The sequence below is a fragment of the Stenotrophomonas sp. FBCC-B152 genome (assembly GCF_059134105.1).
The window spans coordinates 57,672-113,194 of sequence record NZ_CP101442.1; the positions used below are offsets into that span (position 1 = coordinate 57,672).

Annotated in this window: 52 protein-coding genes and 1 riboswitch (1 of these 53 only partly in view); of the genes, 27 read left to right on the forward strand and 25 right to left on the reverse strand. The window is 67.9% G+C overall.

Features of this window, described 5'->3' with window-relative positions; translation table 11 throughout:
* Positions 1-372, reverse strand: partial view of a hypothetical protein gene (locus NMB40_RS00265; RefSeq protein WP_068854530.1) — the 5' portion only. Its footprint begins 243 nt before the window's first position; only the first 372 of its 615 coding nucleotides appear in the window; its start codon is at positions 370-372; its stop codon lies beyond the left edge, outside the window.
* A gap of 323 nt (positions 373-695) precedes the next feature.
* On the opposite strand from NMB40_RS00265, the gene NMB40_RS00270 reads away from it, so the two are divergent.
* Complete coding sequence (locus tag NMB40_RS00270) at positions 696-1,610, forward strand: oxygenase MpaB family protein (protein WP_494359763.1); 915 nt, start codon at positions 696-698, stop codon at positions 1,608-1,610.
* A 48-nt stretch (positions 1,611-1,658) separates the two neighbouring features.
* On the opposite strand, the gene NMB40_RS00275 is transcribed toward NMB40_RS00270, so the two are convergent.
* Positions 1,659-3,779 carry a M13 family metallopeptidase gene (locus NMB40_RS00275; RefSeq protein ID WP_494359764.1) on the reverse strand — a complete coding sequence of 707 codons (2,121 nt, stop codon included), beginning with the start codon at positions 3,777-3,779 and terminating at the stop codon, positions 1,659-1,661.
* Positions 3,780-4,075: 296 nt separating this feature from the next.
* On the opposite strand from NMB40_RS00275, the gene NMB40_RS00280 reads away from it, so the two are divergent.
* The 3 genes from NMB40_RS00280 (at position 4,076) to NMB40_RS00290 (ending at position 9,635) form a co-directional block, all read left to right on the forward strand.
* The gene (locus tag NMB40_RS00280; RefSeq protein ID WP_494359765.1) at positions 4,076-7,024 is read left to right on the forward strand and encodes a bifunctional diguanylate cyclase/phosphodiesterase; all 2,949 of its coding nucleotides are present in this window, start codon (positions 4,076-4,078) and stop codon (positions 7,022-7,024) included.
* A gap of 105 nt (positions 7,025-7,129) precedes the next feature.
* Positions 7,130-7,924 carry a dioxygenase family protein gene (locus NMB40_RS00285; protein WP_494359766.1) on the forward strand — a complete coding sequence of 265 codons (795 nt, stop codon included), beginning with the start codon at positions 7,130-7,132 and terminating at the stop codon, positions 7,922-7,924.
* Between the two features lie 67 nt (positions 7,925-7,991).
* A complete protein-coding gene (locus tag NMB40_RS00290; protein WP_494359767.1) occupies positions 7,992-9,635 on the forward strand; it encodes a Na+/H+ antiporter in 1,644 nt (547 codons plus the stop codon).
* A gap of 51 nt (positions 9,636-9,686) precedes the next feature.
* Here the strand turns inward: NMB40_RS00290 and NMB40_RS00295 are convergent, their stop codons facing one another.
* Positions 9,687-9,935: a DUF3297 family protein gene (locus NMB40_RS00295; RefSeq protein WP_214904994.1), complete on the reverse strand. Its 249-nt coding sequence runs from the start codon at positions 9,933-9,935 to the stop codon at positions 9,687-9,689.
* A 102-nt stretch (positions 9,936-10,037) separates the two neighbouring features.
* Here NMB40_RS00295 and NMB40_RS00300 point away from each other — a divergent pair, with 102 nt between their 5' ends.
* Positions 10,038-10,580, forward strand: a complete 543-nt coding sequence (locus NMB40_RS00300) for a DUF6630 family protein (RefSeq protein WP_282247845.1) — start codon at positions 10,038-10,040, stop codon at positions 10,578-10,580.
* Positions 10,581-10,586: 6 nt separating this feature from the next.
* On the opposite strand, the gene NMB40_RS00305 is transcribed toward NMB40_RS00300, so the two are convergent.
* From NMB40_RS00305 to msrB (NMB40_RS00325), 5 genes are all read right to left on the reverse strand, one after another.
* Complete coding sequence (locus NMB40_RS00305; protein WP_494359768.1) at positions 10,587-10,862, reverse strand: DUF4031 domain-containing protein; 276 nt, start codon at positions 10,860-10,862, stop codon at positions 10,587-10,589.
* Positions 10,863-10,876: 14 nt separating this feature from the next.
* The gene (locus tag NMB40_RS00310) at positions 10,877-11,374 is read right to left on the reverse strand and encodes a hypothetical protein (protein ID WP_494359769.1); all 498 of its coding nucleotides are present in this window, start codon (positions 11,372-11,374) and stop codon (positions 10,877-10,879) included.
* Positions 11,375-11,521: 147 nt separating this feature from the next.
* Positions 11,522-12,493 (reverse strand): flagellar motor protein MotB, encoded by a 972-nt coding sequence (motB, locus tag NMB40_RS00315; protein ID WP_494359770.1) that lies wholly within the window; start codon positions 12,491-12,493, stop codon positions 11,522-11,524.
* A gap of 9 nt (positions 12,494-12,502) precedes the next feature.
* On the reverse strand, positions 12,503-13,357 hold the full coding sequence (gene motA, locus NMB40_RS00320) for a flagellar motor stator protein MotA (protein WP_494359771.1): 855 nt from the start codon (positions 13,355-13,357) through the stop codon (positions 12,503-12,505).
* Positions 13,358-13,496: 139 nt separating this feature from the next.
* A complete protein-coding gene (msrB, locus tag NMB40_RS00325) occupies positions 13,497-13,964 on the reverse strand; it encodes a peptide-methionine (R)-S-oxide reductase MsrB (RefSeq protein WP_494359772.1) in 468 nt (155 codons plus the stop codon).
* A gap of 129 nt (positions 13,965-14,093) precedes the next feature.
* Between msrB (NMB40_RS00325) and NMB40_RS00330 the strand changes: the two genes are divergently transcribed.
* Positions 14,094-14,477: a classical arabinogalactan protein 4 gene (locus NMB40_RS00330; RefSeq protein ID WP_494361108.1), complete on the forward strand. Its 384-nt coding sequence runs from the start codon at positions 14,094-14,096 to the stop codon at positions 14,475-14,477.
* A gap of 12 nt (positions 14,478-14,489) precedes the next feature.
* Here NMB40_RS00330 and NMB40_RS00335 read toward each other — a convergent pair whose 3' ends face one another.
* Both NMB40_RS00335 and NMB40_RS00340 read right to left on the reverse strand, forming a co-directional pair.
* Positions 14,490-14,762, reverse strand: a complete 273-nt coding sequence (locus tag NMB40_RS00335; protein WP_494359773.1) for a hypothetical protein — start codon at positions 14,760-14,762, stop codon at positions 14,490-14,492.
* A gap of 88 nt (positions 14,763-14,850) precedes the next feature.
* On the reverse strand, positions 14,851-15,330 hold the full coding sequence (locus NMB40_RS00340; RefSeq protein WP_145481399.1) for an Lrp/AsnC ligand binding domain-containing protein: 480 nt from the start codon (positions 15,328-15,330) through the stop codon (positions 14,851-14,853).
* 148 nt (positions 15,331-15,478) lie between these two features.
* Here NMB40_RS00340 and NMB40_RS00345 point away from each other — a divergent pair, with 148 nt between their 5' ends.
* A complete protein-coding gene (locus tag NMB40_RS00345; protein WP_494359774.1) occupies positions 15,479-16,792 on the forward strand; it encodes a D-amino acid dehydrogenase in 1,314 nt (437 codons plus the stop codon).
* Positions 16,771-17,850, forward strand: coding sequence for an alanine racemase (alr, locus tag NMB40_RS00350; protein WP_494359775.1), 1,080 nt, complete (start codon positions 16,771-16,773; stop codon positions 17,848-17,850). The genes NMB40_RS00345 and alr overlap by 22 nt, the downstream gene beginning before the upstream one ends.
* Here the strand turns inward: alr and NMB40_RS00355 are convergent.
* Positions 17,834-18,397 (reverse strand): DUF3016 domain-containing protein, encoded by a 564-nt coding sequence (locus NMB40_RS00355; RefSeq protein ID WP_494359776.1) that lies wholly within the window; start codon positions 18,395-18,397, stop codon positions 17,834-17,836. The genes alr and NMB40_RS00355 overlap by 17 nt on opposite strands.
* Before the next feature lie 233 nt (positions 18,398-18,630).
* Here NMB40_RS00355 and NMB40_RS00360 point away from each other — a divergent pair, with 233 nt between their 5' ends.
* Both NMB40_RS00360 and NMB40_RS00365 read left to right on the forward strand, forming a co-directional pair.
* On the forward strand, positions 18,631-20,616 hold the full coding sequence (locus tag NMB40_RS00360) for a hybrid sensor histidine kinase/response regulator (RefSeq protein WP_494361109.1): 1,986 nt from the start codon (positions 18,631-18,633) through the stop codon (positions 20,614-20,616).
* 133 nt (positions 20,617-20,749) lie between these two features.
* Positions 20,750-21,040, forward strand: a complete 291-nt coding sequence (locus tag NMB40_RS00365) for a DUF3247 family protein (RefSeq protein WP_494359777.1) — start codon at positions 20,750-20,752, stop codon at positions 21,038-21,040.
* 42 nt (positions 21,041-21,082) lie between these two features.
* Here the strand turns inward: NMB40_RS00365 and NMB40_RS00370 are convergent, their stop codons facing one another.
* Positions 21,083-21,346, reverse strand: coding sequence for a hypothetical protein (locus tag NMB40_RS00370; protein ID WP_494359778.1), 264 nt, complete (start codon positions 21,344-21,346; stop codon positions 21,083-21,085).
* 151 nt (positions 21,347-21,497) lie between these two features.
* Between NMB40_RS00370 and NMB40_RS00375 the strand changes: the two genes are divergently transcribed.
* Genes NMB40_RS00375 through NMB40_RS00385 form a run of 3 tightly spaced genes read left to right on the forward strand, consistent with a single transcriptional unit; the run spans position 21,498 to position 24,006 of the window.
* Entirely contained in the window at positions 21,498-22,616 is a 1,119-nt protein-coding gene (locus NMB40_RS00375; protein WP_448141910.1) for a class I SAM-dependent methyltransferase, read from the forward strand.
* A complete protein-coding gene (locus tag NMB40_RS00380) occupies positions 22,613-23,332 on the forward strand; it encodes a pseudouridine synthase (protein WP_494359779.1) in 720 nt (239 codons plus the stop codon). The genes NMB40_RS00375 and NMB40_RS00380 overlap by 4 nt, the downstream gene beginning before the upstream one ends.
* Positions 23,329-24,006: an HAD family hydrolase gene (locus NMB40_RS00385; RefSeq protein WP_494359780.1), complete on the forward strand. Its 678-nt coding sequence runs from the start codon at positions 23,329-23,331 to the stop codon at positions 24,004-24,006. Before NMB40_RS00380 ends, NMB40_RS00385 begins: the two co-directional genes overlap by 4 nt.
* Positions 24,007-24,052: 46 nt before the next feature.
* Here NMB40_RS00385 and fabB read toward each other — a convergent pair whose 3' ends face one another.
* Positions 24,053-25,261 carry a beta-ketoacyl-ACP synthase I gene (gene fabB / locus NMB40_RS00390; protein ID WP_494359781.1) on the reverse strand — a complete coding sequence of 403 codons (1,209 nt, stop codon included), beginning with the start codon at positions 25,259-25,261 and terminating at the stop codon, positions 24,053-24,055.
* Positions 25,261-25,776, reverse strand: coding sequence for a 3-hydroxyacyl-[acyl-carrier-protein] dehydratase FabA (gene fabA / locus NMB40_RS00395; RefSeq protein ID WP_068854535.1), 516 nt, complete (start codon positions 25,774-25,776; stop codon positions 25,261-25,263). The genes fabB and fabA overlap by 1 nt, the downstream gene beginning before the upstream one ends.
* A 219-nt stretch (positions 25,777-25,995) precedes the next feature.
* On the opposite strand from fabA, the gene dinB reads away from it, so the two are divergent.
* A complete protein-coding gene (dinB, locus tag NMB40_RS00400; protein ID WP_494359782.1) occupies positions 25,996-27,063 on the forward strand; it encodes a DNA polymerase IV in 1,068 nt (355 codons plus the stop codon).
* A 342-nt stretch (positions 27,064-27,405) separates the two neighbouring features.
* On the opposite strand, the gene NMB40_RS00405 is transcribed toward dinB, so the two are convergent.
* The gene (locus tag NMB40_RS00405; RefSeq protein WP_494359783.1) at positions 27,406-28,044 is read right to left on the reverse strand and encodes an NAD(P)-dependent oxidoreductase; all 639 of its coding nucleotides are present in this window, start codon (positions 28,042-28,044) and stop codon (positions 27,406-27,408) included.
* 97 nt (positions 28,045-28,141) lie between these two features.
* On the opposite strand from NMB40_RS00405, the gene NMB40_RS00410 reads away from it, so the two are divergent.
* Entirely contained in the window at positions 28,142-29,044 is a 903-nt protein-coding gene (locus NMB40_RS00410) for a LysR family transcriptional regulator (protein WP_494359784.1), read from the forward strand.
* Between the two features lie 167 nt (positions 29,045-29,211).
* Positions 29,212-29,862, forward strand: a complete 651-nt coding sequence (gene gph, locus NMB40_RS00415; RefSeq protein ID WP_494359785.1) for a phosphoglycolate phosphatase — start codon at positions 29,212-29,214, stop codon at positions 29,860-29,862.
* A 93-nt stretch (positions 29,863-29,955) separates the two neighbouring features.
* Here the strand turns inward: gph and btuB are convergent, their stop codons facing one another.
* On the reverse strand, positions 29,956-31,797 hold the full coding sequence (gene btuB / locus NMB40_RS00420; protein ID WP_494359786.1) for a TonB-dependent vitamin B12 receptor: 1,842 nt from the start codon (positions 31,795-31,797) through the stop codon (positions 29,956-29,958).
* Between the two features lie 121 nt (positions 31,798-31,918).
* A riboswitch (cobalamin riboswitch) is annotated at positions 31,919-32,142 on the reverse strand.
* Between the two features lie 95 nt (positions 32,143-32,237).
* Here btuB and NMB40_RS00425 point away from each other — a divergent pair.
* Positions 32,238-32,822, forward strand: a complete 585-nt coding sequence (locus NMB40_RS00425) for a histidine phosphatase family protein (RefSeq protein WP_494359787.1) — start codon at positions 32,238-32,240, stop codon at positions 32,820-32,822.
* Positions 32,823-32,971: 149 nt separating this feature from the next.
* Here the strand turns inward: NMB40_RS00425 and NMB40_RS00430 are convergent, their stop codons facing one another.
* Both NMB40_RS00430 and NMB40_RS00435 read right to left on the reverse strand, forming a co-directional pair.
* Complete coding sequence (locus tag NMB40_RS00430; protein WP_494359788.1) at positions 32,972-33,325, reverse strand: TfoX/Sxy family protein; 354 nt, start codon at positions 33,323-33,325, stop codon at positions 32,972-32,974.
* The gene (locus NMB40_RS00435; protein ID WP_068848998.1) at positions 33,322-33,804 is read right to left on the reverse strand and encodes a GAF domain-containing protein; all 483 of its coding nucleotides are present in this window, start codon (positions 33,802-33,804) and stop codon (positions 33,322-33,324) included. Before NMB40_RS00435 ends, NMB40_RS00430 begins: the two co-directional genes overlap by 4 nt.
* Positions 33,805-33,890: 86 nt before the next feature.
* Here NMB40_RS00435 and bioD point away from each other — a divergent pair, with 86 nt between their 5' ends.
* Entirely contained in the window at positions 33,891-34,571 is a 681-nt protein-coding gene (bioD, locus tag NMB40_RS00440) for a dethiobiotin synthase (RefSeq protein WP_494359789.1), read from the forward strand.
* A gap of 3 nt (positions 34,572-34,574) precedes the next feature.
* Here bioD and NMB40_RS00445 read toward each other — a convergent pair whose 3' ends face one another.
* From NMB40_RS00445 to msrB (NMB40_RS00460), 4 genes are all read right to left on the reverse strand, one after another.
* Positions 34,575-36,020: an aminotransferase-like domain-containing protein gene (locus NMB40_RS00445; RefSeq protein WP_494359790.1), complete on the reverse strand. Its 1,446-nt coding sequence runs from the start codon at positions 36,018-36,020 to the stop codon at positions 34,575-34,577.
* A 101-nt stretch (positions 36,021-36,121) separates the two neighbouring features.
* Positions 36,122-36,859, reverse strand: coding sequence for a peptide-methionine (S)-S-oxide reductase MsrA (gene msrA, locus NMB40_RS00450; RefSeq protein ID WP_494359791.1), 738 nt, complete (start codon positions 36,857-36,859; stop codon positions 36,122-36,124).
* A gap of 14 nt (positions 36,860-36,873) precedes the next feature.
* Positions 36,874-38,652 (reverse strand): cytochrome c biogenesis protein DipZ, encoded by a 1,779-nt coding sequence (locus tag NMB40_RS00455; RefSeq protein ID WP_494359792.1) that lies wholly within the window; start codon positions 38,650-38,652, stop codon positions 36,874-36,876.
* Positions 38,653-38,706: 54 nt separating this feature from the next.
* The gene (gene msrB / locus NMB40_RS00460; protein ID WP_494359793.1) at positions 38,707-39,246 is read right to left on the reverse strand and encodes a peptide-methionine (R)-S-oxide reductase MsrB; all 540 of its coding nucleotides are present in this window, start codon (positions 39,244-39,246) and stop codon (positions 38,707-38,709) included.
* A 146-nt stretch (positions 39,247-39,392) separates the two neighbouring features.
* Between msrB (NMB40_RS00460) and NMB40_RS00465 the strand changes: the two genes are divergently transcribed.
* The 3 genes from NMB40_RS00465 (at position 39,393) to NMB40_RS00475 (ending at position 42,802) form a co-directional block, all read left to right on the forward strand.
* Positions 39,393-40,115 carry a response regulator transcription factor gene (locus tag NMB40_RS00465; protein WP_494359794.1) on the forward strand — a complete coding sequence of 241 codons (723 nt, stop codon included), beginning with the start codon at positions 39,393-39,395 and terminating at the stop codon, positions 40,113-40,115.
* Positions 40,112-41,584 carry a sensor histidine kinase gene (locus tag NMB40_RS00470; protein WP_494359795.1) on the forward strand — a complete coding sequence of 491 codons (1,473 nt, stop codon included), beginning with the start codon at positions 40,112-40,114 and terminating at the stop codon, positions 41,582-41,584. The genes NMB40_RS00465 and NMB40_RS00470 overlap by 4 nt, the downstream gene beginning before the upstream one ends.
* A gap of 93 nt (positions 41,585-41,677) precedes the next feature.
* A complete protein-coding gene (locus tag NMB40_RS00475; protein WP_494359796.1) occupies positions 41,678-42,802 on the forward strand; it encodes an alpha/beta fold hydrolase in 1,125 nt (374 codons plus the stop codon).
* A gap of 539 nt (positions 42,803-43,341) precedes the next feature.
* Here NMB40_RS00475 and queD read toward each other — a convergent pair.
* Positions 43,342-43,695 (reverse strand): 6-carboxytetrahydropterin synthase QueD, encoded by a 354-nt coding sequence (gene queD, locus NMB40_RS00480; protein ID WP_068849013.1) that lies wholly within the window; start codon positions 43,693-43,695, stop codon positions 43,342-43,344.
* A gap of 152 nt (positions 43,696-43,847) precedes the next feature.
* Here queD and NMB40_RS00485 point away from each other — a divergent pair, with 152 nt between their 5' ends.
* A complete protein-coding gene (locus NMB40_RS00485; RefSeq protein WP_494359797.1) occupies positions 43,848-46,514 on the forward strand; it encodes a TonB-dependent receptor in 2,667 nt (888 codons plus the stop codon).
* A gap of 30 nt (positions 46,515-46,544) precedes the next feature.
* Positions 46,545-49,109 (forward strand): M14 family zinc carboxypeptidase, encoded by a 2,565-nt coding sequence (locus tag NMB40_RS00490; RefSeq protein ID WP_494361016.1) that lies wholly within the window; start codon positions 46,545-46,547, stop codon positions 49,107-49,109.
* Between the two features lie 147 nt (positions 49,110-49,256).
* Here the strand turns inward: NMB40_RS00490 and NMB40_RS00495 are convergent, their stop codons facing one another.
* On the reverse strand, positions 49,257-50,672 hold the full coding sequence (locus tag NMB40_RS00495; RefSeq protein ID WP_494359798.1) for a DEAD/DEAH box helicase: 1,416 nt from the start codon (positions 50,670-50,672) through the stop codon (positions 49,257-49,259).
* A gap of 478 nt (positions 50,673-51,150) precedes the next feature.
* Between NMB40_RS00495 and NMB40_RS00500 the strand changes: the two genes are divergently transcribed.
* Both NMB40_RS00500 and maiA read left to right on the forward strand, forming a co-directional pair.
* Positions 51,151-52,140 carry a fumarylacetoacetate hydrolase family protein gene (locus tag NMB40_RS00500; RefSeq protein WP_494359799.1) on the forward strand — a complete coding sequence of 330 codons (990 nt, stop codon included), beginning with the start codon at positions 51,151-51,153 and terminating at the stop codon, positions 52,138-52,140.
* The gene (gene maiA / locus NMB40_RS00505) at positions 52,137-52,805 is read left to right on the forward strand and encodes a maleylacetoacetate isomerase (RefSeq protein WP_494361017.1); all 669 of its coding nucleotides are present in this window, start codon (positions 52,137-52,139) and stop codon (positions 52,803-52,805) included. Before NMB40_RS00500 ends, maiA begins: the two co-directional genes overlap by 4 nt.
* 93 nt (positions 52,806-52,898) lie before the next feature.
* Here maiA and NMB40_RS00510 read toward each other — a convergent pair whose 3' ends face one another.
* Entirely contained in the window at positions 52,899-54,029 is a 1,131-nt protein-coding gene (locus tag NMB40_RS00510; protein WP_282245433.1) for a PilT/PilU family type 4a pilus ATPase, read from the reverse strand.
* A gap of 98 nt (positions 54,030-54,127) precedes the next feature.
* On the opposite strand from NMB40_RS00510, the gene NMB40_RS00515 reads away from it, so the two are divergent.
* Both NMB40_RS00515 and NMB40_RS00520 read left to right on the forward strand, forming a co-directional pair.
* Entirely contained in the window at positions 54,128-54,532 is a 405-nt protein-coding gene (locus tag NMB40_RS00515) for a DUF4398 domain-containing protein (protein WP_282245431.1), read from the forward strand.
* A complete protein-coding gene (locus NMB40_RS00520) occupies positions 54,529-55,425 on the forward strand; it encodes an OmpA family protein (RefSeq protein ID WP_282245429.1) in 897 nt (298 codons plus the stop codon). The genes NMB40_RS00515 and NMB40_RS00520 overlap by 4 nt, the downstream gene beginning before the upstream one ends.
* Positions 55,426-55,523: the final 98 nt, after the last annotated feature.

The following is a 55,523-nucleotide window of genomic DNA, read 5'->3' on the forward strand; positions in this document are numbered from 1 at the left end:
CGCGCGGCTGTTGAACGCCTTCATCCAGCGCTCGAAACCGGCGGTGTGGTCGAACATGTTGGCCATGAACCAGATCACGAACAGGATCGAGACCCACGAGCCGAACACGATCACCACGCGGGTGAAGGTGATATGGAAGTCGTCCTTCCACAGGTAGTTGGCGATCAGCCCGAGGATCAGCAGCGAGGCCGCCTGCCAGCCGACGATGGAGGCCATCAGCCACTGGCCCTTGGCCTTGGCCAGGGTGGCCACTTCTTCGCGGATCTGCTGCTCACTCTTGTTGCGCCAATGCGCGACCTGCTTTTCGAACGGGCTGCCGTAGAGCTCGTTGTCCTGGAGCAGTAAACCTAAACCTTTGAACAAAGCGATCATCACGGGCTCCTTCGGGAACGTGCAGCGGCGCATTTGGACGGACGGTGAGGCGGGTTCAGTTCTAGCACTTTCATTTCGCTTGGCAATGGGCAGTGCGACAAAACGCCGCAGGGGGGATAACTGAATACGTCCTGCGCGAAAATTTTTGCGCGGTGCGGCATCGAAAACTGCTCGAAAAACTGAAAAACCGGGCGGGTTTTCTGCTGCACTCGCACAATTCGCGGACGGGGTGGCGCAACAGCGTGGCCCGGGCGTCGCAGATCACGCAGAATTGACGCAACCGCGCAGGATCGCGGTCCTCTCGACCCCCTGGAAGGCCCCTGATGTCGTCACTGCTGCACCGTCTCACTGCGCCCGCTGCCGTGCCGATCCGGCGCTGGGTGCTGGGAGCCTTCCCGCGCGGGCAAAGCGGGATCGACTACGACCACCCGCTGGGCGACCCGGGCTGGTTCGGCCCGGACAGCGTCACCTGGCGCGTGCATGCCGAGTTTCCCGGGATGCTGGCCGGTGGGCTGTGCGCGCTGATGCTGCAGACCCTGCACCCGCTCGCGCTGGCCGGGGTGTATGACCATTCCAACTTCCGCGATGACCTGGTGGGGCGGCTGCGCCGGACTACGGCATTCGTGGCCTGCACCAGCTATGGCCCGGCCGGGGAAGTGGAAGCGCTGGTGGCGAAGGTGAAACGCATCCACGCGCAGGTGCGCGGGCAGACCCCGGAGGGGCAGGCGTACTCGGCCGATGATCCGGCCCTGCTGACCTGGGTGCATGTGACCGAGGCATACGGCTTCCTGCAGGGTTACCGGCGTTACTGCCGTGAGGTGCCCGAGGCGATTGCCGACCGGTACTACGATGAGTACCGGCGCGTGGCCGAAGCATTGGGTGCCACCGACGTGCCGGCCTCGGAAGCGGAAGTAACGGCGTACTTCGCACGACAGCAGGCGGTGCTGCGCTTCGATGCGCGCTCACGTGAAGTGCTGGAGGTGCTTTCAAGCATCCGGCTGCCCGTACCGATGGCGGGGCTATCGCGCGAGCTGTTCCTCGGCGCCGGTGCCGCGCTGCTCCCGGAGTGGGCAACGTCCATGCTGGAACGCACGCCGCTGCAACGCACCCAGGCACGCGCTTCAGCAAGGCTGTTGCAGGGCATGTCGCCGCTGTTCCGCCGCGCGCTGCAGGACGGCGTAGCAGCACGCGCCTGCGTGCGAGTAGGCGTGCCGATCAGCACGTTGGCGCATTGGTGATGTAGCGCGGAGTGCAAAAAAAAACGGGCGCCGAAGCGCCCGTTTTTGTCACCACACCTTGACCCGCTTTTCCGGGGCCAGGTACAGCTTCTGGCCGTCCTTCACTTCGAAGGCGGGGTACCACGCGTCCAGGTTGCGCACGGTGAGCGCGCGGAACTGGCCGGGGGCGTGCACGTTGGTCAGCAGCGAATTGCGCAGGGCCTGTTCGCGCGCCTTGCTGCGCCACGCCTGGGCGAAGCCCAGGAAGAAGCGCTGGTCCGGCGTGAAGCCTTCCAGGGTCTGGCCCGGCTTGCCCTGCAGCGACAGCTGGTAGGCGTCGTAGGCCGTGGCCAAGCCGGCCACGTCGGCGATGTTCTCGCCCAGCGTCAAACGGCCGTTGACCGACACGCCCGGGAACGGTTGGTAGCTGCTGAACTGCGCAGCCAGCGCATCACCGGCAGCGTTGAACTTCTTCAGGTCCTCGGCCGTCCACCAGTTGTGCAGCTTGCCGGTTTCATCGAACAGCGCGCCGGCATTGTCGAAGCCGTGGCTGATCTCGTGGCCGATCACCGCGCCGATCGCGCCGTAGTTCACCGCATCATCGGCGGCACCGTCGAAGAACGGCGGCTGCAGGATCGCGGCCGGGAACACCAGGCGGTTTTCCAGCGGCACGTTCATCGCGTTGATGGTCTGCGGCAGCATCGCCCATTCGCTGTGGTCCACCGGCTGGCCCAGCTTGGCCAGGTTGCGGCGGTACTCGAACTGGCTGGCGCGCTCGGCGTTGCCCAGCGCATCGTCGCGCTTTACTTCCAGGCCGGTGTAATCACGCCACTTGTCGGGGTAGCCCATGCCCACGGTGAGGCCTTCGACCTTGGCCTTGGCGTGCGCCTTGGTTTCCGGCGACATCCATTCCAGGGCGTCGATGCGCTTGGCGAAGGCGGCGATGATGTTCCTGGCCATCTCATCGGCGCGCGCCTTGGTGGCCGGGTCGAAGTGCTTTTCGACATACAGCTTGCCGATGGCTTCGCCCACGGCGTTGTTGCTCTCATCCACCGCACGCTTCCAGCGTTCGCTCTGCTGCGGGGTGCCGTTGAGGGTGGTGCCGTGGAAGGCGAAGCGCGCATCGGCCATCGCCTTGGGCAGGTACGGCGCGGCGCGGTCCAGCGCGTGGAAGGTCAGGTAGTCCTTCCACACATCCAGCGGTTCGGTGGCGACCAGGCGCGAAATGCCGGCCACGGCCTTGGGCTGCCACACGATGAAGTCGTCCTGCTTGTCCAGGCCGGCGGCGCCCAGGAACGCGGCCCAGTCCATGCCCGGCGCCTTGGCGCTCAGGTCGGCCTGCTTCCACGCGTTGGCGCCCTTGGCCACGTCGTTGGTTTCTTCCTGGGTGGCGTGCGCCTGCGCGATGCGGGTTTCCAGCGCCAGGATGCGCTGCGCCTTGGCGGCCGGGTCGGCCACGCCGGCCAGCTGCAGCACCTGGGCGATATAGGCCTGGTACTGCTTGCGGATCTCGGCCATGCGGCCGCCCTGCAGGTAGAAGTCGCGGTCGGGCAGGCCCAGGCCGCCCTGCACCAGGTACGGTGCGTTGCGGTCCGGTTGCAGCAGGTCCACCGAGACCCAGGTGCCGAACAGGCGGTCGGTGTAGAAGTTGGTGGCGTTGAGCAGGTCCACGTCGGCGCGCAGGGTGCCGCCGAGGGCGGTGGCCAGCGCGGCCTTGTCGCTGATGCCGCCGATGGCATCCAGCTCGGGCTTGATCGCGCCCATGCCGCGCGATTCGATCCCGGCCTCGTCCATGAAGGCAGCGTAGTAATCGCCGATCAGCTTGGTTTCGCCGCTGGCCTTGGTGTCGGCGGCGGCGCCTTCGAGGATGGCGCGGGTGTCGGCCAGGGTCTTCTCGGAAATGACGTTGAAGCTGCCGTAGCTGGAGCGGTCGGCCGGGATTTCGGTGTTCTTGACCCAGCTGCCGTTGGCGAAGCCGAAGAAGTCATCGCCGGCGGCGACACTGCGGTCCATGCCGGCGGCATCGAAGCCGAAGCTGCCCAGCTGCGGCTTGGGCGCGGCGGGCGGGGCGGCGGTATCGGCCGCCGGCGGGGCGGTCGGCGCGGCCGCATCGCGGTCGCACGCGGCCAGGCCCAGCGACAGGCTGGCGGCAATGGCAAGCATCAGGGTGGGGCGGCGCAGCTTGGACATGAACTTCTCAGGCAACGGGGAAACCCCAAGTCTAATCCGCCGCCCGGGCCGGGAACCGGCCGGATCTGGCGGGAGTTGTGGCCGCATTCGGCTCCGTCAAGGTGTGACGGCCGTCCCAACCCCCTTCCCGCGCCCGGCACGGTCGTGCATGCTGGGGGCAAGGCGCTGGGCCAAGGCCTTGCCCGTCGGGAACGGGCAGGATGGAGGTCAAGAAATTGCGACCTCGGCCGCTCAGGTTTGGGGAAACCAGGAAGCGTTTACATGAAGTCAGGCCGTCACCGAGGTAGAGGTACGCGATGCCCGCGCTGAGCCAGCCCATGGCGCGGCCGCTGCGCACTATCGTGTGGCTGGGCATCGGCCTGGGCCTGCTGCTGGGCGCGGGCCTGGTGGTGATGCTGGTCAATGATTACCAGCGCCGGCTGGAGGCCGCCCAGCGGCAGAGCACGGCGTTGGCCACCGGTTCGCAGCGCCTGCTGCGACTGGAACTGCGCAACCTGGAACGCGCCATGCGCGGCATCGCCGCCGACGGCGCGCAGCTGTTCGACCGGGTGCCGGCGCAGGCGCCGGACCTGCTCGACGACGCCATCGATGGGGTGCTGCAGCGGCATGCCGAGCTGGAAAGCATCGTGGTGGTAGACCAGTTCGGCCGCGCGCTGACCAGCGGCAGCGGCGACCTGAGCCTGCCGCTGTGGGCAGTGGAGCCGCACCGTGGCGCCGACAGCCTGCTGTACCTGGGCCCGCCGCAGGACCTGGGCATGCGCCGCTGGGTGCTGCCGCTGGCGCTGCGCATGGGCGAGGACCGCTGGCTGCTCAGCAGGCTGCATACCAGCGAGCTGCAGTCGATCATCAGCGGGCTGGATATCGGCCTGCACGGCGTGCTTTCGATCAGTGATGTCACCGGCCACGTACTGGCGCGCAGCCCCGACAACGATGGCCTGACCGGCCAGCAGTTCAAGCTGCAGCGGCGTGACCTGGTGGGCAGTGATTCGGTGCTGCCGCTGGGCGTTGAAAACAGTCCCATCGACAAGGTCGAGCGCATCACCACCCTGACCACGCTGGCCGAGTACCCGCTGGCGGTGTACGCCGGGCTGGGCCGGCAGGATGTGCTGGCGCCGTGGTGGCCGTACGTGCAGGCGTCGATAGGCCTGTACCTGCTGTACTGGGGCGCGTTCGCGCTGGTCTACACCAGCCTGCGCCGCGCCACCCGCCGCCAGGATGCGATGAGCGAGGAACTGCGCACCGGCCATGCCGAACTGCGCATGGCCCACCAGGTCGGCAAGATCTGCACCTGGACGGTGGACGAGGATGCCTCGGTGCTGCGCTGGTCGCCGCTGGCACGCGATGTGTTCGGCATTCACCTGGATTCGCTGCCCGTGGCCGATTTCTTCAACCGCGTGCACCACGAGGATGTGCAGCGGCTGCAGGCCGCCTTCGACGATGCGTTCGCCGGCAACGGCGTGCTGGATGAAATGTTCCGCATCGTGCTGCCGGGCGGCACCACGCACTGGGTGTCCGCGCGCGGCCAGCAGGTGGGCGGCAGCGACCGCGAGCGGCGCATGATCGGCGCGCTCACCGATGTGAGCGAGCGGGTCCAGGCGCTGGCGCGCGCGCAACAGGCCGAGCGCCAGTTCCGCCTGCTGTTCGACCGCAACCCGGCGCCGTTCTGGGTGTTCGACCCGGACACGCTGCGCTTCCTGGAAGTGAACGAAGCAGCGGTGCGCCAGTACGGCTACAGCCGCGATGAATTCCTGGCGATGAGCATCCTGGACATCCGCCCGCGCGAAGGCTGGGAGGAAATCCGCGGGGCGATCGCCAACGCGGCCAGTGGCGACCTGCAGGACGCCAAGGTGCGCCTGCACCGGCGCAAGGACGGCACCGTGTTCGAAGTGCGCGCGCACCTGGCGCGGCTGGATTTCGACGGGCGCGAGGCCTGCCTGGTGCTGGCCGAGGACATCAGCGACCGCATGGCCTACGAGCGCGACCTGGCCTACCACGCGACCCACAACCCGGCCACCGGGCTGCTCAACACCCGCGCGCTGGCCGCGCAGCTGGATGAGGAAGGCGGCAGCTACACCATCGCCTACGTGCAGTTCCGTGGCCTGCAGCTGGTGGCAGATACGCTGGGCCGCGAAGTGGGCGACGTGGTGCTGCAGGCCATGGCCAAGCGGCTGGGTGGGCTGGGCGTGCGCTATGGGTTGCTGGCGTTCCAGCCGGCCGAGGATTTCATCTTCGCCATCCGCGACGACCACGAGCGCCAGACCGCGCTGGATACGCTGGTGCAGACCGTTTCCGAACCGGTGCGCGGGCAGGACTGGCTGCACCAGTTCGAGCCGCGCATTGGCGTGGCGGTGAAGTTCGATGGCGATGTGGTCAGCGCCGAACAGGTGATCGGCATGGCCGCGCAGGCCGCGCATGCCGCGCGCGACGAAGGCAGCGTGATTGCCTGGTTCGACAGCGCAGTGAGTTCGCGCCTGGCCGACCGGCTGCGCCTGGCCGGGCGCATCCACAGCGCGATCGATGCCGAATTCGCGCTGTATTTCCAGCCGATCTGCCATGCCAGCGATGGCAGCCCGGCCGCGCTGGAGGCGCTGCTGCGCTGGCCGCAGGCCGATGGCAGCTTCATTCCGCCGGGCGAGTTCATCCAGCTGTGCGAAGACACCGGGTTGATCCTGGCGCTGGGCCGCTGGGTGATCCGCGAAGCGGCGCGCGCGCAGCGGCAGCTGGTGGATGCCGGCTGGGACCTGCCGATCGCGGTGAACGTTTCGGCGGTGCAGTTCTTCAACAGCGACCTGGTGGCCGAGTTCAGCCGTGCCAGCCAGGAGTTCGGGCTGGCGCGCGGGGCGCTGCACGTGGAGCTGACCGAGAGCAGCCTGATGCGCAAGCCGGGCCAGGCCAAGCAGACCATGCAGCGCATGCACGAGCAGGGCATCTGCATTTCGCTGGATGATTTCGGTACCGGTTATTCGAACATGTCCTACCTGCAGCACCTGCCGCTGGACATCCTGAAGATCGACCGCAGCTTCGTGGCCGATGTGGAAACCAACCCGCGCAACGCCTCGATCTGCCGCGCGCTGTTGTCGCTGGGCCACAGCATGGGCCTGACGGTGATCGCCGAAGGCGTGGAAACCCCGGGCCAGCACGAATGGCTGGCCGCGCACGGCTGCGACCAGGTGCAGGGCTTCCTGCTGGGCCGCCCGGCGCCGTTGGTGGACGTCATTGCCAAGCTGGAAACGGCGGCGGCGTGATGGATGCCATTGTTCTGAATGTGGAACAAATACAGGTATTGGCAGGCGTTTAACCGCACTGGCATTGGCAATAATCTGGCGTTCTGGATTTCCCGGAGCCCTGCCATGACCCGCCTGCCGTCGCTGTACATCTCCCATGGTTCGCCGATGACCGCCCTGACCCCGGGGCTGGTGGGCGTGCGCCTGGCCGAGCTGGCCGCGCAGCTGCCGCGCCCGCGCGCGATCGTGATGGCATCGGCGCACTGGTTGACCCATCAGCCGGTGGTGGGCGCGCACCCGCAGCCGCCGACCATCCACGATTTCGGCGGCTTCCCGCAGGCGCTGTTCGACCTGCAGTACCCGGCGCCGGGCGAGCCGGCGCTGGCCGGGGAGGTCGCGCAGCGGCTGGCCGCCGCTGGTCTGCCCGCGGCCGTGGACCCGAGCCGTGGCCTCGACCATGGCGCGTGGGTGCCGCTGCGCCTTCTCTACCCGCAGGCCGACGTTCCGGTGGTGCCGCTGGCGCTGCAGCCGCTGCAGGGCCCGGCCCACCAGTTCGCGCTGGGCCGCGCACTGGCACCGCTGCGCGATCAGGGTGTGCTGCTGGTCGGCTCGGGCAGCATCACCCACAACCTGTACGACTTCCGCGAGTACCAGCGCGGCGGCGAAGCGCCCTATGTGCGCCCCTTCATCGAATGGGTGGAGCAGCGCCTGCAGGCCAATGACAGCGCCGCGCTGCTCGATTACCGCCGCCAAGCGCCGTATGCCGAACGAGCGCACCCCACCGACGAGCACTTCCAGCCGCTGCATTTCGCCCTTGGTGCGGCCGGCGGTGACGTGCTGGGTGCGCAGCGCATCGATGCCGGTATCGATGCGGGCATGCTGGCGATGGACATCTACCGCTTCGACGGCGAGGCGGCCTGAGTTCGCCGTTGTAGGGCGCGGTTCGGGGTGGGTGTGGTAATTTTTTTCCAGGCTCTCTGGAAAATGCATGCATACGATTGAAGTCGTCCTGGCGATGCTGGTGGCGGTGGTCGCCAGCGGCTACCTGGTCCGCGTACTGCCGTTGTCGCTGCCGCTGCCACTGGTGCAGATCGGCCTGGGTGCGGTGATTGCGGGCGTATTCAACCGTGGCCATGCGCTGGAACCAGAGATGTTCTTCCTGCTGTTCCTGCCGCCGCTGCTGTTCCTGGATGGCTGGCGCATTCCCAAACAGGGCCTGTTCCGCGACAAGGGCGTGATCCTGGAGCTGGCGTTCGGGCTGGTGGTGTTCACCGTGATCGGCGCCGGCCTGCTGATCCACTGGATGATTCCGGTGATGCCGTTGGCGGTGGCGTTTGCGCTGGCGGCGATCATTTCGCCGACCGACCCGGTGGCGGTGAGTTCGATTGCGTCGCGCGCACCGATTCCCAAGCGGCTGATGCACATCCTGGAAGGCGAATCGCTGTTGAACGATGCGTCCGGCCTGGTCTGCTTCCGCTTCGCGGTGGCGGCGGTGATGACCGGCTCGTTCTCGCTGGCCACCGCCTCGGTGACCTTCCTGTGGGTGGCGGTGGCCGGCCTGGCGATCGGCGTGGCGGTGACGCTGGGCGTCTCGACCTTCCAGCGCTGGCTGTGGCGGCGCTTCGGCGAAGAGCCGGGCGCGGCGCTGCTGGTGAACCTGCTGATTCCGTTCGCGGCCTACCTGCTGGCCGAAGAAGCCAACGCCTCGGGCATCCTCTCGGCGGTGGCCGCCGGCATCACCATGAGCTACGTGGAACTCACCGGCCGCGTGTCGGGCAGCATGCGCGTGCAGCGCATGGCAGTGTGGAACATGCTGCAGTTCTCCTTCAACGGCATCATGTTCGTGCTGCTGGGCGAGCAGCTGCCGGGCATCGTGGACCGCGCCATGACCACGGTGAGCGAGAGCGGGCACCAGAGTGCGTGGTGGCTGCTGGTGTACGTGGTGGTGATCAACCTGGCGCTGGTGCTGCTGCGCCTGGCCTGGGTGTGGCTGTCGCTGCGCTGGAGCGTGCTGCGTGCGAAGCACCGCGGTGAAGCGCGGCAGGGCACCTCGTGGCGGATCGTGGTGGCCACCTCGGTGGCCGGCGTGCGCGGTGCGATCACGCTGGCCGGTGTGCTGACCCTGCCATTGTTCCTGCCCGATGGCAGTGCCTTCCCGGCGCGCGACCTGGTGATCTTCCTGGCGGCGGCGGTGATCCTGGTATCGCTGGTGGGTGCCAGCGTGGCGCTGCCGCGCCTGCTCAAGGGGCTGGAACTGCCGGCCGATTCGGGCGAGCGCAAGGAAGAAGACCTGGCGCGGAGGCTGGCCTCGAAGGCGGCGCTGGCCGGGGTGGAGCGCATGCGCCAGCAGCTGGTGCAGAACCAGACCACCGACAACGTGCAGCTGTACAACGATGCGGCCTCGCGGGTGAGCCTGCTGTACCAGCGCAACCTGGAAAAAGACCAGGGCCCGGATGCGGACCCGGAGAAGGTGCAGCGCATGGAGCAGGGCTACCGCCAGCTGCGCAGTGCCGGGCTGACTGCCGAACGCGAGGAGCTGTTCCGCTTGACCCGGCGCGGGCGGATTTCCGACGAGATCTCGCGCAAGCTGATCCGCAACCTGGACCTGCTGGAAACCCGGCAACGGGATTGACGGCGCGGCCGTCAATCCCGGGGAACAACCGGCCGTGGGCCGGTTGACCGGTTATTCCGGCTTCTGGTCCAGGTAATACGCCACTACGGTGCCCTTGACCTTGATGGTCATCGGGTTGCCACGGCGGTCGCGGGCCTTGCCGGCCTGCACGCGGATCCAGCCTTCGCTGACCGAGTATTCCTCGACGTTGTCGCGCTCGACATCATTGAAGCGGATGCCCACGCCGCGCTCCAGCGCCGCAGCATCGTGGAAGGGGCTGGCCGGGTTGATCGCCAGGTGGTCGGGAGGGGTATCGCTCATGGTCATTGGATGCTGACAGCCACCACGGCCATCTTCAGGCGCACAGGATAAACCGTATGGTGGCCGTGGCAGAATGCCTGCCTGTCTCCAGGAATACCGGCCATGCCCGACAACAGCGACTATTTCGACTTCGAAGAAGACGAACGCGATTTCGACGAAGACGATTTCGAGGCCCGGATCTGGAACCTGTTCGTGCTGATCAACCCGGGCGACGAGGAACTGGGCCTGCAGCAGTTCAACCGCTGGCGCGAGGCGCTGCTGGAGAACGGCGAGGAGATCGACGAGGAAGCCGACTGGCTGCCGCCGTTGATGACCGCCATTGCCTGGCAGTCCGGCTTCGAGGTGGAGCGTGAGGATACCGATGCGCTGGTGTCGGCGGTGAACGAGCTTTCCGCGCGCTGGAACCTGCAGCTGGACTGGGGTGGCGACCTGGACGACGAGGATTTCGCCGCCCACATTGACGCGCCCCGGCTGATGGGCACCGCCTACGACCGCCTGCGCGAACACAACTACTCGCTGTGGAGCGTGGATACCGGCAACGGCGGCCTGGCTGGCTGGATGGCGCTGCAGCGCGACGATGACGCCATGCTGGCGCTGTGTTCGCTGCTGGGGGTGGAAGTGCGGCCGGGGTCCGATCCGTTCTGACGGGGATTACCCCGCGTATTGCGACCTGGCATTGGCGATGACGGCTTTCACCAGGTCCCGGTCGGTGTGCCGGGAAATGGCGGTCGCGCCCAGCGCGATCGCCTGCAGGCGCAGCGGGGCGGGGACGTCGTAATGGGCGCCGCTGCGGCGGTTCTGGAATGCCCGCCGGGGAATCCCGAGCTGCGCCGCCATGGCGTGCAGCTCGGGCAGGGTGTCGGCCATCAGATGCGCCCAGCGCTCGCCGCGCCAGGGGTGTACCGCATCGTCGATATAGACCGTCACCGGGTGGCCGTGGCTCAGGCCTGCGGCTTGTCGTCGCTGGCGGCCGGGGTGGCCTCGGCGGCGTCGGCAGCCGGTTCGGCGGCCGGGGCGTCTTCGGCGGCGGTGTCAGCGTCGTCGCCTTCTTCGCCTTCCACGCCTTCGAACTCGGAGACCAGCTGGCCCAGGTACTCGTCGGCGGTCTTGCCTTCATCGGCGGCCAGGTCGTCGATCAGCTGCTGCAGCTGGGTCGAGTATTCCAGGGTGACCTTGCGGCCTTCCTTCTCCTGGACATTGGAGAGGTGCTTGAGCATGGCCAGCATCGGCACCGGGTTGTCGGCGTTGCCCATGGTCTGGCCGCCAATGGCCAGCAGCCATTCGGTGCCCTGCAGGCCGATCGCGGCGACCACCTGGCCTTCTTCGTTGGTCAGCACGGCGTGGTTCTGCACCGGCTGCTGGGCGTTGAGGCGGTTGATCGGGCGCTTGGGCTGGAGCTTCTTGCGCTTGTCGCGCTTGGCCTTGGACTGCTTGGACATGGGGTTCGTTCGTTCTGGATCGGAAAGGGGCCATTGTAGAGGCCAGAGCCGTTTCCGGGCGTTTTCTTGCCGGAATCGAGCGTTGCCGGGTGCGCGTGCAGTCGGCTGGGGCGCGACCCTACCGAGGCGGGGGCCCTACCCACCGCCTCAGGGCGAGGCGGTGGGGGGCGCGGCGGCCGGGGCGGGAGCACCCTGGGTCGCCTGGATGTCGGCGTCCTGGGCGGTCGGCGACAGCGCCACTTCCTGGCCCGAACCGGCCAGCGCGGCGGCTTCGGCGGCCTTGGTCATCACCACGATGCTGATGCGGCGGTTGATCGGGTTGTCCGGCTGGGTCTTGTCGAACAGCACCGACGAGGACAGGCCGACCACGCGGGTGACCTTGTCATCGGCCATGCCGCCATCGAGCAGCGCACGCCGGGCGGCATTGGCGCGGTCGGCACTGAGCTCCCAGTTGCTGTAGCCGTGGGCGGCGTTGTACGCGGTGATGTCGGTGTGGCCGGTGATGCTGATCCGGTTCGGCACGTGGTTGATGAACTGCGAGAGCTCGCGAAGGATGTCGCGGGTGTAGGTCTTCAGCGCCGCGCTGCCCATGTCGAACATCGGCCGGTTCTGCTTGTCCACGATCTGGATGCGCAGGCCTTCCGGGGTCAGGTCCAGCAGCAGCTGGTCCTTGAACGGTTCCAGCGCCTGGCTCTTGCTGATCGCTTCTTCCAGTTCCTGCTTGAGCACTTCCAGCTGCTTCTTCTCGCGCTCGCGCTCGTCTTCCTGCGGCACCGGGCGCTCGGCCTGCTGGTTCTGGAAGGGGTCGTTGCTGTTGCCGCGCGAGACATCGGTGGCGCCGCCCAGCTTGATCATCGAGGTACTGGCGCCACCCGGGCCGGCCATGCCCGGGGCGGGCGTGGAGCTCTGCCCACTGAGCGGGCTGGGGTTGCGGAAGTACTCGGAAATGGCGGCGCGCTCGGGCTTGGTGGTGGCCGCCATCAGCCACAGCACCAGGAAGAACGCCATCATGGCGGTCACGAAGTCGGCGTAGGCCACCTTCCAGGCGCCGCCGTGATGGGCGGCGTGGCCGCCCTTCTTGACCCGGCGGACGATGACGGTGGGTTTGTTCTCGGCCATGGCGGTGCCTTACTTGACCGTTTTCAGGTGCGCTTCGAATTCGCTGAAGCCCGGGCGCACGTTCGACGGCAGGGTCTTGCGGGCGAATTCCAGCGCGATCTTCGGGTTGTAGCCGCGCAGGCACGCCAGAAGGGCGGTCTTGACCGATTCGTAGATGCGGCTGTCCTGTTCGGCGCGCGCTTCCACCGCAGCGGCCAGCGGGCTCACGAAGCCATAGGCCAGCAGGATGCCCAGGAACGTACCGACCAGCGCGCCGGCCACGTGCGCACCCACTTCCTCGATGGCGCCGCCGATCGACCCCATGGTGATCACGATGCCCAGCACGGCGGCCACGATGCCGAAGCCGGGCAGGCCGTCGGAGACCTTGTTGAGCGCCGCCGAAGGCTGCATCGCTTCGGCATGGTGCTTTTCCAGCTCCATTTCCAGCAGCGGCTCCAGCTCGTGCGGTTCGATGTTGCTGCCGATCATCAGGCGCAGGCAGTCGGTCATGAAGTCCACCAGGTGGTGGTCGGCCTGCACCTTGGGATAGTTGGCGAAGATGGCGCTGTCGGCCGGGCGCTCGACATGGTCTTCCAGCGCCATGAAGCCTTCACGGCGGGCCTTGTTGAGCAGTTCGTAGAGCAGGCTCAGGACATCGATGTAGTCCTGCTGCTTGTAGCGCGGGCCCTTGAACACGCCCACGGAGGCCTGCAGGGTCTGCTTGACGGTCTTGATCGGGGTGCCGACCAGGAACGCGCCCAGCGCCGCGCCACCGATGATGACCAGCTCATAGGGCTGCCACAGCGCGCCGAGCTTGCCGTGCGCGCCGACATAGCCGCCGAGCACGCTGAGGATGACGATCAGGAAGCCAACAATGATGAGCATGGGGCGGGCGCGGCGGTGGGGATATCACCATGTCGGCCTCGCGCGCGCATTCTGAAGGGGGACGTTGGTTGAACGTCACACTTTTCCACACCCACCCCGGTAGGTGCCCACCGTTGGTGGGCACGCATTGCCGGGGCGCTCAGCCCGCAGGCTGGGCCTCGGCCCCGCCGCGTTGCAGGGGATCCGGATACGGCTGGCCATTCGGGGTAAACGACAGCGAGACCGAATTCAGGCAGTGCCGCTCGAAAGTCGGCGGCGGGCCATCCGGGAACACGTGACCGAGATGGCTGTCACAGCGGGCGCAAACGATTTCAGTTCGCACCATGCCATGACTGACATCACGGATTTCGCGCACATGGGACGGGTCGAACGGGGCGAAGAAGCTCGGCCAGCCGGTGCCGGAGTCGAACTTGGTGCTGGAGCGGAACAGCGGCAGGCCGCACAGGCGGCAGCCGTAGACGCCGTCCTGCTTGTTGTCCAGGAACACGCCGCAGAACGGGGCTTCGGTGCCGTGCTGGAGCAGGACGCGGCGCTCGTCCTGGCTGAGCCCGGCCACCAGGGCGTCGCGCTGGGCGTCGCTGGGCGGGGAGAGATCGAATGCGGTCATGGGCAGTCCTCGTGGGGATGGCAGCAAAATGGGGGCGGCGGCGGCCGGGGGCAAGCGCGGAGGGCATTCATGGTGCTGACACGCATGCTGGCGCAGGGTGAATGCATGTTCCGTCGTGAGTCCGCCGCCATGAAACGCTTCTTCCGGGGTGCCGTGTCGCTGGTCGTGCTGCTGCCGCTGGTCGCCGCGGCGCAGATGCCCGCGCCACGCAAACCCACCGATACCCGCCCGGTCACCCCCGTGGTACCCGCGCAGGCACCGTTGCCCGCACCGGTGAAAACCCCGGCGCAGACCACGCAGCAGCTGCGCACCCACCCGATCCAGAGCCAGGGACCGGCCCAGGTCGTACCGCCTGCACCGCCGGCCACCACCGCGCCACCGAAGGTGTATGACCGCCACGGCCGCATCGTGCCGGGCATGAAGCAGGCCGGCCCGAACCGCGTGCTGGATACGCGCACTGGCCGCTATTACGACGCGGTGCCCACCGGCGATGGGCAACGCATCAAACCCTGATGCATGAACGTTTCACAACCAATGCCCGCAGTCATCCGTGTCAACGCCGCAGCTCACTGCAATTTCGCCTGCGATTAACTGCATTTCGCCGACTCTGTACGTGCGCCGCAACAACGCGCATCCCCAAGCTAAGAAGGTGCAGTTATGGCTAATCAGCAAAAGGGCAATCCCGGCAAGATGCCGCAGGATCAGCAGGGCCAGCAGAACCAGAAACCCGGCCAGCAGAACCAGCAGCAATGGGATCAGCAGAACCAGAAGGGTGGCAAACAGCAGGACCAGCGCCACCAGGACCAGAAACAGCAGCGTTGATGCATCTGGTCGGCAGCTACACAGGCGGTGCGCGCAAGCGCGCCGCCTTTTGCGTTTGGCCGCCTCAGTCCGGAATGGGCAGGGTCAGCGTTTCCTTGACCTCTTCCATCACGATGTAGCTCTTGGATTCGCGCACGTGCGGCAGGGTCAACAGGGTGCTGCCCAGCAGCTTGCGGTAGGACGCCATTTCGCTGATGCGCGCCTTGAGCAGGTAGTCGAAATCGCCCGATACCAAGTGGCATTCCAGCACGTTGGGCAGCTTCAGCGCCGCGCGGCGGAACTCCTCGAAGATGTCGCCGGATTTGTAGGCCAGGCTGATTTCCACGAACACCAGCAGGCTGGCCTTGAGGTACTGCGGGTCCAGCCGCGCGTAGTAGCCGGTGATGGCGCCATCGCGTTCCAGCCGCCGCACCCGCTCGGTGCAGGGGGTGGTGGACAGGCCCACGCGCTCGCCCAGTTCGGTGAAGGAAATGCGGCCTTCGTCCTGCAGGATGCGCAGGATCTTGCGGTCGATCTTGTCCAGCTCGCGCGGTCGTGCGGCCATGGCGTCAGCTTCCCGGGGGTGTTGGCGCGACAATATCCTGCCTGGGGCGCCAAAAACAGCAAAATTGCTTGGTTTGGCCGGAATATACTTCCTCAATTATGGTCCCGGCACGCTCCAGTGCAGGGAATGATCGGGTTGGAGAGGTCTCATGCGCGTTCTAGTCCTTGGCAGTGGGGTAATCGGCACGACCAGTGCCTGGTACCTGCGGCAGGCCGGGTTTGAAGTCACGGTGGTGGACCGCCAGCCCGGCCCGGCGCTGGAAACCAGCTTTGCCAACGCCGGCCAGCTGTCGTTCGGCTACACCTCGCCGTGGGCCGCCCCGGGCGTGCCGCTGAAGGCGGTGAAGTGGCTGTTCTCCGAGCACGCACCGCTGGCGATCCGCCCCGGGCTGGACCTGAACCAGTACCGCTGGCTGGCGCAGATGCTGCGCAACTGCACGCACGAGCGCTACGCCATCAACAAGGCGCGCATGGTGCGCATGTCCGAATACAGCCGCGACTGCCTCAACGAGCTGCGCGCGCAGACCGGCATTGAATTCGAAGGCCGCGACCTGGGCACCACCCAGCTGTTCCGCACCCAGCAGCAGCTGGATGCATCGGCGCAGGACATCGAAGTGCTGGCCCAGTACGGCGTGCCGTACGAAGTGCTGGACCGCGCCGGCATCATCGCCCACGAACCGGCGCTGGCCAGCGTGGCCGACACGCTGGTGGGCGCGCTGTGGCTGCCGCGCGACCAGACCGGCGACTGCCAGCTGTTCACCCGCCGCCTGGCGCAGATGGCAATGGATGCCGGCGTGGAATTCCGCTTCGACCAGGACATCGCCGGGCTGGAAACCGACGGCGACCGCATCACCGGCGTGCGCATCGACGGCAAGGTGGAAACCGCCGACCGCTACGTGGTCGCGCTGGGCAGCTATTCGCCCTCGCTGGTGGCGCCGCTGGGCATGCACCTGCCGGTGTACCCGCTGAAGGGCTACTCGCTGACCCTGCCAATCACCAACGCGGCGATGGCGCCGACCTCGACCATCCTGGACGAGAGCTACAAGGTGGCGGTGACCCGTTTCGACGACCGCATCCGCGTGGGCGGCATGGCCGAAGTGGGCGGGTTCGACCTGTCGCTGTCGCCGCGCCGCCGCGCCACCCTGGAAAAGGTGGTGGGCGACCTGTACCCGGACGGCGGCGACCTCTCGCGCGCCGAGTTCTGGACCGGACTGCGCCCGGCCACCCCGGATGGCACGCCGGTGATCGGCGCCACCCCGTACCGCAACCTGTTCCTCAACACCGGCCACGGCACGCTGGGCTGGACCATGGCCTGCGGCTCGGGCCGCTACCTGGCCGACCTGATGAGCGCGCGCCAGCCGCAGATCAGCACCGAAGGCCTGGATATCTTCCGTTATGGCGGCCACCACGCCGCGTCCGTCCAACACAGTGAACCGAAAGCATGCGCCCAGCCCGCGCGTTGATCGACCTGGATGCGTTGCGCTCCAACTTCCGCCTGGCCCGTGAACTGGGCGGCGGCCGCAAGACCCTGGCCGCGGTAAAAGCCGATGCCTACGGCCACGGCGCCGTGGCGTGCGCGCGCGCGCTGGACGGCGAAGCCGACGCATTCGGCGTGGCCTGCATTGAAGAAGCGCTGGAACTGCGCGCGGCCGGTATCACCTCGCCGATCCTGCTGCTGGAAGGCTTCTTCGACGCCGACGAACTGCCGCTGATCGTGCAGCACAGCCTGTGGTTCGCGGTGGCCGCGCCGTGGCAGGTGGATGCCGTGGAAGCGTTCCAGACCGACGCCACCCTGCAGATCTGGTTGAAGCTGGACAGCGGCATGCACCGCCTGGGCCTGGCCCCGGCCGAATTCCGCGCCGCGCATGCGCGCCTGTCGGCGCTGCCGCAGGTGGCACCGATGGTGCTGATGAGCCACATGGCCCGCGCCGACGAACTGGACAGCCCGCGCACGCGCGAACAGGCCGATCTGTTTGCTGACACCATCGACGGCCTGGCCGGCGAAACCAGCCTGTGCAATTCACCGGCGCTGCTGGGCTGGCCCGACGTGCGCAGCGACTGGGTGCGCCCGGGCCTGATGCTGTACGGGGCCAACCCGCTGCAGAAGCACAACGCCTTCACCGAGCGCCTGCGCCCGGTGATGACCATGCAGTCGAAGATCTTCGCCATCCGCGAGATCGCCGCCGGTGAACCGGTCGGCTATGGCGCCCGCTTCGTGGCCGAACGTCCCACCCGCGTGGGCGTGGTGGCGCTGGGCTATGCCGACGGCTACCCGCAGTTCGCGCCGAACGGCACCCCGGTGCAGATCGATGGCCAGCCCGGCCACCTGATCGGCCGGGTCTCGATGGACATGCTCACCGTGGACCTCACCGACCTGCCGCAGGCCGGGGTGGGCAGCACGGTCACACTGTGGGGCGAGGCCCCGCGCCTGGACGTGCTGGCCCCGCTGTGTAACGTGAGCGCCTACCAGCTGCCGTGCGCGGTGAAGCGCGTGGCGCGGGTGCTCAGCGGCCTTCAGTAGGCAGCAGCCGGCGCAGCCACTGGTCGATCATGTATTTCTCATAGCGCAGCGGATCGTTGTTGCTGCGCAGGCCGCCGTTGCTCAGGTAGCCCATGTCGGCCAGCTTTTCTTCGCCCTGCTGCAGCACACCGCCGCTGGCGTCACGCAGGGTGAAGGTGAGGGTCATCCGCGGCGGGTAGATGTTGCGCATGATCCGGATATCGTTGCCGCGCGGGCCGTTCTGCGGCTCGAACTCGCCGGCGCGCTTGATGTCGGTGATCTTCACCTCCAGCGTCTGGCCCGGGGGCAGGCGCTTGACCGCACTTTTGCGCAGCGAATCGGCCAATTGGTACACCCAGTTGCCGCTCTGGGCCTCGAAACGGTTGGAACTGTTCTTGATTTCAGTGAACTGGGCGGGGTCGGTCCAGCTGACCTGCACGGGGCTGTCGCCGGTGAGCGCGCGCGGTGCATCCGGGGAGGTGACACTGCGCGGGCCGGCCGTCGCACAGCCGACAACAAGCAGCATCAGACAGCTGAGAGCACCAGCCAGCAAGGGTTTGCGGTTCATGGCGTTGCCTCGGTCGGGGTTGCGGGAAGAGGATGCTCCGCAGTGTGATCCTGATCACGGGCCGGAACAATTGCCAAAGGCGATACGCCGGACCGGGAGTGGGGACGAATTCACTTACGTCAAATCAGCACCCCCTGCTTGACGCTACGAATACGCGGTCTGGAAGATGCTGTACCTCTCCGTTCCGCCAGTTGCCCCTCTTGACGCCCTTGCCCAGCCTGCCTGCCTCCACCCTGGAACGCGCCCCGTTTGCGGCCCCGGCCTCGGATCCTTCCCTGCATCGTGCGGTACTGGAAGGCCTGAGCGCGGGCTTCTGCATCATCGAGGTCATCATCGAGGATGGCGTCGGGGTGGATTACCGCTTCCTGGAGGTCAACGACGCCTTCGAGCGCAACACCGGCCTGGCACAGGCGTCAGGAAGGCTGATGAGCGAACTGCAGCCGGCGCACGAGCAGGAGTGGTACCGCGTCTACGGCCAGATCGCGCTGACCGGCCGCTCCCAGCAGTTCGAACTGGAAGCGCGGGCGCTGGGCCGCTGGTACGCGGTGGAAGCGATGCGGGTGGGCGAGCCGCATGAGCGCCGGGTGGCGATCCTGTTCTTCGACATCACCAACCGCAAGCAGATCGAAGTGGAGCTGGCCGAAAGCGAGGCGCGCTTCAGCGCACTGGCCGATGGCCTGCCCATGCCGGTATGGGTGCTGGACGAGCGCGGCCACGCCCGCTTCGTCAACAGTGCGTTCAGCGAATTCTTCGGCGGTGACGAGCAGCGCGTTCCGGAAGACGTCTGGCGCGGGCTGGTGCACCCCGACGATGCCTCCGTATTCGATTACGAACTGCAGGCCGCGCTCAAGGCGCAACGCTCGATGCAGGTGCTGGTGCGCGGGCTGCGTGCCGACGAACAGTGGCGCTGGCTGGAAATGAACGCCCAGCCGCGATTCTCGCGCATGGGCCGCTTCATCGGGCTGGCCGGCAGCAGCAGCGATGTCACCGACCGCCGCGAAATCGAGATGGCGCGCGAAGAGCTGCTGCAGTCCGAGCGCGCCGCACGCAACGCCGCTGAAAGCATGGCGCGGCTGAAGGACGAATTCCTGGCCACGCTGTCGCACGAGCTGCGCACGCCGCTGACCACCATCCTGGGCTGGAGCGAGCTGCTGCTGCAGCGCGTGGACAGCACCAGCCCGCTGTTCAAGGGCCTGGGCGTGATCGCCAACAGCGCCATGGCGCAGAAGCGGCTGATCTCGGACATGCTGGACCTGAGCAGCATGCTGCTGGGCAAGGTGCAGCTGGAAGTGGAAGTGCTGGACCTGCGTGCCCAGCTCACCGAGGCCATGCGCGCCCAGGAGCTGGTGGCCGAAGGCAAGGCGCTGGATACCCGGCTGGTCATGCCCGACGAACCGGCGCTGGTGCTGGGCGATGCCACGCGCCTGCAGCAGGTGCTGTGGAACCTGCTCAGCAACGCCATCAAATTCACCCCCGCCGCCGGTTCGGTCACGGTTACCCTGGCCACCGACGGTGACCACTGGACGGTGACCGTGGCCGATTCGGGCGACGGCATCGCGCCGGAGTTCCTGCGCCATCTGTTCAGCCGCTTCCGCCAGGCCGACGGCACCACCACGCGCCGTCACGGCGGGCTGGGCCTGGGCCTGGCGATCGTGCAGCAGCTGGTGGAACTGCACGGCGGCACGGTCACCGCCAACAGCGACGGGCAGGGCCAGGGCGCGGAATTCACCGTGCAGCTGCCGCGCTACCAGCCGCAGGCCGATGGCCGGCCGCTGCGCGAAGTGTTCAGTGGCCCGATCCGCGAACAGCTGATCGAGCCGTACCCGCTCAAGGGCCTGCGCCTGCTGGCGGTGGAAGACCAGCCCGAAGTGCTGGAATACCTGCGCCGGCTGCTGGAAGAGCAGGGCGCGCAGGTAACCGCCGCGGCCTCGGCCGGGGAAGCGCTGGCATTGCTGGATGCCGGCGGGCACGAGGCGGTGGATGTGCTGCTGACCGATATCGGCATGCCGGGCATGGATGGCTATGGCCTGGTGAGCACGCTGCGCCAGGACTTCGGGCTCGATGCCAACGCCCTGCCGATCGTGGCGGTGACGGCGCTGGCGCGTGCCGACGACCGCAAGCGCGCGCTCGCGTCCGGCTTCCAGGAGCACGTGGCCAAGCCGTATTCGGTCGCCCAGCTGGTTACCGCGGTACGCAGCGTCCTCGCCGGGCGGAACTGACGGTTGCCACGCAGGGCGTCAATGCGGCGGGCGGTATCTGTTTTGCCACGCAGGGCGTGGCACTACGCGCCGTCTGCCGTAGAGCCACGCCCTGCGTGGCTGACGTAGCGCATCAACGTTCCAGGAGACCCGCATGTCCCGCATTGCCCCCCGAATCCATACAAACCCGGCCGACATTGCCGCGCTCGAGGCGCTGCTGCTCCAGCTCAAGGGCCAGACCCAGGTCGAAGTCACGTTGAAAGATGGCCGCCGCCTGCTCGGCACCGTGGCGGTGCAGCCCACCGTGCAGCAGTACCGCGATGCGGAAGAGAACGAAGGCAGCAACGGCCAGCTGCGCCTGGATGATCTGGATGCCCCGGTTCAGCAGCATGTGCTGTGGCTGGATGAGATCAGCGCGATCCGCGAGCTGCCGCCGGTCGAATGACCCTCCGGGCCGTGCCGGGCTCTGCCCGGCACGCGCCTTTCCTCAGTGCGTGAATACTTCCGGCTCGGCGTCGAAGCGGCGCGCATAGGCGCGCTCATCCGCAATCCGGGCCACTTCGTCATCGGCCATATCCGGCGCGCCATACACCGCGTACGCCACGGCGCCATCCGCCTGCTTGCCCACCTGGTGCAACCGGTACCTCGAATGCCCACCACCGGTGTCCTCGGGGTAGTGCACCGGCGGCTGTGCGCCCTCCAGATCCATTTCGCTGTTGTCGACCACGCCACCGACGAACAATGCGCGCATGAGCTACCTCCGTTGCGAATGAGCCTTCACCCTGACCGAGTGCATGTTGCGATGGCATCAAGGCAGCGTTGAATAAACGCAAATCGGTCGCCGGAGGGGGTGGTTCGGCCGAAACGGTAGAATGGCGGTCTCTTTTCAAGATGTGCCCCCCATGGCTGCCCAGCACGACGCCCCCCTGGAAACCCTGTTCCTGCCGTTCGGCGGCGCGCTGAGCTGGCCGGCCGGGCCGGTGCTGTTCCTGCGCGCCCGCGATGGCTGGCCGCTGCGCGAGCACGCCCAGCCGGGCCAGCTGGTCTGCGAGCAGAGCTTCCGCCCGTTCGCCGACGCCTTGGAAGCCAGCGGCTGGACCGTGCGCGACGAACAGCAGCTGGCCACCGACGGCACCCGCTACGCGGTGGTGCTGGTGCTGCCGCCGCGCCAGCGTGAAGAAGCCCGCGCGCTGTTTGCCCGCGCGCTGGCGCTGGCCGCCCCGGGCGGCATCGTGGTGGCCTGCCAGCACAACAACGAAGGCGCCCGCTCCGGCGAAGGCGACCTGCAGCAGCTGGCCGGGCTGGGCGGCAAGATGACCAAGAACCACTGCCGTGTGTACTGGACCGCGCCGCTGGACGGCCAGCACGACGCGGCCCTGGCCCAGCGCTGGGCCGCGCTGGATGCGCCGCGCGCGATCCTGGGCGGGCGCTTCCAGAGCCGCCCGGGCATCTTCGCCTGGGACCGCATCGACCCGGCCTCGGCGCTGTTGGTGGAACAGTTGCCGGCCGACCTGGCCGGGCGTGGCGCGGACCTGGGCGCCGGCTTCGGCTACCTGTCCAGTGAAGTGCTGCAGCGCTGCCCGCAGGTGAGCGCGCTGGACCTGTTCGAGGCCGAAGGCCGCGCGCTGGCGCTGGCCAGGGTCAACCTGGAGGCGCTGGGCAAGCCGGCCACGCTGGGCTTCCACTGGCAGGACGTGACCGCCGGGATCGAGGCCCAGTACGACTTCATCGTGACCAACCCGCCGTTCCACACCCCGTCGCGTGCCGACCGCCCGGACATCGGCCAGCGCTTCATCGCCGTGGCCGCGCAGGCGCTGCGCCCGGGCGGGCGGATGTGGCTGGTGGCCAACCGCCACCTGCCGTACGAGCAGATCCTCAACGAAAGCTTCGGCCAGGTGCGCGTGGCCGCCGAGCGCGACGGCTTCAAGCTGATCGAGGCGACCAAGGCCAGCAAGAGCCCCACCCCCGCCAGGGCCCCGCGCAGCGACGAGCCGAAGTGGGGCCGCGGAGGCCGCGCATGAAGCTGGTGAAACTGCTGGCCAACCTGGGCTATGGCAGCCGCAAGCAGGTGCAGGGCATGTTCCGCGAGGGGCTCATCACCGATGCGGACGGCGAGGTGCTGTACGCCGATGACCAGGTGGCCCACGAGGCGATCCGGGTCGAGGGCGAGCCGCTGGATCCGCCGCAGGGGCTGACCCTGATGCTGCACAAGCCGCGCGATTACACCTGTTCGACCAAGGACAAGGGCCGGCTGATCTACGACCTGCTGCCGCCGCGCTTCCGCGAACGTTCGCCGGTGTTGTCGTCGGTGGGCCGGCTGGACCGCGATACCAGCGGCCTGCTGCTGATGACCGACGACGGCGCACTGCTGCACCGGATCGTGTCGCCCAAATCGCGGCTGGACAAGGCCTACCAGGTGACCGTGGCCGAAGACCTGCGCGGTGACGAGGTGGCACGCTTTGCCAGCGGCGCGCTGCTGCTGGAAGCGGACGACAAGCCGCTGCTGCCGGCCGAGCTGCACGTACGCTCGGCGCGAGAGGCCGAGCTGGTGCTGCACGAAGGCCGCTACCACCAGGCCCGGCGCATGTTCGCCGCGGTGGGCAACCACGTGCAGGCGCTGCACCGCAGCCGCATTGGCGGGCTGTCGCTGGGCGAGCTGCCCGAGGGCGAGTGGCGCATGCTGGATGCGGCGGACCTGGACACGCTGTTCACCGGGCACCTGACCGACGCACCATGACTGCCATCGCCGCACTGCCGTTCCTGCCCGAAGCGGTGATCTTCGACATGGATGGCCTGATGATCGACAGCGAGCGCGTCTCGCTGGCGTGCTGGTCGCAGGCGGCACGGGAACAGGCGCTGCCGTTCACCGATGACTTCTGGCTGGGCATGGTGGGGCTGGGCGACCGCGACTGCGAACAGCGCCTGCTGCAGCACATCAGTGCGGATGAGGTAGCCGCGTTGTTCGCGCGCTGCCACGATCTGTACGAGGAGCGCACCCAGCAGGGCCTGCCGCTGCGGCCGGGCATCATGGAGATCCTGCAGCTGCTGCAGGCGCATGGCATTCCGCGCGCGGTGGCCACCTCCACCCGGCAGCCGCGTGCGTCGCGCAAGCTGGCCGCAACCGGCCTGTTGGCGTACTTCGACCATGTGGTGACCAGCAGCGACGTGGCCCATCCCAAGCCGGCGCCGGACATCTACCTGTTGGCCGCGCAGAAGCTGGGCAAGGACCCGGCGCGCTGCCTGGCGCTGGAAGATTCCCCGGCCGGCATCCGCGCGGCGGTGAGTGCCGGCATGACCGCGATCCAGGTGCCGGACCTGGTGCACCCGGACGAGGCGCTGCGCGCGCTGGGCCACCGCATCGTCGATTCGCTGCGCGACGCGCACGCGCTGCTGGTGCCGCTGTTGCCATGAAAAAACCCGGCACATGGCCGGGTTCTTTCGTTCACGCCGCGGGCGATCAGACCCGCCCGAACACCAGCGCTGCGTTGGTGCCGCCGAAGCCGAAGCTGTTGGACATCACCGTGTTCAACTGCTTGTCCTGGCTTTCGCGCACGATCGGGAAGCCTTCCACCGCCGGGTCCAGTTCGCCGATGTTGGCCGAACCGGCAATGAAGCCGTCGCGCATCATCAGCAGGCAGTAGATCGCTTCGTGCACGCTGGCCGCACCCAGCGAATGGCCCGACAGCGCCTTGGTGGACGACAGTGGCGGAATCGATTCGCCGAACACTTCGCGCACCGCCTTCAGCTCGGTGACATCGCCCAGCGGGGTGGAGGTGCCGTGCGTGTTGAGGTAGTCGATCGGGCCGCTGAGGTTCTGCATGGCCATGTTCATGCAGCGCACCGCGCCTTCGCCGGACGGGGCGACCATGTCGGCACCGTCGGAGGTGACGCCGTAGCCCACCAGTTCGGCATAGATGCGTGCACCGCGTGCCACGGCGTGGTCGTAATCTTCCAGCACCAGCATGCCGCCGCCACCGGCGATGACGAAGCCGTCGCGGTCCTTGTCGTACGGGCGCGATGCGGTGGCGGGCGTTTCGTTGAAGCGGGTGGACAGGGCGCCCATCGCATCGAACATGACGCTCATCGACCAGTGCAGGTCTTCACCACCACCGGCGAACATCACGTCCTGCGCGCCATGCCGGATCAGGTCGGCGGCGGCGCCGATGCAGTGCGCGGAGGTGGCGCAGGCGGCCGACAGCGAGTAGCTCAGGCCCTTGATCTGGAAGGCGGTGGCCAGGCAGGCCGACACGGTGGAGCACATCGTGCGCGGCACCATGTACGGGCCGACCTTGCGCACGCCACGCGCGCGCAGGATGTCGGCCGATTCGACCTGCCACTGGCTGGAGCCGCCGCCGGAGCCGGCGATCAGGCCGGTGCGCGGGTTGGCCACCTGCGCTTCGTCCAGGCCGGCATCGGCGATGGCATCGCGCATGGCAATGTAGGCGTAGGCCGAGGCATCGCTCATGAAGCGCTTGAGCTTGCGGTCGATCTGCGCATCCAGGTCGAGTTCGACGTTGCCGCCGACATGGCTGCGCAGGCCGGCTTCGGCGTGGTCGGGAAGGTTGCGGATGCCGGGGCGGCCTTCACGCAGTGCGGAGGACACGGTGTCCAGATCGTTGCCCAGGCACGAGGTGATGCCCATTCCGGTAATGACGACGCGACGCATCAGAAGTTCTCGGTGGAAGTGAACAGACCTACGCGGAGGTCTTTGGCGGTGTAGATTTCGCGGCCGTCGACCAGCATGCGGGCATCGGACTGCGCCATGACCAGCTTGCGGTTGATGACGCGGGTGATGTCGATTTCATAGGTGACGCGCTTTGCGTCGGGCAGCACCTGGCCGGTGAACTTCACTTCACCGCAGCCAAGTGCGCGGCCACGGCCGGGCGCGCCCAGCCAGGTAAGGTAGAAGCCGGTGAGCTGCCACATCGCGTCCAGGCCCAGGCAACCGGGCATCACCGGGTCGCCGATGAAATGGCAGCCGAAGAACCACAGGTCGGGGCGGATATCCAGTTCCGCGCGCACGTAGCCTTTGCCGTGGGGACCGCCGTCATCGCGGATGTCGGTGATGCGATCGAACATCAGCATCGGGTCATTGGGCAGGCGACCGCTGCCCGGCCCGAACAGTTCGCCACGGGCGCTGGCCAGCAGCTGTTCGCGCGAGAACGCGTTGAGACGAGTCATGGAAAACGCAATCCTGAAGATGAAGGGCGGCGGTTTGTTGCCGTTGAAAGCACCCAAGAGTGCAGAGTAATTTCCATTCAATCAAACGTTTTAACCGTACGCCGGCGTAGTGTTTTCAGCTTCAAAAACGCATGTCGTTGTTATGAAAAGACCATACTCAGGCGTGTGGCTGTAATCTTGTTCATCTATTCCTGCCGCTTGGGCCCTTGAGCTTCCGCCGTGTCCGCACAACGCAAGATCATCCACGTCGACATGGACGCGTTCTACGCGTCGGTGGAGCAGCGCGACAATCCGTCGCTGCGCGGGCTGCCGGTGGTGGTGGCGTGGAAGGGCGCGCGATCGGTGGTGTGCGCGGCGTCGTACGAGGCGCGGGTGTTCGGGATCCGTTCGGCGATGCCGGCGATGCGGGCGGAGCGGTTGTGTCCGGATGCGGTGTTCGTGCCGCCGGATTTCGTGCGCTACAAGGCGGTGTCGCGGCAGGTGCGGGAAATTTTCCTGCGGCATACGGATCTGGTGGAGCCGTTGTCGCTGGATGAGGCGTACCTGGATGTGACGGTGCACAAGGGCGGGATGACGGTGGCGACGGAGATTGCGACGCTGATCCGCACGCAGATCCGGGAGGAAACGCAGTTGACGGCGTCGGCGGGGATCGCGCCAAACAAATTCCTGGCGAAAATCGCGTCGGACTGGCGCAAGCCGGACGGGCAGTTCGTGGTGCCGCCGCACCGGATCGATCAGTTCCTGTTGCCGCTGCCGGTGAAGCGGGTGCCGGGGGTGGGCAAGGTGATGGAGGGCAAGCTGTCGGAGCTGGGCATCGTGACGGTGGGCGATCTGCGTGGGTTGCGGCTGGAGGAGCTGGAAGGGCGCTTCGGCAGCTTCGGTGCAAGCCTGTACCGGCGTGCGCGCGGTATCGATGAGCGTCCGGTGGAACCGGACCAGCAGGTGCAGTCGATTTCGTCGGAGGACACGTTCGCGGAAGATCTGCCGCTGGAGGCGCTGGAGCCGGCAATCGTGGAGCTGGCGGGCAAGACGTGGAATGCAACGCGGAAGACGGACCGGGTGGGGCACACGGTGGTGCTGAAGTTGAAGACCTCGCAGTTCCGGATCATCACGCGCAGTTTCACGCCGGAATCGCCGCCTGAAACGCTGGAGGAGCTGCGCGATATCGCGCTGGCCTTACGTGCGCGCGTGGACCTGCCGGCGGAGACGCGGTATCGGCTGGTGGGGGTTGGCCTGGGTGGATTCCGCGAACGCGAACCGGTCAGCCAGCTGGGGTTGTTTGACTGAAGCAACAGCGACAGCAACAGCAACTGCAACAGCAGCAGCGGGGTTTCATTGCTACGGGTAGCGGGCCGGCGGGGGCGGGTTGGCGGGACACGCCGTAAACCCATCCATGGGGGCTCGTTCGCGCCATCCATGGCGCTCTACGGTCCCGCCAACCCACCCCCGCCGGCCCGCCCAAGCAGGGCTGGCACCGAAGGAAACAGCGGCAGCAACTGCGCATCGCAACCGACTGCGGGCGGCAATCGGTGGGACCACGGTAGGGTCGCATCCCAATCGACTGCCGATGGCAATGCAACGCGCGGTGGGGCATGAAGATCATCCCACGCCGCGCATCACCACTCTCGATCAATACGCCACGGTCGCAATCGTCCGCACGTACTGCGGCTTGTCGATCTCACTCACGAACGCATCGGCGTAATCGGCGTAACTGATCCGGCTATGCCCATCGGCGCCGACCAGGAACTGCTTGGCCTGGGTACGGAAACCACCCTTCTTCGGGCCCGGGCCGATTTCGGCCGCCGGCGAATAGAACGTCCAGTCCAGGTCATCCACCTTCTGCAGCAGGTTGAACGCCTCACGCGCAGCCAGGGCGACCGGCTTGTACGCATCGGGGAAGCCTTCGGTATCGACCAGCTGCACGCCGGGGGCGACTTCCAGGGTGCCGGCGCCGCCGACCATCAGGAAGCGCGGCACGCCGGCCTGGCGGGCGGCCTTGACCAGTTCGGCGGTGACGGTGGTGACGGTGGCCGGGTCATCGCCGGGGCGCGGGCCGAAGGCGCTGGCCAGGACGTCGTGGCCGGCGATCACGGCGGCCAGGGCGTCGGTGTCGTCGAGGGCGGCGACGGCGAGCTGGGCGCCGTCGAGTTCGGCCGGCAGGCCGCTGTCGCGGCGGACGATGGCGGTGACCTGGTGGCCGCGGGCCAAGGCCTGGCGGGTGATTTCACGGCCGATGTTGCCGGTGGCACCGACGAGGGCGATCTTCATGGGGCAGGTTCCGTTGAGGGAGGAAGGCCAGCATATGCGCCTGAAAGCGGACGAAAAACCGCGTATAACGGCCTAATTTGTTGCGCGGATCGATCAAATGGACCGGCTGACGGCGATGCATGTGTTCGTGGAGGTGGCCGAGCGCGGCAGCCTGACCGCTGCGGCGGAGGCGTTGGACATGTCGCGGGCGATGGTGACGCGGTACCTGGCGGAGGTGGAAACGTGGCTGGGGGCGCGGCTGCTGCACCGGACCACGCGGCGGATCAGCCTGACCGGGCCGGGGGAGGCGGCGCTGCTGCGGTTCCGGCAGATGCTGGCCATCGGGGATGAGCTGCAGGGCGAGGTGGCCAGCGACAACCCGGAGCCGCATGGGCTGTTGCGGGTGACGGCGAGTGTGTCGTTCGGGCAGCTGCACCTGGCGGCGGCGGTGGCGGAATTCGTGCGGCGGCACCCGCTGACGCGGGTGGAGCTGTTGCTGGTGGACCGGGTGGTGAACCTGGTGGAGGAGCGGGTGGATGTGGCGGTGCGGATTTCGCGGGCGATCGATCCGAGCCTGATCGCGCGGTGGCTGGCGCCTTGCCGGTCAGTGTTGTGTGCGGCGCCTTCGTACCTGGCCGAGCGGGGCACGCCGGCCAGTGCCGATGCGTTGGCGGGGCACAACTGTCTTACCCATCACTACGTGGGGAAGAGCGTGTGGCAGTTGCAGCGGCAGGGGCGTGCGATTTCGGTGGCGGTGGGCGGCAACATCAGTGCCAATGAGGCGTCGTTGTTGCTGGAGGCGGTGCGGGCGGGCGCGGGTATCGCGATGTTGCCGACGTACCAGATCGCGCCGCTGCTGCGTTCGGGTGAGCTGGTGGAGGTGTTGCCGGAGTACCAGGTGGAGGAGATGGGCATCCATGCGGTGTATGCGTCGCGGCGGCAGCTGCCGGCGGTGATGCGCAGCTTTTTGGACTTCCTGGTGGAGCGGTTTGCGGGGGAGGAGTTCCTGGCGCGGATCTAACGCTGCCTGGTTCGGCATTGCGTTGGACACGCGTGGCGTGTCGCTACGCCTTCAGGCCCCGCGTAGGGACACGCCATGCGTGTCTGCGCGGTGCCGGGCTACACGCAGCCACGCAGGGCGTGGCTCTACAATCAGCATCCCCACATGTTGTAGAAGCGATCCTTCCCTTGACGTATCCCTACCCGCTGGTGATCTTTGATCTTGACGGCACGCTGGTCGACAGCGCGGCCGATATCGCCGAGGCGCTCAATCGCACGTTGGAAGACTGGCAGCTGCCGCGCGTGCCCGAAGCCACGGTGCTGACCTGGATCGGCGATGGCGTGCGCCGGCTGGTGGAGCAGGCGTTCACCGCTGCACGCAGTGACATCGACCTGGATCGGGTGATGCCTGGTTTCATGCGCCACTACGAAGAATGCCTGCTGCGCAGCCCGCGATTGTTCGACGGGGTGGTGCCGGCGCTGCAGGCGCTGCGCGAGCGCGGGGTGGTGATGGCGATCTGCACCAACAAGCCGTCGGCGATGGTGGCGCCGCTGTTGGCGCACCTGGGCGTGCAGGAGTTCTTCGCGATGGTGCTGGGGGGCGATTCACTGCCCGAGCGCAAGCCCAGTGGCGTGCCGCTGCGGCATATCGCCGAGGCGTTCAAAGTCGCGCCGGGTGCGGCGCTGATGGTGGGTGATTCGATCACCGATTACCGCGCCGCGGTGGATGCGGGCATGCCGGTGGCGCTGGTGCGTTACGGGTATCCGCGCGGGTTGGATCTGGATACGGTGGAGGCAGTGGCGGTGGTGGATGACCTGCGGGCGTTGCCGGGGTTATAGGGCGACCCGAGGGAAGTGCCGACCAACGGTCGACACCTACCACCAGACACCCCACGCGGTAGGGCACGACCGTTGGTCGTGCCCCACGCCATGTCATTTCGGCTGGTAACGCACGCTCAGGCGATACTCGCGGCCGGGCTGGTTGTACCAGGCCACCGTTTCGTAATCGCGGTCGAACACGTTGCTGACCCGGCCCAGCACCGACCAGTCGCGGCTGAGTGCGTATTCCAGGCGCAGGTCCAGCGTGCCGTAGCCGGCCAGGCGCACGCTGTTGTCGGCGTTGTCGTAGCGCTTGCCGGCGCCGAACGCGGTGACGCCGGCGCGGAAGCCACCGAAGCGGCGGTCGATATCCAGGCGCGCGGTGTCCTGCGCGCGGCGGGCCAGCCAGTTGTCGAACTGGGCGCTGCCGTCGGTGCGGTTGCGCGGGTCGGTGTGGCTCAGCTGCGCGCTGAGGTCGAACCCGGCCACGGTCAGCGAGCCGGTCAGCTCGGCGCCGCGGATCCGCGCCTTTTCCACCTGCGACATCATGAAGGTGGTGGCGTCGTAGGTGATCAGGTCATCGATGCGGGTTTCATACACATCCAGGCCCCAGCGCCAGCTGTCGCCCTGCTGGGCGATGCCGAGGTTGGCACTTTTGGACTTCTCCGGGTCCAGCCCGGGCACGCCGCTCCACGGGTCGTACAGGTCGCTGAAGGTGGGGGCCTTGAACGCGGTGCCATAGCTGGCATTGAGGCGGAAGCCGCCGCCCAGTTCCATGCCCCAGCCGAGGCTGCCGGTGGTGTGGTTGCCGAACTGTTCGTTGTCGTCATTGCGCACGCTGGCCTGCAGGTGGTGCGCGCCGAAGCGGCCCTGGTACTGCACGAACACGCCGGTGTTGTCGCGGCTGTCGACCAGGTAACCCGCGCTGCTGCCGTCGAGGTTGTCCTGGCTCCAGTCGACGCCGGCGCTGAGCAGCTGGCCGTCGGCGAGGCCCACGTCGGCCTGCACCGAGGCGCTGTCGCGGTGGGTCTGCGCCGCACCGAGCCAGGTGTCGCCGTTGTAGTTGTCGGATTCGTTGTCCGCACGCCCGACGTTGGCGGTCAGGGTGAAGCGCTCGCTCGGGGTGTAGCGGACCTTGCCGCCCAGCACCTGCTGCAGCGTTTCGGAGTAGTTGTAGTAACCGTCGTAGTGGTTCTCGCCTTCGGCGCGCAGGGCGGTGCCTTCCACGCTCAGGGTGTCGGTCAGCGTGTAGCCGCCGCGCAGGCTCATCGACAGGTTGCGGTACCCGTCGCGGTCGGGTTCATTGGCGCCGCAGCCGGCGAAGGTCACCGGATCACCGTTGCAGGAATTGATACCGTCGGTGTGCTGGTAGGCGATGTCGGTGCCGAACCAGCCGCGCGCGCCGGTGCCACCGAAGCCGCCGCTGGCTTCGCGCAGGCCGTTGCTGCCGCCGCCCAGCTGCAGGTGCGGGGCGAAGTCGCCGGCATTGCGGCGGGTGAAGATCTGGATCACGCCGCCGATCGCGTCCGCGCCGTACAGGCTGGACTGCGGGCCGCGCACGATTTCCACGCGCTCGATCTGCGCCAGCGGCAGGTCCTGCAGCATCGCCAGGCCAAGGTCGCCGGTGTTGATGCGCACGCCATCGACCAGCACCAGGGTGTGGGCCGAGTTTGTGCCGCGCAGGAACAGCGAGCTCTGCTTGCCCAGCCCGCCGCTGTTGTTGAGGTTGATGCCGGCGCGGCCGCGCAGCAGGTCCTGCAGCGAGGGCGCCTGGCTGCGCTCGATCTCGGCGCGGTCGATCACCTGCGCCGGCGAGATGCTGTCCTGCAGGGCGATCGGGGTACGGGTGGCGGTGACCAGCACCTGGTCCAGCGCGGTGGCCTCGTCCTGTGCGGCGGCCACAAGGGGCAGCGCCGACAGCACGGCGAGGGAAAGAAGGCGGATCTGCAGCTTCATCGTTGACTCCAAACACCGCGCACGCCCGCGCGGCAAGGGTGGGGGAGGCGGTCAACGGAGGCAGGGACGGTGGGCGGGCGCAGGCACGGCGCCGCTTGCCGCCGCCATGCCCGCCGCATCGCAACCAGTCGTCTTCCAGGCCGGTCTCCGGGCTCGCGGGCCGATGGCGGACCATCGCGCCAGGCGCCTTCCCATGCTTGCGCACAGTGGCATGTTGCCTGGCTTCCACGCTTACCGTTGCGGGGGCAGCGCCGGAGTGGCAGCAGGCAGGACCTGTTGCGTCACCGGCTTCCCGTTTCAACCTGCCGGCTTGCGCCGCAGGTCACCTGAAAGTGCGCGCAGTGTAGAGCAAAGCCCGGCCGACGGCGCAGTGCCAGGCCGGGGTGGTGCGGCGCCAGCGGTTAGAATGCGCCTCGCTTTTTGACGTGGTTGCAGTACCTATGATCCTGGACCTGATCCGGCACGCCGCCACCGGCCGCGACGACCACCTGGATGGACGCACCGATCCGCCGTTGGACGTGCAGGGCGCCGATCTCATCTGCGCGCGCCATGCCGACCTGCAGTGGCAGCGCGTGCTGAGTTCACCGCGCCAGCGTGCGCTGGACACCGCCCATGCGCTGGCGCTGCCGCGCGGGCTGGAGGTGATCGCGGACGAGGAGTGGGAGGAGCTGGATTTCGGCGACTGGGATGGCCAGCCGCTGGAGGCACTGCCGATGCAGGCGCTGCAGGCATTCCACCTGGACCCGCATGCGAACCCGCCGCCGCATGGCGAAAGCTGGGGCCACTTCGAGCGCCGCATCGCACGCGCATTGCATCGGTTGCTGGATGAGCCCGAGCCGGTGCCGACGCTGGTCGTCAGCCATGGCGGCCCGCTGCGGATGGTCCTGTCGCAGGTGTGCGGGCTGCCGATGGCGATGTGCTGGGCACTGCGCATCGACCACGGTACGCGGCTGCAGCTGCGGGTGGAGCGGGATGAGGGCGAGCTGTGGGGCGAGCTGCTGGAGCTCCAACAAACGACCCTGTGACGTAGAGCCACGCCCTGCGTGGCTGCGCGCGGTGCCGGTTTCATGCAGCCACGCGACCAAGCGTTTCCCGTGGCGACGCGGCCAGCCACGGGCGCGTGGCGACGCGTGGGGCGTAATGGCGCCCGACGTTCACTCGGCGCGGCGTGGCTCTACCGGGCGTCGTCCTCGTCCTGCTCGAACGGCGCGTCATCGTTGGCCACGGTGCGGTCATACACCGGGCCCGAGGCCGGCGGCGCCTTCTTCAGCGGCTTGTCGGCGATGATCGCGTCGTACTCGGCCACCAGCTCGGCGCGGCGCGCTTCGGGCAGTTCCTGCCAGTGGCAGTCCTGCAGCGCGCCTTCGAGCGAATAGAGCAGGTTGAGGCTGGGTTTGAAGCCGGCGCGGCGTACCTTCACGAACGCGCCCACCGACCCGGCCGCGGCCAGGTCTTCGGCGGTGCGCAGACCGACCTGGCGCAGCCAGGCCGCGCTCTTGGGGCCGATGTTGCGCAGCTTGGTGCTCATCCCAGGGCCTCGACGAACACCGCGGCAATGGCTTCCAGCCCGGCCTGGTCGTCGGCATCGAAACGGGCCAGCACCGGGCTGTCCAGGTCGAACACGCCGATCAGGGTGTCGCCGTGGACCAGCGGCACCACCAGTTCCGAGCGCGAGGCCGAATCGCAGGCGATATGGCCCGGGAACGCGTCCACGTCTTCGATGCGCTGGGTCACCCGCTGCGAGGCGGCCGCGCCGCACACGCCCTTGTCCAGCGGAATGCGCACGCAGGCCGGCAGGCCCTGGAACGGGCCGACCACCAGCTCGGTGCCGTCGAAGAGGTAGAAACCCACCCAGTTCAGCTGCGGCAGCGCGTGGTAGACCAGCGCGGACAGGTTGGCGGCATTGGCAATGCGGTCGCGTTCACCGTGCACCAGGGCGCGGGCCTGGGCCAGCAGCTGGCCGTACTGTTCCGGCTTGCTGCCGGTGAGCGTGGAAGTATCGAACATGGCCGCAGTCTAGCAAGCGCGGCCGTCAGCCGGACCCACCGGCGGCGGAACGCTGATAATGGGTGCCCCTGTTCATCGGTCCGGCCATGTCGTCCCCTGCCTTCCCCGACGCGTTCTACGTCACCGGTACCGACACCGGTATCGGCAAGACCTTCAGCAGCTGCGCCCTGCTGCACGCGCTGCGCCAGCGCGGCCGCCGCGCGGTGGGCATGAAGCCGGTGGCCAGCGGCTGCGAGCAGACCGCCGAGGGCCTGCGCAACGAGGATGCCACCGCGCTGCTGGCCGCCAGCGACCCGGCCCCGGCCTACGCCGACCTCAACCCCTACGCGTTGCCGCTGCCGCTGGCCCCGGAGCTGGCTGCTGCGGCGGCCGGGGTGACGCTGTCGCTGGCGCCGATCGAGGCGGCCTTCGCCCGCCTGCGCGCGCAGGCCGACACGGTGGTGGTGGAAGGCGTGGGCGGCTGGCTGGCGCCGCTGTCGACCACCCTGGACCAGTCGCACCTGGTGCAGGCGCTGCAGCTGCCGGTGGTGATGGTGGTGGGCCTGCGGCTGGGCTGCCTCAACCACGCGCGGCTGACCGCGCAGGCGATCACCGCCAGCGGGGCGACCTGCATCGGCTGGATCGCCAACGAGGTGGACCCGCAGATGGAGCGCATCGACGACAACGTGGCGCTGCTGCGCGCGCGCCTGCCGCTGCCGTTCTGGGGCCGGCTGCCGTACGCGCCAGGCGCCGATCCCGCGCAGCTGGCCCACCACCTGCTGGGCTGAGCGTCAGCCGCGCGCCTGGGCGAGCAGCGCAGTGGCCAGCCGGCCGACGCTGGCAATGGCCCCCACGTAGCGCGCGTCGAGGTCCTGGCAGCACGACAGCCGCAGGCAGTGCCGGTAGCGGGCGCCGCGCGAGTACACCTGGCCGGGCATGAACACCACGCCTTCGGCCAGCGCCTGTTCGAACAACACGCTGCTGTCCACGCCCGCCGGCAGTTCGATCCACAGCAGGAAGCCGCCGCTGGGCTGGGTGGCCAGGGTGCCGGGCGGGAAGTGCTGGGCCACCAGCGCACGCACGCGGCTTACCTGCTCGCGGTACAGCCGGCGCAGCCCGCGCAGGTGGTGTTCGTAGCTGCCCGCTTCCAGGAACGCGGCAACCGCCTCGCCCAGCAGCTGCGATTCGGCGCCGGTGGACTGGAACTTGAGCAGCTGGATGTCGGCGGCGAAGCGCCCGCCATCGAGCCAGCCGATCCGGTAATCGGGCGCGAGCGTCTTGGAAAAACCGTTGACCACGATCACCCAGCCGTCTTCGTCGAACGCTTTCAGCAGCGGCGCCAGCGGCTCCTGGTACTGCAGTTCGGCGTACACCGCATCTTCGATCAGCGGTACCTGATACTGGTTCACCAGCGCGGCCAGGCGCTGCTTGGCCGGCACCGGCAGGGTGCAGCCAAGCGGGTTGTGCACGCTGGGCATCGCGACGATGGCGGCGAGCGCACCCGCCTGCAGCTGCGCTTCCACCGCATCCACATCCAGCCCTTCGCGCGGGTCGGTGGGCAGTTCGATCGCCTTCAGGCCCAGGTTGGCCAGCAACGGGTACAGGTTGAAGTAGGAGGGGGCTTCGATGCCGACCGCATCGCCCGGCCGGGTGACGGCACGCAGCGCCAGCTGCAGGGCTTCCATCGCGCCATGGGTGAGCACCAGCCGCTCCACCGTGGTGTGCAGGCCCAGCCGCGGGCCGCGCCGCACGATCTGCTCCAGCAGCCGCTTGGCCCCGTTGGGGCGTGCGTAGGTGCGCACCATCGCCGGGGTGCGCCGCAGTACCTGCGCGGTGGCACGGGCCAGCCGTGCGGCGGGGTAGAAGCGCTCGCCGCGCGGACCGGCGAACGCCAGGTCGACGATGCCCGGTTGCCGCTGCGCCTCCAGCACGCGCGCCATCATCAGCTGCTGGGCCTGGGTGGTGGCCAGGGCCGGGGCCTGGCGCAGCGAACGGGTGGGTTCGGGCAGGCGCGCGCTGACCACGAACCCAGCCTTGGGCCGGGGCATCACCAGCCCGGCGTCCTCAAGCTGCCGGTAGGCGGCGATCACCGTGTTCAAGCTGAGCTGGCGCTGCGCGGCCAGCCCGCGCAGCGACGGCAGCCGCGCACCGGCCGGCAGGCGGCCGGTGTGGATGGCGTCGGCCATTTCGTCGGCCAGCGATCGGTAGAGGTTGGCGGCCATGGAATCTGTAACCATGAGGGTCGCCGGCATGGTGCGCTGTACCCTGGCTGGCTTGCAAGCTGGCGTTCCCACGGCTAAGACCGACCAACGGTCGGCCTCTACCGCCGTTCCAACCGTTACCTTGCGGACAAGATTGATACCAGCCGCGGCTTCTCGCGGTACAGCTGCGGGTACATCCGCTGCAGCGCCGCCACCTTCGGCTGGTCGTTGATGCGGATGTACAACGACTCCGGGTGCAGCGTCAGGTAGTTCTGGTGGTAGCCCTCGGCGGCAACGAACGGCTTGCCGCCGTCGACCGTGGTCACCACCGGCGCCGCGTACGCGCGCGCCTTCTGCAGCTGCGCGATGTAGGCGCGGGTGGCATCACGCTGGGCGGCATCGTCGGCGAACACCGCCGAGCGGTACTGCGTGCCCCGGTCCGGGCCCTGGCGGTTGAGCTGGGTCGGATCGTGCGCCACCGAGAAGAACACCTGCATCAACTGGCCGTAGCTCACCTGGCTGGGGTCGTAGGTCACCTGCACCGCTTCGGCATGGCCGGTGCCACCGCCACTGACGCGCGAATAGTTCGCGTCGGCCGGGCGCCCACCGATGTAGCCGGAGACCGCGTTGTCCACGCCCTTGATGTGCTGGAACACGCCCTGCACGCCCCAGAAGCAGCCGCCGGCGAACACCACCTGCGCGCGCTTGCCGGGCAGCTTCGGGTCGGCCGCGCCCGCCGGTGCCGGCACTGCCACCACCGCGTCGGCCGCCGCCGCATAAGCGGGGCGGTCCAGGCTGACCACTGCGCTGATGGTCAGCGCGGCAATGGCAGCGGCAATGCCGCCGGCCACCAGTTTGTCGAGGGAAACTCGCATGGGTGTCTCCTGGTTCAACCAAAGGTGAAGGCGTAGGCGTGCACCCCGGGATCGAGGAACTCGATCTCGAACGTGCGCTCGCCGACATCGCCGGACTGGCGGATCAGCTGGTACAGGCGGTGCTCGTTGACCGTGCCGCTGCCATCGGCGTCGACATCGCCACCGGCCGATGCGGCGGGCGGCTGGCCGTCGATGCGCACGCGGAACCGCACCGGCTTGCCGTCCGCGCCCGGTGCCAGCACCAGGTGCAGGTCACGGGCATGGAAGCGGAATGCGATGCGGCCGCCGGCGCGTTGCAGCTGCGCGTCTTCGTCGCCCACCGTCCAGCGACCGGCCAGGGCCCACTGGTTCAACGCAAACGTCGACGGCAACGTGTAGTCGGCGGGTGCATCGCGGCGCTGGCCGTCCGGCGAGGCAAAGTTCTCCGCACGCGCGTAACCCAAGTAGGTTTCCGGCGACTTGAGGTTGGACATGTCGGCCTGCAGTTCCACCCCCGCGCGCGGTGCGCTGGCGGCCATCGCCATGGCCTGGGCCGGTTCATCGGGCAGGTTGGCGCCCGCTTCGCGCAGCAGCTGGCGGATGATCCGTTCGGACTGCGCGTAGTTGCCTTCACCGAAGTGGTGCGCACGGATGCGGCCCTGCGCGTCGATGAAGTAATGCGCCGGCCAGTAGCGGTTGTTGAAGCCGCGCCAGATCGCGAACTCGTTGTCGATCGCCACCGGGTAGTCGATCTTCAGTTCCTTCACCGCGCGCTGCACGTTGCCCAGGTTGCGCTCGAAGGCGAACTCCGGGGCATGCACGCCGATCACCACCAGGCCCTTGTCGCGGTAACGCTGTTCCCACTCCCGCACATAGGGCAGGGCGCGCAGGCAGTTGATGCAGGAATAGGTCCAGAAATCGACCAGCACCACCTTGCCGCGCAGGCCTTCGGCGGTCAGCGGCGGGCTGTTGAGCCAGCCGGTGGCACCGTCCAGCGACGGCAGCGTGCCTTCCACCGGAAGCTCGGCACCGGCCGGCGCATCGGCGGCGCGCATCATCATCGCCGGGCCGGCATCGGGCGCCTGGCCGGGCAGGGCATCCAGCAGGCCCTGTTCCAGCCGCGCGGTGCTGACCGACGACAGCCGGGTGAGCACGCCGGTATCCCAGCCCATCGCAATGGCCACCACCGCCAGCAGCGCGGCCACGCCGAGCGCACGGCGGATCCACTCGCCCGCGCCCAGCCGCCGCTTGAGCGCGGTGAACACGCGCCCGCCAATCCAGATCGCCAATGCCAGCGAGGTGGCCGCGCCCAGTGCATAGGCCAGCAGCAGCCCGCTGGTGCCCACGCTGGCACCCTGCAGGGCCGCACCGGTGAGGATCAGCCCCAGGATCGGGCCGGCGCACGGCGCCCACAGCAGGCCGGTGGCCACGCCGATCAACAGCGAGGTGCCCACGCCGCCGCGCCCGGCATCGGTGGCCTTGTCGGCCGATGCACTGAGCCGCGCGCCCAGCCGCTGGAACGGCGACAACAGGCGGTCGGCCAGCGCCGGCCACAGCAGTGCAACGGCGAACAGCGCCATCACCACCAGCGCGATCCAGCGCCCGACCTGGTTGGCCTGCGCCACCCACTGGCTGCCCACGGCGGCCAGGCTGGCCACCACCGCGAACATCAACGCCATGCCGATCAGCAGCGGCAGGCCGCTGCGCAGGAACGGGCGGTCGGAGCGGGCAAACACGAACGGCAGCACCGGCAGGATGCACGGGCTGAGAATGGTCAACACGCCGCCCAGGTAGGCAAGTACAAGCAGAATCATCGAACGTTCCTTATCGGGGGTAGAGCCGGGCCCTGCCCGGCTGCGTCATCGACGTTACGTGCGGTTGGGTAGCCGCACGCGTGTCTCTTCGTCAGCGGCGACGAAGTTCATCGCCACGCCGTTCATGCAGTAACGCAGCCCGGTCGGGCGCGGGCCGTCATCGAACACATGGCCCAGGTGCCCACCACAGCGCCGGCAGTGCGCTTCCACGCGCAGCATGCCCAGGGTGGTGTCGCGGTCCTCGCCAACGGCGTCGTGCAGCGGTGCCCAGAAGCTGGGCCAGCCGGTGCCGCTGTCGAACTTGGTGGAGGAGGAGAACAACGGCAGCGCGCACCCGGCACAGGTGAAAGTGCCGCGCCGGTGTTCCTTGTTGAGCGGGCTGCTGAAGGGGCGCTCGGTGCTCTGCCGGCGCAGCACGGCGTACTGCGCCGGGCTGAGCTGTTCGCGCCACTGCGCATCGGTGCGCATCACCTCGAAACGGCGGGTGGGCGCCGGTGCGGCGGGGGCCGAGCCACTGCAGGCGGTCAGGCCGAACAGGCCGGCCGCGGCGCCGATGGCGCCCATGCCGAGCAGTCTGCGACGGGTACAACGCATGGCGATCTCCCGGTCTGGAAACGATGGGGCCATGCTGCGCCCGGGCCGATCAACGAATCCTCACGCAGGGTTAAATTTTCCGTGACACATTCAGGTCCGGATCTGGCCACAATGCGTTCACCTTCCTGCTGCCCGTCACCGTGCCAATGAGCAGTGCCAAGCGCGTCCTGATCGTCGAAGACGATGTCCACATCGCCAACCTGCTGCGCATGCACCTGCGCGACGAGGGCTACGAGGTCACCCACGCGGCCACCGGCGACGAGGGCCTGGCCCTGCTGGAGGCGCAGCCGTGGAGCGCACTGGTGCTGGACCTGATGCTGCCGGGCGTGGACGGGCTGGAGATCTGCCGGCGCGCGCGTGGGATGGCGCGCTATACCCCGATCATCATCACCAGTGCACGCGCCAGCGAAGTGCACCGTATCCTGGGCCTGGAACTGGGCGCAGACGATTACCTGGCCAAGCCGTTCTCGATGCTGGAACTGGTGGCACGGGTCAAGGCGCTGCTGCGCCGGGTGGAGGCGATGGCGCAGAACGCGCGCATCGATGCCGGTGAACTGGCGGTGGCCGGGCTGCGCATCGACCCGGTGGCGCGCACCGCGCAGGTGGAAGGGCGCGCGCTGGAGCTGACCCCGCGCGAATTCGACCTGCTGTACTTATTCGCCCGCCACCCGGGCCAGGTGTATTCGCGCATGGACCTGCTCAACCAGGTCTGGGGCTACCAGCACGATGGGTACGAGCACACGGTGAACACCCACATCAACCGGCTGCGCAACAAGATCGAGCGCGACCCGGCCTCGCCGCAGCGTATCCAGACCGTGTGGGGCCGTGGCTACAAGCTGGTCGATGGCAGCGAAGGCGGGGCGGCATGATCCGGTTGTCGTTGTCGCAGCGGTTGTCGGTGGCGTTCTTCGCGCTGCTGCTGGTGTGCTGCGGTGCGCTGATGGCGATCCAGATGCGCAGCACCACCCTGCACGAGCAGGAAACGGTGCAGCGGCTGTCGCGCGGGCTGGCCGAGCATATCGCGCGCAGTGGCGAGCTGATGGACGGTGGCGGCATGCGCACCGGCGAGGTACGCGCGCTTTTCGGCAAGCTGATGGCGGTCAATCCGAGCGTGGAGGTGTACCTGCTGGACGACCAGGGCCGCATCCTCGGCCACGATGCGCCCACCGGACACCTCAAGCGCGACCGCGTGGACCTGGCGCCGGTGCAGGCACTGCTGCGCGATGACCCGCTGCCGATCCTTGGCGATGACCCGCGCAGCGAGCGCGGGCGCAAGGTGTTCAACGCCGCGCCGCTGTTCGTGCAGGGCCGCCAGGCCGGCTACATCTACGTGGTGCTGGTGGGCGAGCAGCGCGAGGCGCTGGCGGCCAACATCGCGGCCAACGCCACGCTGCGCACCACGCTGTGGTCGCTGGCGATCGTGGCCGGCATCGGCCTGCTGGCCGGTGCGGTGGCGTTCCGCTGGGTGACCCGGCCGCTGCGCCAGCTGACCCGGCGCGTGCAGTCGTTCGACGTGGATGCGGCGGCGCCGGCGCAGGCGTTGCCGCCCACGCCGCTGCGCGCCGGCGAGCGCGATGAGCTGGCGATCCTGCAGCACAGCTTCGGGCACATGGGCCAGCGCCTGGGCGAGCAGTGGCAGCAGCTGCGCCAGCAGGACCTGCAGCGGCGCGAGCTGGTGGCCAACATCTCGCATGACCTGCGCACGCCGTTGTCGTCGCTGCACGGTTACCTGGAAACGCTGGCGTTGAAGGACGCCACGCTGAGCGCCGAAGAGCGCCAGCGTTACCTCGGCATCGCGCTGTCGCAGAGCCACAAGGTGGGCCGGCTTGCCCAGGCGCTGTTCGAGCTGGCGCGGCTGGAACACGGCGGGGTGGTCCTGGACCGCCAGGCGTTCTCGCTGCCGGACCTGGTGCAGGACGTGTTCCAGAAGTTCGAGCTGGCCGCGCAGGCACGCCGGCAGACGCTGGCGGCGGACATTCCGCCCGGCCTGCCGGTGGTGGACGCGGACCTGGCGCTGATCGAGCGGGTGCTGACCAACCTGCTGGACAACGCGATCCGGCACACGCCCGAAGGCGGCCGGATCACGGTGACGCTGCAGGCGGCGCAGGGCGAGGTGCAGGTGAGCGTGGCCGACACCGGCCCGGGCATTCCGGCGGCGCGGCGCGAGGACCTGTTCCACACGCCCCCGGCGTTCGGCAGCCAGCGCCCGGACAGCGGCGGGCTGGGCCTGCTGATCGTGCACCGCATCCTGCAGCTGCACCAGCGTGAGATCCAGCTGCTGGACAGCCGCGAGGGCGCGTTGTTCGTGTTCTCGCTGCCGGCGGCGCGGGTGGTCTGAGCCGCCCCTGCCCAACGTCACGGCGACCACCGGCACTGGGGCTTCCGTTACTGGCAGGATGCAATGCATTCAACACCCGCCCGGAGTGAGCGAATGGCCATCGCACAGGATTTCCGCCGCCGGTTCGGCCTGATTTCGCTCCTGCTGGTGCTGGGCATGGCGGGCACCGCACATGCCGCCGAAGAATGCCCGGATACCTCGGCGCTGGAACCGGCGCGCGCGGTGGTCCGCGACCTGCAGCGCATCACCACGCCGAACGGCATCCAGGAACAGTACGCCACGCCGATCGGCGGGCTGAAGCAGTGGCTGACGATCCGCGGCGAGGACCGGGCCAACCCGGTGATCCTGTTCGTGCACGGTGGCCCGGCCAGCCCGGTGACGCCGAGCCTGTGGCAGTTCCAGCGGCCGCTGGAGGAATACTTCACGGTGGTGGACTGGGACCAGCGCGGCGCGGGCAAGACCTACGCGGAGGCGTCGCCGGACGCGATCGCGCCGACCCTGACCATCGAACGCTACGTGGACGATGCCATCGAAGTGGCCGAGCACCTGCGCACGCACCTGGGCCAGCGCAAGGTGATCCTGATGGCGCACAGCTGGGGCACGATCGTGGCGATGCAGGCGGCGCTGAAACGGCCGGACCTGTTCCACGCGTACGTGGGGATCGGGCAGATCATCAACCAGGTGGAGAACGAGAAGATCAGTTTCGATTACGGCCTGGCGCAGGCAAAGGCCCACGGCAACGCCAAGGCGGTGGCCGAATTGGAGGCGATCGCGCCGTACCCGGGCAACACGCCGATCACGCGCGAGCGGATCATCACGGCGCGCACGTGGCCGCAGTACTACGGGGGGCTGACGGCCTACCGCGATGATTCGAAATACTACTTCGGCGCGGCCAGGCTCTCACCTGACTACACGGACGCGGACCGCTGCAACATCGACAAGGGCAGCGTGCTGTCGCTGGGGCCGTTGCTGCCGCAGATGCTGAAAGTAAATTTCAACCCGATCACCCGCTTCCCGATCCCGGTGGTGATGTTCATGGGCCGCCACGACTACACCACGCCCACCGCACCGACCGAGCGCTGGTTGAACACCGTGCAGGCGCCCTACAAGCAGGGCGTATGGTTCGAACATTCGGCGCACATGGTGCCGTGGGAAGAGCCGGGCAAAACGCTGTTGAGCCTGGTCCAGATCGTGCGCCCGCTCGCGCGTCCGGATTGACCCTCAAGCCAAGGCCAAAGCCAAAGCCAAAGCCAAAGCCGTGGTCTGCGGGTGTCCATGGTTTGGCCGGCGCCGGTGGGTTTGCGGGAGACGCCGCAAGTACGTCCCTGTAGGCTCGTTCGCGCCATCCATGGCGCTCTACGCTCCCGCAAACCCACCGCCGCCAGCCTTCGACACGTGGCAGGTGACCATGGAAGGAGCAAGGTAGGGTCGGTTCCCGAACGACTGCCGTGAACGAATCAACACGCGGTAACGCATGGAAATAATCAAAACCGCCTTTGATCTCCCGTACCCCCGCACCCGCCGGCCCTCCACCGATAGATCCACAGACCAGGCGCTCTTAGCGGCGAACCCAAAAAAAAAGACCCGACAGAGGGAGGGTTCTGTCGGGTCTTGGGATTGCGTGGGGGGAGGGACCCACGCAAATTCCGCTTGATGCAATGCAGCATACGCCGATCGTGGTGCATTGCAACAATAAATTGCCGAAACGGTCCGGATTGTATTAAAGCCGTTCAGAAACAACCGGTTAGGGCTGAATCTCAGCCGCGGTAACGGCATCCCGAGGTGCAGGTCTCATGCACCGTCACCTCGCTCAGCGCCGGCAAGGCGGGCTTGAGCTCGTTCCAGATCCAGATCGCCAGGCGTTCGCTGGTCGGGTTCTCCAGGCCGGGGATGTCGTTGAGGTAATGATGGTCCAGGCGGTCGTAGATCGGCTGGAAGGCCGCTTTGACGTCGCCGAAATCCATGATCCAGCCGGTGTGTTCGCCCGGCTCGCCCTCGACCTTCAGCTCCACCCGGAACGAGTGGCCGTGCAGGCGCGCGCACTTGTGGCCCGCCGGCACGTTGGGCAGGTGGTGGGCCGCTTCGAGGGTAAAGACTTTGAAGATTTCCATGGGCCCATTGTACGGCCATCCAACAAAAACATATCCATCCGGATGAAGAGATGTTACTTTTCGTTATATCCGCATGAAGCGATGTTATTGGCTCGTTAAGCCCTTGGCATGGACTACTGCGGGACTTGTCGTCCACCACCCCCATAGAGTTCATGCCCAAGCACACCCTTCTTGTGGCGGCCCTTTCCGCCGCCCTGGCTACGCCTTTGCCTGCGTTTGCCCTCGACTCCGCCGCTGGCACCGATGCCAGCCCCGAAGCCTCCGCCAGCGGCGAAAGCACCACCCTTGCCGCGGTGCGCGTCACCGGCTCCAACATCAAGCGCACCGACACCGAGACGGCCAACCCGGTGCAGGTGATCGGCCGCCAGGAGATTGAAGCCACCGGCAAGGCCACCGTGGCCGACCTGCTGCGCTCGATCTCGGCCAACACCGGCAACGCCAACAACGAGACCACCAACAACGGCTGGGCCTCGGGTTCGGCCGGCATCGGCCTGCGTGGCCTGTCGCAGAAGAACACCCTGGTGCTGCTCAACGGCCGCCGCCTGGCCAACTACGGCTTCCCGGCCGGTGGCTTGTCCGACACCTTCGTCAACCTCAACGCACTGCCGATGGTCGCCGTGGAGCGCATCGAAGTGCTCAAGGACGGCGCATCGGCCGTGTACGGCTCCGACGCCGTGGCCGGCGTGGTCAACATCATCACCCGGCAGAACTTCCAGGGCGCCGAACTGGGCGGCAGCGTCGGCACCGCCGACCAGGGCGGCCTGGACGAGCAGAACCTGAAGTTCATCGGTGGCATTGGCGACCTCGACGCCGATGGCTACAACATCCTGGTCAGCCTGGAAGGCTACAACCGCGAACGCCTGGACCAGGACCAGCGCGACCTCACCAAGTCCGGCATCTACACCGACAAGCCCGGTGGCCGCTGGAACGGCTGGTCGGCCAAGGGCGCGCGCTTCCTGGTCAACGGCACCTCCGTGCCCATGCTCGACGCCAACGGCCAGTGCCCGGAGAACACCACCCTGGTACCCAGCGCGCCGATCGACGGCCTGCCTGGCAACACCTGTGGCTACAACCTCGCCCCGTACACCACGCTGATTCCCTCGACCAAGCGCTACCAGGCCTACGTCAACGGCACCTTCAAGGTGAACGACAACGTCGAAGCCTTCGGCGAAGTGATCTACAGCGAGATCAAGGGCGTGTCCTGGTTCGGCAGCAGCCCGTTCTTCACCCTGGAAAGCGGCCGCTTCGCGCTCAACGCCGATACCGGGCTGGCCGAGCCGGTGTCGTCCAACCTGCCGGCAAGCAGCCCGTTCAACCCGTACGGCCGCGCGATCCCGATCGAGTACACCTTCTTCAACCTCGGCCCGACCATCAAGACCAACCGTTCCACCGCCTACCGCGGCGTGTTCGGCCTGCGCGGCAGCCTGCAGGACTGGGACTGGGAAGTGGGCGCGTTCGGCGCACGCAGCAGCGAGCGCGAAACCGTCTCCGGCGGCTTCGCCAACCGCTGGACCCTGGCCGATGCACTGGCCACCGGCAGCTACAACCTGCTCGATCCCTCGGCCACCCCGCAGTCGGTGATCGATGGCATCAACCTGAGCACCCTGCGCCCGGCCGAGTCCGTGCTGCAGGGCGTGGACGCCAAGATCTCCGGCGGCCTGGGCAGCACCTGGGCCGGCCCGATCGGCTTCGCCGCCGGGCTGGAATGGCGCCGCGAAAAGCTGGATTCGGAAAACCCGTGGCAGATCGACGCGGGCCTGCAGATCCGCCCGGCCATCGCCGAAGTGCATGGCGAGCGCAAGGTCACCGCCGCCTATGCCGAAGTGAACGTGCCGCTGGCCGAGCGCCTGGAGCTGCAGGCCGCCGCGCGCGCCGACCACTACAGCGATTTCGGCGATGCGTTCTCGCCCAAGTTGAGCCTGCGCTGGCAGCCGTTCGACATCCTGCTGGTGCGCGCCGCCGCATCCAAGGGCTTCCGCGCGCCGTCGCTGTCGGAGAACTCGAACAGCACGAGCATCGCCTACGGCAGCGTGATCGATCCGCGCGACCCGGACGTGCCCGGTTCGCGCCAGAACCCGACCTTCTTCACCGTCGGCAACAGCGACCTGAAGCCGGAGCGCACCAAGAGCTACAACCTCGGCCTGGTGCTGTCGCCGTGGTCCAACACCAGCCTGAGCGTGGATTACTACCGCATCGAACTGGAAAACCTGGTCGGCACCAACAACACCCAGACCCTGGTCACCAACGATGTGCCCGGCGCGGTCACCCGCGATGAGCGCGGCAAGCTGCTGGCGGTGTTCAACCGCTACCAGAACCTGAGCGAGCTCAAGACCTCCGGCTTCGACGTGGAACTGCGCCAGCGCTTCCCGACCGAAGCGGCCGGTGACTTCTCGCTGTCCACCGCGTTCACCCACGTGCGCGATTACAGCCGCCCCACCGTGGTCGGTGGCCCGCTGGTGGATTACGCCGGCAGCAACCTGGGCGCCACCCTGCCCAAGAACAAGGCCACCACCACGCTGGACTGGACCTACGCGGACTTCCGCACCGCGCTGACCTGGTACTACACCAGCGGCTATGACCAGAAGGCCAGTGCAGCGGCCACCGCCGTGCAGGACCGCGTGGATTCGTACAGCCAGTTCGATCTGTACCTGGCCTACACAGGCCTGGAGAAGCTGACCCTGTACGCGAAGATCCAGAACCTGGCCGATGAGGAACCGCCGTACGACGCCTCGTTCCCGGGCATCCGCGCGCCGTATGACTTCAGCCAGTACGACCTGCGCGGCCGCTACTTCACCGTCGGCTTCGATTACCGCTTCTAAGAGGGGTTCGCTGTGTCCTTGTTCCATGGTTTGTCGCGCCCCATCACCTGGCTGGTGGGGTCGCTGTGGCTGCTGGCCGCGCCGGCGTTCGCACAGAGCGCTTATTTCTTCCCGCAGGGCGGTGATTTCGATCCGGCCATTCCCACCCCGCAGCAGTTCCTGGGCTACGAGATCGGCAGCCGCTACACCCGGCACGACCAGCTGGTGGCGTATTTCAACGAACTGGCGAAACACTCGGACAAGATCAAGGTCGAGCAGATCGGCACCAGTTACGAAGGCCGCCCGCTGCTGATCGCCACCGTCACCTCGGCGCAGAACCAGCAGCAGCTGGAAACCCTGCGCCGCCAGCACGTGACCCTGGCCGACCCGGCGCAGCCGCTGTCGGCCGCCGGCAACAGCCCGGTGGTGGTGTGGCTGGGCTACAGCGTGCACGGCAATGAAACCTCCAGCGGCGAAGCCGCGCTGCTCACCGCGTACTACCTGGTGGCCAACCGCAATGCCGATACTGCCAAGTGGCTGCAGCAGGCGGTGGTGCTGTTCGACCCGGCGCAGAACCCGGACGGCCGCGACCGCGCGGCCAGCTGGCACAACGCCTATGCCTCCTCGCCGGCATCGGCCGACCCGGCCGACAAGGAGCACGTGGAGCCGTTCCCGCAGGGGCGCACCAACCACTACTTCACCGACCTCAACCGCGACTGGCTGGCGCTGACCCAGCAGGACACGCGCCCGAAGATCGTGTACTTCCACCAGTGGTACCCCAACGTCCAGATCGACTTCCACGAGATGGGCAAGGACAGCACCTACTACTTCGAACCGTCGCCGGCGAGCATGCACAGCCCGCTGCTGCCGGCCGCGTCGTACGAGTTCAACAAGACCCTGGCCAAGTACCACGCGCAGGCGCTGGATGCGCTGGGCTCGCTGTACTACACCGGTGAGAACTTCGACAACTTCTCGCCGGTGTACGGTTCGACCTACCCGGACTTCCATGGCGCGGTCGGCGTCACGGTGGAACAGGCCAGTTCGCGTGGCCGCGTGCAGGAATCGGTCAATGGCCTGTTGACCTTCCCGTTCACCATCCGCAACCAGGTGGCCACCGGCCTGGGCACCGTGCGCGGCGCGGTGACCGAGCGCGACGGGCTGCTGAAACTGCAGAAGGAATTCTTCCAGTCCGCGCTGAAGCAGGCCAACCAGCAGCCGGTGAAGGCCTTCGTGTTCGGCGATGCCAAGGACCCTGGCCTGACCCGGCGCCTGCTCGACCTGCTGCTGCAGCACCAGATCACCGTGCAGGCGTTGAACGCGGCGGTCACCGTGGACGGCCAGCGCTTCGAGCCGGGCAGCGCCTACGTGGTGCCCACCGCACAGCCGCAGTTCCGCCTGGTGCATTCGATCTTCGCCGAGACCCCGCCGATCAAGGGCGACGTGTTCTACGGCAGCACCTCCTATGCCATCGCACCGGCCTACGGCGTGGCGTTCGCCGGTAGCCGCAGCCGGGTGGATGGCGGCGAGCGTATTGCCGCCCTGCCGGCCACGCGCGGCGGGGTGAGCGGCGGCCAGGCCGGCTATGCCTATGTGTTCGACTGGCGCGATTACAACGCCAGCCGCGCGCTGTACGCACTGCAGGCCAAGGGCGTGCTGACCCGCGCTGCGTTCCAGCCGTTCACTGCGGCCACCGCCTCGGGTGAGCAGGCGTTCGCACGCGGCAGCGTGGTGGTTCCGGTGGCCGGCCAGACGCTGGCCGGCGACGCGCTGCTCGCCGCCGTGGAAGAAGCGGCGCGCAGCAGCGGCGTGCAGGTGCATGCACTGGCCAGCGGGCAGAGCCGCAGCGGTATCGACCTGGGCAGCGACAGCGTCAAATCGCTGCGCAAGCCGGCGGTGGCGCTGGTGATGGGCGAGGGGGTGAGCGCCACCGAGATCGGCTCGGCGTGGTTCCTGCTCGACCAGCAGGTGCAGCTGCCGGCCAGCAAGCTGGACCCGGCGCAGCTGGGCAAGGTCAACTTGGATCGCTACACCACCATCGTGCTGTCCGGTGGCACCTACAGCGGCGTGGATGCCACGGCGGTGGCCGCGCTCAAGCGCTGGATCAACGCCGGCGGTTCGCTGGTGACCTACGGCAGCGCGGCCAAGTGGGCGATCGAGCAGAAGCTCAGCGATGAGGTGCTGGGCGCCGAAGAGAAGGAGCCTGATGGCGCGCGCCGTGCGTTCGGCGACCAGCGCGACATCGCCGCCATCGAGCGGGTCAGCGGCAACATCCTCAGCGCCGACGTGGACACCAGCCACCCGCTGGGCTTCGGGTTGCCGCGCACCCAGCTGGCGATCAACAAGGAAAACGGGATCAGCTTCAAGCCGAGCCGCAACGCGTTCTCCACCGTGGTGCGTATCGATGAAACGCCGCGGGTGAACGGCTACCTGTCCGAGACCAACCGCAGCCGCGTGGCCGGCGCCGCCTGGCTGCTGGTGTCGCCGCAGGGGCAGGGCAACGTGGTGCTGTTCGCCGACGACCCGGCGCACCGCAAGTACTGGCACGGCACCGAGCGGCTGCTGTTGAACGCGGTGTTCTTCGGCAACCTGCTCAACCCGACCAAGCCTAGAGGGTGACCCATCGTAGAGCCACGCCCTGCGTGGCTTCGCGGTGCCCGGCGAAGAGCAGCCACGCAGGGCGTGGCTCTACGTGCCAAGGCAAACCGGCAACAAAAAGGGCGACGCAATGCGTCGCCCTTTTCAATGGTGCAGCCGGCGGAACGATCAGCCGGCGCGGTTGCCGCCGCCCGGGCCACGACCGCCGCCGCCACCACCGCCACGGCGCTGGCCCGACGGGGCACCACCGCGCGGCGCACCGTTGCCGGCACCGCGGCTTGCACCGCGGCCGGCACCGTCACGCTGGCCGCCGCCGGTCTTGGCACCGGCATGGGCGTGGCGCGGGGCCTCGCCATGCGGACGGCGCGCGTGCTTGCGCGGCGAACGATCGCCACCCGGCACTTCGGCCTTGCCCGGCGCGCTGTTGCCCCAGCGGATCGGGGTCTGCGGCTCGAAGCCGGGCACGTCGCGGATGTCCATGTCCTTGTCCAGCAGGCGCACGATCTGGCGCAGCAGCTTGGCTTCGTCCTGGGCCACCAGCGAGATCGCCTGGCCGGTCGAGCCGTTGCGGCCGGTGCGGCCGATACGGTGCACGTAATCTTCCGGCACCATCGGCAGGTCATAGTTGATGACCTTCGGCAGCTCGTTGATGTCGATACCGCGTGCGGCGATGTCGGTGGCCACCAGCACGGTCACGCGGCCGGCCTTGAAGTCGCCCAGCGCACGCAGGCGCTGGCCCTGGCTCTTGTTGCCGTGGATCGCCGCGGTCTTGATGCCCGACTTCTCCAGGAACGTGGCCAGCTTGTCGCAGCCGTGCTTGGTACGGCCGAACACCAGGGTCTGCTCGCGGCTGTCCTGGGCCAGCAGGTGCAGCAGCAGGTCACGCTTGCGCGGGCCGTCAACCGGGTGCACGCAGTGCTTGATCGATTCGGCCACGGTGTTCTTGGGGGTGACCTGGATCTGCGCCGGATCGCGCATGAACTCCAGGGCCAGCTGCTTGATGCTCTCTTCGAAGGTCGCCGAGAACAGCAGGGTCTGGCGGTTCTGGCGCGGCAGCTTGGCCAGGATCTTCTTGATCGACGGCAGGAAGCCCATGTCCAGCATGCGGTCGGCTTCGTCCAGCACCAGGATCTCGATGCCCGACAGGTCGACGCTGCGACGCTCCAGGTGGTCGATCAGGCGGCCCGGGCAGGCCACCAGAAGGTCCACGCCACGGCGCAGCACGTCGAACTGGTTGCCCATGCCGACGCCGCCGTAGATGCAGGCGCTGGGAATGCGCAGGTACTTGCTGTAGCCGCGCAGGCTGTCATGCACCTGGGTGGCCAGTTCGCGGGTCGGGGCCAGCACCAGCGCACGCGGCTTGCGCGGGCCGTTCACGGCCTGCGGGTTGGTGCCCAGGTGCTGCAGCAGCGGCAGGCCGAACGCAGCGGTCTTGCCGGTACCGGTCTGCGCGCCGGCCAGCAGGTCGCGGCCTTCCAGGGCGAGCGGGATCGCCTGCTCCTGGATCGGGGTGGGGTTTTCATAGCCCTGCTCGGACAACGCGCGCAGCAGGAACGGGGCAAGGCCCAGGTTTTCAAAAGACATCGGGTGGAAGCTCCAAAGACAAAGTAACGCCAGGCCGAATGGCCGGACGCAAGGCAGATCGAGTTGATCGGCTGACTCGGAGCGTTCCCGTGAACCGCGCTGCGAGAATTGGGTGCAGCCCACGCGGTGCGCGGACTGGAATGCATGACGAATGGCGTCGGAGTGGGGGCGGGCGAGGGACGGAAATCCCGATCGCCGGCGATCCCGAAGGGAAACGGACGGCCGCTGCAGACAATGGGAGTATAGAAGAAATCATGCGCTGCATCAATTTTCCCCATTCAGCTTCGTAGAGCCACGCCATGCGTGGCTGCGCGCCAATTCGGGGTCAGGAACGCCGGAAGCCTGGCGTCGGGCGTCAAGCCACCACATCAGCATCATTCGGATGGTTTATGTTCGTTCTGCGGCACTGCGACTTGGCATGACAGCGCATTTGGTTACACTCGAAACCTATTTTTCTGCGATCCCGGATATCCCACCCATGAAGCTTGGTTCTTTGAAGGAAGGCGGCCGCGACGGCACCCTGATCGTGGTCTCTCGTGACCTGCGCCATGGCGTGCGCGCCACCGGGATCGCCGCCACGCTGCAGCAGGCGCTGGAAGACTGGAGCCACCTGGCGCCGCGCCTGAACGCCCTGTCCGAGTCGCTCAATGACGGCAGCGCCGACGGCGTGTTCGACATCGACCTGCAGGCGCTGGCCGCGCCGTTGCCGCGTTCCTATGAATTCGTCGATGGCAGCGCCTACCTGCCGCACGTGGAGCGCGTGCGCCGCGCCCGCGGCGCCGAGGTGCCGGAAAGCTTCTACACCGACCCGCTGATGTATCAGGCCACCAGCGCCGGGTTCCATGGTCCGCGCGATCCGGTGAAGGTGATCAGCGAGGAGTACGGCATCGACCTGGAGGCCGAACTGGTGGTCATCACCGATGACGTGCCGATGGCGGTCACCGCCGAGCAGGCCGCCGGCCATATCCAGCTGGTCGGCCTGGTCAATGACGTCTCGCTGCGCAACCTGATCCCGGGCGAGCTGGCCAAGGGCTTCGGCTTCCTGCAGTCCAAGCCGCGCTCGGCGCTGTCGCCGGTGTTCGTCACCCCCGACGAGCTGGGCGACGCCTGGCAGGACAGCAAGGTGCACCTGCCGCTGGTCACCCACGTCAACGGCGCCTGGTTCGGCGCGCCCGAAGCCGGGGTGGACATGCAGTTCAACTTCGCCCAGCTGGTCGCGCACGCGGCCAAGACCCGCCCGCTGAGCGCCGGTGCCATCGTCGGCTCGGGCACCATCGCCAACGAGGACACCAGCAAGGGCGCGTCCTGCTTTGCCGAGCAGCGCACCGTGGAAACCCTGCGCGACGGCAAGCCGAGCACGCCGTTCATGTCGTTCGGCGACGTGGTCCGCATTGAAATGTTCGACGCCGCCGGCGAGAGCATCTTCGGCGCCATCGAACAGCGCATCGAACAGGCGACACGGCCCTGAACACCCCGGCCGACCGCATCGAGCTGTTCAGCTACTGGCGCTCCAGCGCGGCCTACCGCGTGCGCATCGGTCTGAACCTCAAGGGCCTGGAGCACCAGATCACCCCGGTGCACCTGGTCCGCGACGGCGGCCAGCAGCACAGCGAAGGCTATGCCGCGCTCAACCCGCAGGAGCTGGTGCCGACCCTGGTGCATGGGGATCTCGTGCTGCACCAGTCGATGGCGATCCTGGAATACCTCGACGAGGTATTCCCGGAGCCGCCGCTGCTGCCCGACGACGCCCCGGGCCGCGCCCGCGTGCGCGCGCTGGCGCAGCTGGTGGCGTGCGACCTGCACCCGCTCAACAACCTGCGGGTGATGCAGTTCTTCAGTGATACCTGGCACGTGCCGCAGACCGAGCGCGAGGACTGGACCAAGCACTGGATGCAGGTCGGCTTCGACGCGATGGAGCGGCTGCTGGTCGAATCGGTGGATACCGGGCGCTTCTGCCACGGCGACACCCCGACCCTGGCTGACTGCTGCCTGGTGCCGCAGCTGTTCAACGCCCGCCGCTTCAACGTGGATCTGGGCCCGTACCCGACCCTGGTGCGGATCGACGAGGCCTGCCTGGCATTGCCGGCGTTCGATGCGGCGCGGCCGGAGGTTCAGGCCGACGCGTCACCCTGAAACCGGGTACCGACCAACGGTCGGTACCTACCTGGTGGGGCGACCCGCGAACCCCGATCGGTAGGTATCGACCGTTGGTCGATACCCGGCCAATCAAAACCCGTGCGTGATCGCCGCCGGGGTTGCCGCCGAATAATCCGCGTATGGATCATGCTCGCCGCTGCCGCCTTCGGACAGGCGGAACTTCAGGGCCAGGCCATCGCGCGAATCGGCCGCGCGCAGCGCCTCTTCCTGCTCGATGATGCCGTTCTTGGCCATGCGGAACAGGCACTGGTCGAAACTCTCCATGCCTTCTTCCAGCGAGGCTTCCATCGCCGGTTTGATCTCATGCACCTGGCCGCGGCGCAGCAGGTCGCGGATCATCGGCGTGTTGATCAACACTTCCGTGGCCGGCAGGCGGCGCCCATCCTGGCCCTTGACCAGGCGCTGGGAAATCACCGCGCGCAGGTTCAGCGAGAGGTTCATCAGCACGTTGCGGTGCGCGCTCTCGGGGAAGAAGTTGAGGATGCGCTCGATGGTCTGGTCGGCGTTGTTGGAGTGCAGCGTGGCCAGGCACAGGTGACCGGTTTCGGCGAAGGCGATGGCCGCCTCCATCGTTTCCGAATCGAGGATTTCGCCGATCAGGATCACGTCCGGCGCTTCACGCATCGCGTTCTTCAGCGCGTTGTGGAAGGCGTGGGTATCCAGCCCCACCTCGCGCTGGTTGACGATCGACATCTTGTGCTTGTGCAGGTACTCGATCGGGTCCTCGATGGTGAGGATGTGCCCGGTCGTGGTGCTGTTGCGGTGGTCGATCATCGACGCCAGCGAGGTCGACTTGCCCGAGCCGGTCGAGCCCACCACCAGCACCAGCCCGCGCGGGGTCATGATGACGTCCTTCAGGACCTGGGGCAGGTTGAGCTCTTCGATGCTGGGAATCTTGCTGCGGATGGCACGGATCACCATGCCGACCTCACCGCGCTGCTTGAACACGTTGACGCGGAAGCGTCCCGCGTCGGGCAGGGCGATGGCCATGTTGAGCTCAAGGTCGCGCTCGAACTGGGGCACCTGGCCCTCGTCCATCAGCGAATAGGCGATTTTCTTGACCATCCCGGGCGGCAGCCCGGTATTTCCCAGCGGGTACAGCTTGCCTTCGATCTTGATGTACACCGGGGCTCCGGTGGTCAAGAACATGTCCGAAGCGTTCTTTTCGGTCATCAGCTTCAGGAAATAGCCGATATCCATGCGAAATGTTTCCCCAACAATCGGCGACATGCCATTGCAAGCACGCCGCAGGCTTCCGACAATGGCCGCGCACCTTCTTCAGGCGAACGGCACCCCCAATGAATCCTAGCTTCGCACAAATGCGGCGTACCCCGTATGTAGTTTTGACGAGTTGCGTGATGGCGTGCGCATTCGCACTGGCCGGGCCGGCCCTGGCCCAGGACGGCGCGCTCGAGCTCATGCAGGCCCGCCAGGCCGTGGACAAGGCCACCCAGGCCGACGCCGACCAGTACGCCCCGGACCTGATCGCCGTGGCCCGCCAAGGCCTGGAACAGGCCCAGGCCGCCGCCAGCGACCGCCGCGAGCGCAAGAACGCCCCGGCCCTGGCCGTGCGCGCCACCGCCGATGCCGACCTGGCCCGCGCCCGCAGCGAGGAGGCCACCGCCACCGCCCAGCTGCAGCTGCGCCGCAACGAGGTGACCCAGCTCGAACGCCAGCTCGCCGCCGGGGAGGACCGCCGATGAAGCCTGCCGCCCTGCGCATGTCGCCGCTGCTGCTCGCCCTCGGCCTGGCCCTGTCGCCGCTGGCCGGCGCCGCCGAAGACCCGGCCGTGGCCCAGCTCACCCAGCGCCTGATGGCGATCCAGGCCAACCCGGATGCGTCCGAGCTGGCCGCCTATGAGCGCCTTCAGGCCCAGCAGGCCATCGCCGCGCTGGCCAACGCCAAGCGCCGCGACGTGGACCAGGCCCGCTACCTGGCCGACCGCCGGGTCGAAATCGCCGAAACCAGCGTGCGTGCCGCGCTGGCCAAGCGCGAAGTGAGCCAGCTCGAGCGCACCCGCAGCGACCTGCTGATCGAAGCCAGCCGCCGCGATGCCCAGCGTGCCCGCCAGGAAAGCGAGCGGCTGCGCGTGCAGGCCCAGATCCAGGCCGAGGAATCCGAACGCCTGCGCCTGGCCGCCGAAACCGAAGCGCTGGCCCGCCAGGATGCCGAAACCGCGCTGACCAGCGTGGCCGGCAAGCAGACCGCGCGGCTGAGCGCGGCCCAGCAGAACGCGGCCAAGCTGGCCCGCGAAGAGGCCGAGCTGGTCTCGGGCAGCAAGCTGCCGGGGTCGAAGTTCGACAGCCGCGGCGAGGTGTTCACCTTCGCCGGCGATGCCTTTGCCAGCGGCAAGGGCGCGCTCTCGGGCGGGGCCAAGGGCCAGGCCAAGGCGCTGGCCGAGTACCTCAACATCGGCAAGAAGGGCAGGGTCCGGATCGAGGCCTACGATGCCGCCGCTGGGGTAGGGCAGCAACGCGCCGAAGCCCTGCGCGATGCCCTGGTGGGGGCCGGCGTCAGCGCCAGCCGCCTGCAGGTCAGCGGCAAGAAGGCGGCGGCCACCAAGGCCCGCTCGGCCGAGGTCATCATCGCCCCCTGATCGCCGGTGTCATGACCAACGGTCATGAGCTACCCGGTTGCATTTATCGGTAGGTCACGACCGTTGGTCGTGACCGCGTCAGAATGACGCAACCTGCT

What these genes read in the sequence shown, in the direction of transcription:
- NMB40_RS00270 (WP_494359763.1), top strand. Translation starts at nt 696, where the DNA reads ATGTCGTCACTGCTGCACCGTCTCACTGCGCCCGCTGCCGTGCCGATC.
- NMB40_RS00275 (WP_494359764.1), bottom strand. Translation starts at nt 3,779, where the DNA reads ATGTCCAAGCTGCGCCGCCCCACCCTGATGCTTGCCATTGCCGCCAGC.
- NMB40_RS00280 (WP_494359765.1), top strand. Translation starts at nt 4,076, where the DNA reads ATGCCCGCGCTGAGCCAGCCCATGGCGCGGCCGCTGCGCACTATCGTG.
- NMB40_RS00285 (WP_494359766.1), top strand. Translation starts at nt 7,130, where the DNA reads ATGACCCGCCTGCCGTCGCTGTACATCTCCCATGGTTCGCCGATGACC.
- NMB40_RS00290 (WP_494359767.1), top strand. Translation starts at nt 7,992, where the DNA reads ATGCATACGATTGAAGTCGTCCTGGCGATGCTGGTGGCGGTGGTCGCC.
- NMB40_RS00295 (WP_214904994.1), bottom strand. Translation starts at nt 9,935, where the DNA reads ATGAGCGATACCCCTCCCGACCACCTGGCGATCAACCCGGCCAGCCCC.
- NMB40_RS00300 (WP_282247845.1), top strand. Translation starts at nt 10,038, where the DNA reads ATGCCCGACAACAGCGACTATTTCGACTTCGAAGAAGACGAACGCGAT.
- NMB40_RS00310 (WP_494359769.1), bottom strand. Translation starts at nt 11,374, where the DNA reads ATGTCCAAGCAGTCCAAGGCCAAGCGCGACAAGCGCAAGAAGCTCCAG.
- motB (WP_494359770.1), bottom strand. Translation starts at nt 12,493, where the DNA reads ATGGCCGAGAACAAACCCACCGTCATCGTCCGCCGGGTCAAGAAGGGC.
- motA (WP_494359771.1), bottom strand. Translation starts at nt 13,357, where the DNA reads ATGCTCATCATTGTTGGCTTCCTGATCGTCATCCTCAGCGTGCTCGGC.
- msrB (WP_494359772.1), bottom strand. Translation starts at nt 13,964, where the DNA reads ATGACCGCATTCGATCTCTCCCCGCCCAGCGACGCCCAGCGCGACGCC.
- NMB40_RS00330 (WP_494361108.1), top strand. Translation starts at nt 14,094, where the DNA reads ATGAAACGCTTCTTCCGGGGTGCCGTGTCGCTGGTCGTGCTGCTGCCG.
- NMB40_RS00340 (WP_145481399.1), bottom strand. Translation starts at nt 15,330, where the DNA reads ATGGCCGCACGACCGCGCGAGCTGGACAAGATCGACCGCAAGATCCTG.
- NMB40_RS00345 (WP_494359774.1), top strand. Translation starts at nt 15,479, where the DNA reads ATGCGCGTTCTAGTCCTTGGCAGTGGGGTAATCGGCACGACCAGTGCC.
- alr (WP_494359775.1), top strand. Translation starts at nt 16,771, where the DNA reads ATGCGCCCAGCCCGCGCGTTGATCGACCTGGATGCGTTGCGCTCCAAC.
- NMB40_RS00355 (WP_494359776.1), bottom strand. Translation starts at nt 18,397, where the DNA reads ATGAACCGCAAACCCTTGCTGGCTGGTGCTCTCAGCTGTCTGATGCTG.
- NMB40_RS00365 (WP_494359777.1), top strand. Translation starts at nt 20,750, where the DNA reads ATGTCCCGCATTGCCCCCCGAATCCATACAAACCCGGCCGACATTGCC.
- NMB40_RS00370 (WP_494359778.1), bottom strand. Translation starts at nt 21,346, where the DNA reads ATGCGCGCATTGTTCGTCGGTGGCGTGGTCGACAACAGCGAAATGGAT.
- NMB40_RS00375 (WP_448141910.1), top strand. Translation starts at nt 21,498, where the DNA reads ATGGCTGCCCAGCACGACGCCCCCCTGGAAACCCTGTTCCTGCCGTTC.
- NMB40_RS00380 (WP_494359779.1), top strand. Translation starts at nt 22,613, where the DNA reads ATGAAGCTGGTGAAACTGCTGGCCAACCTGGGCTATGGCAGCCGCAAG.
- NMB40_RS00385 (WP_494359780.1), top strand. Translation starts at nt 23,329, where the DNA reads ATGACTGCCATCGCCGCACTGCCGTTCCTGCCCGAAGCGGTGATCTTC.
- fabB (WP_494359781.1), bottom strand. Translation starts at nt 25,261, where the DNA reads ATGCGTCGCGTCGTCATTACCGGAATGGGCATCACCTCGTGCCTGGGC.
- fabA (WP_068854535.1), bottom strand. Translation starts at nt 25,776, where the DNA reads ATGACTCGTCTCAACGCGTTCTCGCGCGAACAGCTGCTGGCCAGCGCC.
- NMB40_RS00405 (WP_494359783.1), bottom strand. Translation starts at nt 28,044, where the DNA reads ATGAAGATCGCCCTCGTCGGTGCCACCGGCAACATCGGCCGTGAAATC.
- NMB40_RS00410 (WP_494359784.1), top strand. Translation starts at nt 28,142, where the DNA reads ATGGACCGGCTGACGGCGATGCATGTGTTCGTGGAGGTGGCCGAGCGC.
- btuB (WP_494359786.1), bottom strand. Translation starts at nt 31,797, where the DNA reads ATGAAGCTGCAGATCCGCCTTCTTTCCCTCGCCGTGCTGTCGGCGCTG.
- NMB40_RS00425 (WP_494359787.1), top strand. Translation starts at nt 32,238, where the DNA reads ATGATCCTGGACCTGATCCGGCACGCCGCCACCGGCCGCGACGACCAC.
- NMB40_RS00430 (WP_494359788.1), bottom strand. Translation starts at nt 33,325, where the DNA reads ATGAGCACCAAGCTGCGCAACATCGGCCCCAAGAGCGCGGCCTGGCTG.
- NMB40_RS00435 (WP_068848998.1), bottom strand. Translation starts at nt 33,804, where the DNA reads ATGTTCGATACTTCCACGCTCACCGGCAGCAAGCCGGAACAGTACGGC.
- bioD (WP_494359789.1), top strand. Translation starts at nt 33,891, where the DNA reads ATGTCGTCCCCTGCCTTCCCCGACGCGTTCTACGTCACCGGTACCGAC.
- NMB40_RS00445 (WP_494359790.1), bottom strand. Translation starts at nt 36,020, where the DNA reads ATGGTTACAGATTCCATGGCCGCCAACCTCTACCGATCGCTGGCCGAC.
- msrA (WP_494359791.1), bottom strand. Translation starts at nt 36,859, where the DNA reads ATGCGAGTTTCCCTCGACAAACTGGTGGCCGGCGGCATTGCCGCTGCC.
- NMB40_RS00455 (WP_494359792.1), bottom strand. Translation starts at nt 38,652, where the DNA reads ATGATTCTGCTTGTACTTGCCTACCTGGGCGGCGTGTTGACCATTCTC.
- msrB (WP_494359793.1), bottom strand. Translation starts at nt 39,246, where the DNA reads ATGCGTTGTACCCGTCGCAGACTGCTCGGCATGGGCGCCATCGGCGCC.
- NMB40_RS00465 (WP_494359794.1), top strand. Translation starts at nt 39,393, where the DNA reads ATGAGCAGTGCCAAGCGCGTCCTGATCGTCGAAGACGATGTCCACATC.
- NMB40_RS00470 (WP_494359795.1), top strand. Translation starts at nt 40,112, where the DNA reads ATGATCCGGTTGTCGTTGTCGCAGCGGTTGTCGGTGGCGTTCTTCGCG.
- NMB40_RS00475 (WP_494359796.1), top strand. Translation starts at nt 41,678, where the DNA reads ATGGCCATCGCACAGGATTTCCGCCGCCGGTTCGGCCTGATTTCGCTC.
- queD (WP_068849013.1), bottom strand. Translation starts at nt 43,695, where the DNA reads ATGGAAATCTTCAAAGTCTTTACCCTCGAAGCGGCCCACCACCTGCCC.
- NMB40_RS00485 (WP_494359797.1), top strand. Translation starts at nt 43,848, where the DNA reads ATGCCCAAGCACACCCTTCTTGTGGCGGCCCTTTCCGCCGCCCTGGCT.
- NMB40_RS00495 (WP_494359798.1), bottom strand. Translation starts at nt 50,672, where the DNA reads ATGTCTTTTGAAAACCTGGGCCTTGCCCCGTTCCTGCTGCGCGCGTTG.
- NMB40_RS00500 (WP_494359799.1), top strand. Translation starts at nt 51,151, where the DNA reads ATGAAGCTTGGTTCTTTGAAGGAAGGCGGCCGCGACGGCACCCTGATC.
- NMB40_RS00510 (WP_282245433.1), bottom strand. Translation starts at nt 54,029, where the DNA reads ATGGATATCGGCTATTTCCTGAAGCTGATGACCGAAAAGAACGCTTCG.
- NMB40_RS00515 (WP_282245431.1), top strand. Translation starts at nt 54,128, where the DNA reads ATGAATCCTAGCTTCGCACAAATGCGGCGTACCCCGTATGTAGTTTTG.
- NMB40_RS00520 (WP_282245429.1), top strand. Translation starts at nt 54,529, where the DNA reads ATGAAGCCTGCCGCCCTGCGCATGTCGCCGCTGCTGCTCGCCCTCGGC.